Here is a 56,401-nt window from a genome sequence, read left to right as displayed (position 1 = left end):
TGTATATCGATCTGCAAAAGATGGCGAAGGACGACGTCAACTGGATCGACCTCTATTACAGCCCCTATATCAACGTCTCGCGCAAGAACATTGAAAACTTCTACCAGAACCCGCTCGGCCGCTTCTTCCTGGAAGATACCGTCAAGAACTGAGGTCTGACACTATACGTCTTCGCTCCGCCGCCCGATCAGCGGCGGAGCATTACCCATTCGGTGGGGGAGGATCATGCCGCTCTTCATGGTCTGAGCGGCCATCTGCATGCTCGTCGAAAGTCCATTACGACGAGGTGGGCACGTCGCCGTGGTCGACCCGGCGCGAGAATTCGGTTTCGATCCCCTTTGCCAGCTTGGCGGCCTGCCCGATCCAGTCCTCGCGCTCGATGCGTCCTGGAAAGGCCATATAGCTGCCGACCCATTCGGCATTTGCCTCTGTCCAGGCCGCGATCTGCGCAAAGGTCCAGATGCCCAGTTCGTTCAGCTTTTCCTCGTTGACATGACCGATGCCGGAGATGCGCTTCAGATTGTCCGGAGTGGCAGCCCCTTTTGCGGCCGCCGGCGGGCGTTGACCGGGATGGTCGCCATCGGCGGCGGGCGCCGATGAAACAAAGCCCGACGCCGCGGACGCATCGCCCAGATCGGCCTGGCGCGAGACGTCGGTTCCGAGCCCTTTCGCCAATTGTGCCGCCTGCCCAATCCAGTCCTCACGCTCGATGCGCCCTGGGAAAGCCATATAGCTGCCGACCCATTCGGCATTTGCCGGCGTCCAGGCCGCGATCTGCTTGAAGGTCCAGATACCCAGCTCGTTGAGCTTTCCCTCGTTGACCGGGCCGACACCGTCGATGAGCTTCAGATCGTCCAGAGCGGCAACCCCTTTCACGACGGCTGGCGGGCGTTGGCCAGGATGGATATGGTCGCCTGCGGGAGCGGCGGATACCGGTGCCGAGGTGGTTGCTTTCACCGGGGCGGGCGTCGGAATGGGAGTAACGACCGGAGGCGGTGTGGGAGCTGGAGGCGTGACTCGCACCGGCGCAGGCTCGGTAACCGCAACAGGCTCTTTCGTCTCAATCTCCTCCCGCGAACGGAAGCTTGCCAGCCAGCTACCGAGGAAGCAGCCGACAATATAGCTGCCGACGAAAAGCAGCGCGGTTTCCAGGTAATGCCCCAGCAGCCCGGGAAGCCATTTGAAGATGGCCACGACTAGTCCCACGAGGAACAGCAGGCTCAGCAGCTTGAACCAGCCCGGCCAGGCGTCCGGCCACCAGCCTTTGCCGGACCGCAGGAAAGTCGCAAAACCGACAATGCCCCCGAGCACCAGCGCTAGCAGCATCCAAGGCCAATAAGTCGAAAACAGATAGGTCATTGCTGCCTCCCCTATTTGACAGAGAATTCGATACGGCGATTGAGCGCCTTGCCCTCATCGGTATCGTTCGATGCAACCGGACGCGACGAGCCGAGGCCGACTGCGGTCAACCGGCTTGCCGGCACGCCTGCGTCCGTCAGATAGGTGACGACCGCTTTGGCGCGCTGTTCGGACAGGGCGACGTTTGCCGCCTCGTCTCCGCTCGAATCCGTGTGACCCGAAACCTCCACGGCATTACCGGGGCACCGGCCGATCGTCGCGACGATCGTGTCGAGCACACCGGACGATGCCGGCGAGATTCGCGCCTTGCCGGTGTCGAAGTTGATCTTCGATTTGGTGAGGATCGTGTTGAGCAGCGATTGGCAATTCGGAGCGTCGACAGCCGCAGCAGGCGCGCTGACGGCAATCTCGGCGGGCGTCGCCTTGAAGCCCTCGGGTATCGCCGCCGCGAAGCTGTCCTGAATGCTCTTCACCGCGCCGTTATAGAGCGCCTCGCCGGAGAGCTTCGCGTCGGTGCCAGAGAGCGAGAATGAGCCCTTGGCAAGACGCGACAGGGCGTTGAGCCCGCCGAGTGCCGCGGTCGCAAACCCATTCGGCGCGCCGGGTGCGGCTTTCAGCTCATCGCTGATCTCATCGCTGGAGAACAGGTTTTTGGCCGCATCGATGATCTTGCCGTGTGCGTCATCGTCGGGATAATTGCCCGAAAGCGTCAGTTTTCCCGCCTCCCTCAAGGCATCGAAACTGAATGAGGATGGCGCGAGTGCAGGTGCGACGGTGCTTGCTGCCGTCGTTACGGCCGTTGCCGCAGCCGTTGTGGTCGAGGTTGCCGCCGGCGTTGGCGCTGCTGCGACGGGAGCCGGTGCCGTGATGTCGGATTTTGCGAGCGTCAGGCCTTGCGGCAATGTCTTCAGTGCCGCGGTGATCGCATCGTATGCGTCGCTCGTAGCGGCCGTGCCTGAAATTGCCAGCCCCGTATCGGACAGGGAGACGCTGCCTTTCGCGAGGCGGGCCAGTTGAGCGAGCCCGAACTGCACACCGCCATCGTAAGCGTCGGGTGCTCCGCTGGCATATTGCATCTCGTCCTTGACCTCGGCACCTGAGAAGGCGGTCTTCGCGGCAGAAACGATCTTGTCGCGCGTCGTCGGGTTCGGCACGTTGCCAGTCAGGACGACGCCTGAGCCTTCATGGGTTATGCCCCAGTTGAAAGGCTTGGCGACATCAGGCTCCTTGGCATCGATCAGAACCTTGCGAACGCCCCAGACCTGATCCGCCGTGCCGGCGATTTGCGAGGCTTCGGCCGGGGAGAACACGGTACCGGAAACCGAGACATCGCGTCCCGACACGCTGAAGGCAGGATTCTGGACAGAGGTACCCAAAGCCGAGGTCGACCGACTGCCAAGATCACTGTTTATGGATTGCCCGGTAAAGATCGTGGCAAGGATCCAAAGAATCGCCAGGGGGATTAGTCCCCACCACCATTTCGAAGGCTGACTCATAACTACCCCCAATGATTAAACCCAGGATATCATTGCATTAGTTTTTGAGAATATACTTTAAATCATTATGCCTGCAACATAAATTGCATTGATCATACATATACACCCTGCGATCGATGGCGTGCTGTCCATTGAGAATAGCAAAACGGGTGGCGTCACTATTTTTCGCGCGAGGGATGCAAACCTCTCTCCAAAGCCCTTTGGGTTGCGCTTTCCGGGAGATGATCTCAAGGCCACGTCCGAACCGCATGCGGCCTTGGCGACGGATTTCGTGCCCATGTCGGATGCAAATTAATCTTCGACGAGATCTTCAGGAATCCATCGTCTACCATCTACCAGATGAATGGAACCAGCCGATAGCGCACGCGCCCGGCATACTCCTCATAGCCGCTCAGTTCCCGACCAAGAGTACGCTCCTCATGAACGGCACGCCAGGCAATTGCGAGAATGAACAGCGGGGAAAGCAGAAGGCCCCACCACGAGCCCAGCAACAAGGGGGTGCCAAGGAAGAGAAGCAGCGCGCTTGCATACATCGGATGGCGCACTGTCTCATAGGGACCCGTATCGATCACCTTCTGGCCCGGCTGGATTTTCACCGACGGTGCGGCAAAGGCATTTTCGCGAAACGTCCACCAGGCACCCAGCATGTAGATCACCATGCTCACACCGCCGAGTGTCTGAAGCCAGGGCGGGATAGCCATGAAGCCGGTGCGGGCAGCATCCCAGCCCATGAACCCCATCCAGATGCAGAAGGCCGGGATAAAGAGCATCAGCCAGACGCGGTCCCATGGCTTCTGATCGGGCTGCAGCGGCGAGCCCATTCGCTCACGCAGCAGGCTTGGACTGTGTCTTGCCAGCCAAAAGATCATCGCCAGACTGCCAAACGCAAACAGAACGATGAAAGCCCAGCCGCCGGGAAAGGCCAAAGTACCGGCGGGCCACAGGATCACGATTGCCATGAAGACCAGCCACACAAGGAGCTGCAGCAAATAGGCGGTCATGGAGCGCATTTGATTGTCCATCTGCAGGAAAAGCCGATGACAGGCTTGAAGGCACGAACGGCTGGCGGAAGTAAAATCTCGTTCATGGTCTATTCCCCTCGCCGGTCTTGTCCGTGAACGCGATCATGCCCCAGGTCCCGCTGACCGCGTCGATCAGCGGAAACGGATTCCGCCGCCGATTGTTCCCACGCGATGGATGCTGTCCGGCTAGAAATCGAAGATGCTCAGACCCGTCGTCATCTCGTCCAATCCGAGCGGCCGCGTGACCGGCGGTTCGGCGCGGGAAAGACAGCCCTTGCGCTCGCACAACCGGCAGGCCGGCCCGACCGGGATCGGTTGCTGACCCGGCACCCCCGTCTGGCCGTAGACGAGGCTTCCACCAGCCATGACGTCGCAACCGAGCAGCAACGCGGTTCGTCTCACCCGCTCGCCGAACGATGCCCTTGGCCCCTCCTGCGTGCGGGCGACGGTCAGGTATGTCGAGCCATCCGGCATCTCGACGGTCTCGGACAAGATCTGGCCCGGCTGCAGGAATGCGGCATGGATGTTCAGCTTCGGACAGCCGCCGCCGAATCCCGATCTTGGAAAACCATGCGCGCCGATCTTTCGCAGGCGATGACCTGCTGAATCGATCTCCATCAGAAAGAAGGGCACGCCGGAGGCGCCCGGCCGCTGCAACATCGTCAGGCGGGTCGCCGCCTGCACAAAGGAAACCGAAAAGCGTGCGCACAGAATGTCGATGTCGTATTTCGCAGTTTGAGCCACTTTGAGAAAAGGCGCATAGGGTATGGCAAGCGCCAACGCAGCCAGACGGCCAAGCTCGAAGCGGGCGATGCGCTTTGCCTCCGGCGTCGACAGGGAGAGAGCCTGCAACTCTTCACTGATCGCATCCTGCAGGGCGAGCGTTGCAACCTCGATGGCGATTTCATGCGCCTGGTCGGCGGGCGACAGCCGTTCCGATATGAAAAGGCGCATCGAGTGCCTGTCGAAGCGCCGACGAAGATCGGGCATGACGTGGACAGGCAGAACGCGGACGCTGATCCCGCGCTCGACGCGTAGCCACTCCTTCAAGGCGAAGACCAAATCATGCTCAGGCGAGAGGCTGGCGGCAAAACTCTCCGCCGCCGCTTCCAGACGCGGAAAATAAGCCGAATGGCTCTCGAAAACATCTCGGACTTCGTCCGCCGGCAAGCGAGCCCCACCGATCGGCGGCATTGCTCCACTCTCCGTCGTCAAGGTCATAAGGTCGGACAGGCGCGCCGCCTGCTCGCGATAGGCGCGATAGAGCTTGACCATGCCGCTTGCCGCATTGGGCGCAATGTCGGCCAGCTCGACCAGCTCTTGATCGCCCGGCAGCTCGCCGGCGAGGAGAGGATCGGCAAAGACCTCCTTCAACTGGCTGAGACCATTGCCAGCCTCGCTCCTGAGATCATCGAGATCGATCTTGAAGGCAGAGCTGAGCTTCAGCAGCAGCTGCACGGTCAGCGGGCGCTGATTGCGCTCGATCAGGTTGAGATAGGATGGAGAAATCTCCAGCGCATCCGCCATGGCGATCTGCGTCATGCCGAGCCCGTTGCGCACGCGCCGAACCTTCGGGCCTGCGAAAATCTTTCTCTCCACCATCCGGCCTCCTCCACTTCAGTCATATTTACAAAAATTGACAAATTGACCACACGTCTTCGTCAAGGATTTGCAACATGACCCTTTTCTAGGCGTCATTTGAAAGGTTTGACTGGCATTTCGCCGTCACTTTGTTGATCTTGTCAATGCGTCACCTCAGCGACAAGCATTCTGTATGGAGGAAATCGTGACAGAATTTGACAAGTTGATCCGCAATATCCCGACCGGTCGTTTCGACGGTATCGAGCGCCCCTATTCCACTGAGGATGTGAAGCGGCTGCGCGGCTCGGTGGAGCTTCGCTATTCGCTGGCCGAGATGGGCGCGAACCGGCTCTGGCAGCTTCTGCATAGCGAGGATTTCGTCAATGCGCTCGGCGCGCTCTCCGGTAACCAGGCCATGCAGATGGTCCGCGCCGGCCTGAAGGCGATCTATCTCTCCGGCTGGCAGGTCGCGGCCGACGCCAACACGGCTTCCGCCATGTATCCGGATCAATCGCTCTATCCGGCCAACGCCGGGCCGGAGCTTGCCAAGCGCATCAACCGCACGCTGCAGCGCGCCGACCAGATCGAGACCTCGGAAGACAAGGGGCTTTCCGTCGACAGCTGGTTTGCCCCGATCGTTGCTGATGCCGAGGCCGGTTTCGGCGGTCCGCTCAACGCCTTCGAGATCATGAAGGCCTATATCGAAGCTGGCGTCGCAGGTGTTCATTTCGAGGATCAGCTCGCCTCAGAAAAGAAATGCGGCCATCTCGGCGGCAAGGTGCTGATCCCGACCGCGGCGCATATCCGCAACCTCGATGCTGCCCGGCTGGCGGCCGACGTTATGGGCGTGCCGACGCTGGTCATTGCCCGCACCGACGCCGAAGCCGCAAAGTTGCTGACCTCTGATATCGACGAACGCGACCAGCCCTTCGTCGATTATGATGCGGGACGCACGATCGAAGGCTTCTATCAGGTGCGCAACGGCATCGAGCCCTGCATCGCCCGCGCGGTCGCCTATGCACCTCATTGCGATCTCATCTGGTGCGAGACATCGAAGCCCGATCTGGAGCAGGCCCGGCGCTTTGCCGAATGCGTGCACAGGCATCATCCGGATAAGCTTCTTGCCTATAATTGCTCACCGTCCTTCAACTGGCGGAAAAACCTGGACGAGGCGACGATCGCCAAGTTTCAGCGCGAGCTTGGTGCCATGGGCTATAAGTTCCAGTTCATCACGCTTGCCGGCTTCCACCAGCTCAATTTCGGCATGTTCGAACTGGCGCGTGGCTACAAGGAGCGGCAGATGGCGGCCTATTCCGAGCTGCAAGAAGCGGAGTTCGCCGCCGAAAAGAATGGCTACACCGCCACCAAGCACCAGCGCGAAGTCGGCACCGGCTATTTCGATGCCGTGTCGCTCGCCATCAGCGGCGGTCTTTCGTCGACCACCGCCATGAAAGCATCGACCGAGCACGAACAGTTCCGGCCAGCCGCCGAATAACCCAGAGCTTAAGGAGGAAAAAACATGGCTTCCATCGCACGCGTCCGCGAACGCGCAGAAGAACAATCGTCCAGCCTGTCGCCGGATCAGCAAAACACGATCCGCATGCTTGCAAACGATCTGCACCGTCTGAACCATTCGGTCATGAAGGCCGTCGAGGCCGGCGTCTCGGTCGAACTGGTCCGCTCGGCCCGCCATCACGGCGGCGACGGCAACTGGGGCGATCTGTTGCTTCCGGTCGTCATGGCCCGCAGCCGTCAGGGAGAACTCTGACCTTCGCCGGATCAGCAATCGCCATGGCATGTCTCGTCTGACCTGCCATGGCGTTTCCGTAACCGCGCATCCTCATCCATTCCGGGGAAAGCGGCCACCGTCCGGGTGCATCGAGGCTCTTTGCCGGCCAAGCCAATGGGCTAGATCGGCCTCGGCGCGCTCAAGAGCGCTATGGTTCAACAATTTGCGCAGGAATGCCACGGCCACGGCCCGTGCACGCAGATTGAACCGCCCGCCATCAGCTTCGCCACCGATGGACTGGTAGACATCGAGCTTCTCATAGAGCTGTTGCAGCCGGTTCTGCACACTGCGCACCGACAGATTGCGCCGCTGCGCAATGGCCCGATCGGTCATGCCAAGCGCGATATCAATCAGGATCTCATATTCGGCGTCGGTGAAGCCATTGGCGTTTCCAAGGCTCTTCTGCTGCATGCCGCGCACTTCGCGGTCGATGACGCATTGGCTCTCGATGAAGATGCTGCGCAACGCCAGCCGCAGACGATCATCCGAGGCCGACTTCAGCACATAGCCATAGACCGCCCCCTGCGGCACGATCCGCGATACGCCGCGAACATAGGCTTCGTCGGAATAGTTCGACCAGAACAGGATGCGTGTCTCGGGCCGCTCTTTCCAAATGGTCCGCGCGGCCTCGATGCCGTTGCGCGGGCTCATCTGCAAATCCATGACGACATGCGCCGATCTGAAATCGCGCGCCAGCCGTTCGCCGGCATTGCCGTTTTCCGCTTCCAGTACGGTTTCGCATTCCGGAAGGGCGGCGCGAACGGCTTCGTTGAGATAGGACCGGTGAAGCGGATCGTCCTCGATGATCAGCACCTTCATGCCGCACCTCCCGCCGCCAGCGGCCGGCCGGCCAACGTGACACTCACGCAGGTTCCGCCCTTGGGACCTGCAGGTCTCGCGGCGAACCGCGCCGAAATCAGCCGCGCCCGGGTTTTCATATTCTCGATGCCGCCTCCCGATGGTTTGCGGGAATGGGTCAGCCCGACGCCGTCATCGTCGATCTCTATGGTCAGGGCACCGCCGGCGGCTCCCAAGCGAACCAGAATGCGGCTCGCCTGTGCATGGCGTACGGCATTATTGATCGCCTCCTGCGCAATGCGGAACAGGGCGATGCTGACGGATTGCTCCAGACAATCGATGGCGCCATTGGTCTCGTCGGTCAATTTCCACTCCACACCCGCACCGCTTTCCTGGATCGATCGTTCCAGATGATTTTCGACCGCCTGGGCAAAGCCGAAAAGCTGGAGAACCGAAGGCTTGGCCTCCTCGATGATCTGGCGCAGGTCGTGCATGCATTGCTGCAATCCGCGAAACAAAGGCTCAAGCGCTTCGCCGGTGACATCGGGCGTATGCGCCAGCCGCTCCATCCGCCGCGACAGACGCGTGAGGTCGGCCAATGTCTGATCGTGCAGATCCATGCCGATGCGCTGGCGTTCGGCCTCCAAGGCTTCGGTCAGCTTCAGCGCACCCAGACGCAAGCCCTCTTCCCGCGCCCGCGCCTCCGCCTCGACGATTGCCGATCGCTTTGCCTGCTCGGCGGTGCGGATGGCAAAGAAATGCGGCGCCAGCAAATCGGCGATCGCGCGCGCATTCTCCACATCCTGTAGTCCATAGAGGCCGGTCTGATGACTGGAGCAGCTTAGGGCTCCGATCACGTTCCCCTGAACCTTCAACGGCACATGCAGTCGGCTTCTCAGCTCTTGGCTGATGATCGGATGCGAGAAGGCGCCTTCGAAGTGAAACCGCGGATCGGTGCAGGCATCGTCGGTCAACAGATGGTCGACCTCGCCCCAGAGCAGCGTGCGGATGGGGCTGTCGCTGACAGGAGCCGGGTGGCGCTTGCCCCAATCGGTCTCAAGGCCGCTCTCATAGGCGATGTGATATTTCTCATCCACCATGATGATGCAGACATCGAAATGGTCGTAGGGGATGACATGGCTGATCTCGGCGGCGACGGAGCGGATGACCGAATGAAAATCGAGCTGCCCGGCCAAGAGCCTGGAAATGCTGAGATAATGGTCGAACACCGACCGAGGCTCTAACGTGTGCAAGGCGGCCCTCCCAGGCAACGCGCCGACCTCTCCCCAGGCCAGTTGCGGAACGCGAAATCCGAAGGTCATTAAGCGCTGATCAGGATCGTTCGTCTTGCGGAAAGGCGCAATTTTTATGCGGAATCCCGCAACATCCGTCCCGTTAAGCGCCTGTACAACCGAAAGAATCTCGGACATCCTATTCTTACTGACAGGGGAACCTTCAGCGCAAATACTATTTTCGAACATCGTTGAGGAGCGCGTTCGAAAATCATGGCCTGGGAGTGAGATTTAGGTCTTTTTGGGAGGAAAAACATGAACATCGCCAAGACACTTCTGGCATCCGTCGTGATCGCAGCCGTCGCGACGCCGTTTGCCGCACTTGCAGACACATCATCCAAGAAAATTGCCCTGTCCAACAATTACGCCGGCAATTCATGGCGTCAGGCCATGCTGACAAGCTGGCAGAAGGTGACGGGTGAAGCCGTGAAAGCCGGCGTGGTTGCCGCAGCCGATCCGTTCACGACGGCGGAAAACCAGGCGACCGAACAGGCGGCGCAAATCCAGAACATGATCCTGCAGGGCTATGACGCCATCGTCATCGACGCGGCATCGCCAACGGCTCTCAACGGCGCCGTCAAGGAAGCCTGCGATGCCGGCATCACCGTCGTCTCCTTCGACGGCATCGTCACCGAACCCTGCGCCTGGCGCATCGCCGTCGACTTCAAGGGCATGGGTGCAAGCGAGATCGAGTATCTGGCCAAGAAGCTGCCCAAGGGCGGCAATATCCTGGAAATCCGCGGCCTTGCCGGCGTCTCCGTCGATGACGAGATTTCGGCCGGTATTCACGATGCGGTTGCCAAATACCCGCAGTTCAAGATCGTCGGCTCCGTGCATGGCGACTGGGCGCAGGACGTCGCCCAGCGCGCCGTTGCGGGCGTGCTCCCCAGCCTGCCCGAGATCGCGGCAGTCGCGACGCAGGGCGGCGACGGCTATGGCGCCGCTCAGGCGTTTGCCGCGGCCAAGCGCCCGATGCCGACGATCGTCATGGGCAACCGTCAGGACGAACTGGCCTGGTGGAAGAAGGAAAAGGACGCGAGCGGCTATGAGACCATGTCGGTTTCCATCGCTCCCGGCGTATCGACGCTTGCCTTCTGGGTCGCCCAGCAGATTCTCGACGGCAAGCAGGTGAAGAAGGATCTGGTCGTCCCGTTCCTGCGCATCGATCAGGACAATCTCGAAACCAATCTCGCCAATACCCAGCAGGGTGGCGTGGCCAACGTCGAATATTCGTTGGAAGACGCCCAGAAGGTCATCGCCACGGCCAAGTGAGCCAAGACGTGCCGCCATTCAAGACCGGTGCCATTCTCGAGTGGCGCCGGTCGCTGAGGAATTCTTGCCGGATCGATCCATGACTGCAGCTAAAGACAACAGGCCCATGAACGAGGATGCTGAGACAATACCGGTCGTCTCCGCGCGCGGCGTCAAGGTGCAATTCGGCGCCGTCAAGGCGCTGGATGGCGCCGATCTGGTCATCGATGCCGGCGAATGCATCGGACTGGTCGGCCATAACGGCGCCGGCAAATCGACGATTGTCAATGTCCTCAACGGAAGCCTCAGCCCTCACGAGGGAACTATCGCCTACAATGGCGACGAGACCGCGCGCGGCATCAACGCGGCGCGCGGCCACGGCATCCGCTGCGTCTTTCAGGAACTGTCCCTTTCGCCGAACCTGACCGTTGTCGAAAACATGCGGGTCGTGCATCGCGACCTCAGCGGATGGAATTGGCGCAGGCAAGCGGCCGGCATCGTCAGCGCCAAGCTTGACGAGATTTTCGCGGGTCACGGCATCGACGTGATGCAAACCGTCGGCGAACTCTCGATTGCCGAGCGGCAGATGGTCGAGATCGCCATCGTCTTCTGCGCGGTCGGACACCAGCCTAAGCTCGTCATCCTCGACGAGCCGACATCGTCGCTCGATGCGGGGCTTGCGGCGCAGCTCATGGCCTATGTGCGCAAATATGTCGATACGGGCGGCGCCGTGCTGCTGATATCGCATATTCTCGGCGAAATCCTGTCGACCTCCGACCGCATCGTCGTCATGAAGGACGGCAAGGTCGTTGCCAATCGCCCGGCAAAGGAATTTTCGACCCACAGCCTCGTCCAGGCGATGGGCAGCGTCGTCAAGGACCATGATTTCGACCGCAACAAGAATAGAGCCGCCGACACATCGCCCATCCTCTCGCTGCCTGCCAGAGGCGGCAAGGGCCTTCCTTTCACGGCCTACAAGGGCGAAGTGATCGGCCTTGCCGGTCTCGGCGGGCATGGCCAGACCGACATGCTGCTCGAACTCTACCGCGCACTCAGCAGCGATTGGCTGCCGGGACGGCAAGGCCGCATCGCCTTCGTCGCCGGCGATCGCAGCCTGAACGGTACCTTCCCCCTCTGGAGCATCCTGAAAAACCTCAGCATCGCCTCACTTTCCGATCTGTCGGAGAAGTTGCTGGTCAACAGAGCCCGCGAAAACGGGCTTGGCGCCGACTGGAAGGGCCGGATCGAAATCCGCACACCCGACATGACAAACGGCATCCTGTCGCTCTCGGGCGGCAACCAGCAGAAGGTTCTCTTTGCCCGCGCGCTGGCGACGACGTCGTCGATGGTGCTGATGGACGATCCGATGCGCGGCGTCGATATCGGCACCAAGCAGGAAGTCTACAACATCCTGCATCATGAAGCGGCCGGCGGGCGAACTTTCATCTGGTACTCGACCGAGATGGACGAGATCCGGCTTTGCGACCGCGTCTATGTGTTTCGCAGCGGCGCCATCGTTTCGGAACTGGTCGGCGATGCCATTACGGAGGAAAATGTGCTGGCAGCCTCATTCTCTGGAGAAGACGCATGATCCGCATTTCGCCCAGCACGGTGCGGCTGCTCGTCCCGGCGCTCTCGCTCGTCGTTCTGCTGGTCGCGGTCTTCTATCTGCAGCCGCGCGCCATGAGCTATATCGGGCTCAATCTCCTGTTCAATCTGGCCGTACCGATTGCGCTCGCAACCATTGCCCAGATGATGATCATGTCCGTCAACGACCTCGATCTGTCGATGGGAACCTTCGTCAGTTTCGCCGCCTGCGTGGCGGCGACCTACCTGCAATCTTCCCCGTTGCTCGGTATCCTGATCCTCGCAGCGGCCATCGCCGCCTATGCCGTCATCGGCGTGATCATCTATGTCAGGGATCTGCCGTCGATCGTGGTAACGCTCGGCATGAGCTTCGTCTGGGGCGGTCTCGCCGTGCTGCTCTTGCCGGCCCCCGGCGGCGAGGCACCCGCCTGGGCGCGCTGGCTGATGACCTCGAAACCGCCGCTTGTTCCCATGGCGATCGTTGCCAGTGTCGTCATCGCCCTTGTCTCGCATTTCGTCGTCATGCGCTCCGCTTTCGGCGTCCTGATCCGCGGCGTCGGCGGTAACCAGCGCTCGGTGCAGCGCGCCGGATGGTCGATCCTCGTTCTTCGTGCTGCGGCCTATGGGCTGGCCGGTCTCTTTGCCGTGCTCTCGGGCATTGCTCTTGTCGGCCTCACCACTTCGGCGGACGCCAACATCGCGCTGCGCTACACATTGCTGTCGATTGCCGGCGTCATCCTCGGCGGCGGCGAATTCACCGGCGGCCGCATCTCGCCGATCGGCGCCGTCATCGGCGCGTTGACGCTGACGCTGGCCGGCTCATTCCTGTCTTTCCTCCGAATTTCGCCGGATTGGCAGATCGGCGCACAGGGCGCCATTCTCATCGTCGTTCTTGCCCTGCGTCTCTTCCTCAATCGTCTTGAAAAGCGGGGGAACCGCGCATGAACGCCCTTCGCGCGCTCCATCGGAAACCCTGGATCTGGTCCTTTGCCGCGACGCTTGTTGTATGGAGCCTGACCGTCCTGTTCACCGGCGGTGCCAGCTCTCTCGGCCTGTCGCAGGCAGCGCTCACCTTCGCGGCGTTTTCCGTCATCGTCGGCATCGGCCAGATGTTCGTCATCACGCTTGGGCCGGGCAACATCGATCTCTCCGTTCCCGCAACGATGACGCTCGCCGGAACCGTGGCGCTGAAGCTGATGAATGTCGAGGACGGCATGATCGTGCCCGGCCTTCTGATTTCCATCCTAATCGGCCTCGCTATCGGCATCGGCAACTATGCCCTGATCAAGCTTCTGCGCATCCCGCCGATCATCGCGACGCTGTCGATGAGCTTCATCGTGCAATCCACCGCCATCTGGAGCAACCGCGGCCTGCGCATCAAGCCGCCGGAACAGCTGGCCGACTTCACCGTATCGAGTCTTGCCGGCATCCCGAACATTGCCATCGTCGCCTTTCTGCTTTCCGTTCTTGCCTGGATACTGCTGGAAAAAACCATCTATGGCCGCTGGATCTCGGCTATCGGCCAGAGCATATTCGCGGCCCGCATGGCCGGCATTCCCGTCGATGGCACGCGGCTCGCGACCTATATCCTCTGCGCCATCCTCGCCTCGATCTGTGGCTATCTCCTCGCCAGCTTCTCCGGCGGCGCCGCCCTCAACATGGGCTCGGAATATCTGCTGATGTCGATTGCCGTTGTCATCATCGGCGGGACGGCGGTCGCAGGTGGAGATTCGAACGTGCCGGGCATATGGGGCGCATCGCTCTTCATGTTCCTCGTCGTGTCGATGCTGAATACCTATGGTTTCGGCGCGGGCTCGCGGCTCATTTTGACCGGCTTCATCATCATCGCCGTCATCCTCGTCGCCGGCGGCCGGCCGCTTGGCGGCCGCTGATACGTTTTTCGACATCCATGCAGGCATCACAGGAAACACCGCAATGACCAAGAACGAGCCCCCCCTTTACGAAATACACGATCCCCGGTTTCGCTATCTCGTCGTCGGGAGCGCCGCTCTGGACGAGCTCTATTCCGGTTGCCGCTGGGCGGAAGGCCCGGCGTGGTTTGCCGATTCCGGATGCCTGATCTGGAGCGACATCCCGAACCAGCGCATACTGCGCTGGGTTCCGGACGGCGGCGTCTCGACCTTTCGCACGCCCTCGAACTTCACCAATGGCAATACGCGCGACCGCCAGGGACGGCTCGTTTCCTGCGAGCATGGCGCGCGTCGCGTCACTCGTACCGAGATCGATGGATCGATCACCGTTCTCGCCGACAGCTTTCAGGGCAAACGGCTGAATTCGCCCAATGACGTGATCGTCCGCTCCGACGGGTCCGTGTGGTTCACCGATCCGACCTATGGCATCCTGTCCGATTATGAAGGCTACAAGGCAGAGCCCGAGCAGGCGACGCGCAACGTCTATCGGCTCGATCCCGAAACCGGCGAGATGGAGATCGTGGTCGACGATTTCGGCCAACCGAATGGCCTGGCCTTCTCGCCGGACGAAACCAAGCTCTATATCGCCGATTCAGCATCGAGCCATGACATCAACGCGCCACGCCATATCCGCATCTTCGACGTGATCGGCGGCCGGACACTCGCCAACAGCCGGGTATTCTGCGACATCGACACCGGACTTCCGGACGGTTTCCGCGTCGATGTCGCCGGCAATGTCTGGACCAGCGCCGGCGACGGCGTGCATTGTTTCGCGCCCGACGGAACATTGCTCGGGAAGATCAAGGTGCCGCAGACGGTCTCCAACCTCACCTTCGGCGGACCACGCCGTAACCGGCTGTTCATCACCGCTACTAAGTCGCTCTACAGCATCTATACCGCCACAACGGGTGCGCAGACACCCTAAGGCTGAACCTTGAACGGCCCCATCTGGATGGAGCGCAGCAGCGTTGCGCGGGCACTGCCCAGATGGGCCAGCAAGTTTGCTTCCACCGCCGCCGGATCCCGGCTACGAAGGGCCGCGATGTAATCGAGATGCTGCGTGAGTGCCCTGATGTTGCGCTGTTTCTCGTCATCGATATTCCACTGATAGGTGTAGTGGAAGAAGGCCGAAACGACATTGTAGAACTCGATGATGTACCTGTTTTTCGAGGCATCGTGCACGCAACGATGCAGGCGTTCGTCCAGCATCGGGAATTCGCGGTAGCGACGATCAATGTCCGCCAGCAGCTCGAGATGCTCCGCCTCTATCGCCCGCAGCTCCCTCCAGCATGGGTCGCTATCCGACAATTTAAGCAGGTGCCTGGCCGAGCGCAACTCGAACATTTCGCGGACTTCATATATCTCCTCGGCAAAATTCGGGGTGACGCCAAGAAACACCCAGGCGCTGTTGGGGCGCCGCTCGATCAGCCCAAAGTGCTGAAAATGCGTAAGATATTCGCGGATTGTGGTGGTCGAGGTGCCGAATTGCCGCGCAAGCTCGGCGCTGTTGAGCAGCTGTCCGGCGCGAAAATCCCCCTGTAGAATCCATTCCATGAACCGCCGCTCGACAGCGGCGGCGGCGGACATGGTCTGCGTTTCGGGGAAATAGTCGCCGGGCTCCGGCCGTCGCTGCAAAGAGTGGATGGCATCGTCGAGGCGAAGAATTCCAGCATCCGTCAGGGATGACAGGACCGAGCGCACCGTCGTGCGGCTGACCGCCAGTTTCGACGCCAGTTCCGAATTCGACGGCAGCTTCTGATCCACCTCGACATCGCCGAGATAGGACAGGCAACGGTTGTACGCGCCCTTGTAGACTGCATTCCCCTTCATTCCAAACCATCCCCTGCTGCGACCGATCCCGTATCATATAAGCCGGATTATTTATATAAAAAACAGTTGACTCGAAAATTCCAGGCTGTTTTATATATGCAAAAGACAGTCGAAGGGAGGATCGAAGCTTGTCTGGAATTCATCTTGCAAACACATCTCTGGACCGCGCCTCCTTCGGGAAGATAGACGCGTGAGCGGCCGCATCATCCAATTCGGAACGAGCCGCTTCCTGCAGGCGCATGTGGCATTCTTCCTCCACGAAGCGGCCGAAGCCGACCAGAAGGTCGGCCCCATCACCATCGTTCAGGTCTCCGGATCAGGCAGCCGAAGCGGCCGCGTCGCGGCATTCGGCCGGCCGGAAGGCTATCCCGTCGTCATTCGCGGCATGTCGGACGGCAAGGTGATCGATCGCACGGTTCGGGTTAAAAGTGTCGACCGCGGCCTGTCGGCGGCAAGCGACTGGGCCGAGATCACCCGGCTCTTTGTCGAAGAAGCGGATTTCGTCGTCTCCAACACAGGCGACACCGGCTATCGGACCGATCCGGATGGCGATGACTTCTCCGCAGGCGACCGCCCTCCACACTCATTCCCGGCAAAACTGGCAGAGCTTCTCTGTCGTCGCTGGCAGGCATCGGCGCGTCCCCTGGTAGTGCTGCCTTGCGAACTGGTGACGAGCAACGGTCAGGCCCTGAAACAGGTTGTCGTCGAAAGCGCCCGGCGAAACGGTCTGCCGACAGACTTCTTCGAATGGCTCGACCGCGATGTCGCCTTTGCCGATACGCTGGTCGACAGGATCGTGTCCGAACCCATCGAACCGATTGGCGCCGTCGCGGAACCCTATGCCCTCTGGGCAATCAAACGGGCACCGGGTGTCCGCCTGCCCTGCACGCACGAGCAGATCGTGCTGACCGACGATCTCGAACCCTATGAGCGCCTGAAGCTGCATATCCTCAACCTCGGGCATACCTATCTGGCCGAGATCTGGCAGACCGATGGCCATGCGAGTGATCAGACGGTCGGCGGAATTCTCGCTGATCCGAGCATACGGATGCGGCTGGAAGCCCTCTATGAGAACGAGGTCGTCCCCGGCTTCGCCTCGAAAGGCATGGGTGAAGAAGCCCGGACCTATGTCGCGACCACGCTCGATCGCTTCCTTAACCCGTTCCTCAATCACCGCATTGCCGATATCGCGCAGCATCACGCCCAGAAGGTCGAGCGCCGCATCGCCGCCTTTCTCGACTGGGTCGGAGAGACGCCTGAACAGCACGCAGCCCCAACCCTGCGCGGCATAGCGTCACGCTATCCGACATCGGGAGGGGCAGCATGAGCTACCAATTCGATTTTGCCTCCCTCCTGCCCTACTGGAAGGAGTTCGCGCTCGGCGTCTGGCTGACACTTCAGCTCTCCGTCATCTCCACGGTCATCGGCTTCGTCCTCGGCACGCTCTGCGCCATCGGCCGGGCCGACGGCGGCCCCTGGCTTCGCGGCATCATTGCCACCTATGTCGAAGTCATCCGCAACACGCCGCTACTGGTGCAGGTGTTTCTGGTCTATTTCGGTATCGCTACCCTCGGCGTCCACGTCTCGGCGAACATGGCTGCCGTCGTAGCCCTGGTCGTCAATGTCGGCGCCTACACATGCGAGATCGTCCGCGCCGGCCTGCAATCCATCCACAAGGCGCAGCTCGAAGCGGCGGAATGTCTTGGGCTGTCGCGCAAGCAGACCTACTGGCATGTGATCATCCGCCCTGCCATCGAGCGCGTCTATCCGGCGCTGACCAGCCAGTATGTGCTGCTGATGCTGGCCTCCTCGATCACCTCGCAGATTTCGGCGGAAGAACTGACCGCCGTCGCCAACCGCATCCAGTCGGATACGTTCCGCAGCTTCGAAACCTACATCGTCGTCGGTGTCCTCTATCTCCTCCTGTCCTTCGTCGTCCGCATCGCCCTCTGGCTGCTGGGCCTTGGTCTCTTTGTTCGCCGGCGCAAGCTCGGCACGGCTCTGTAAAGGACGCGGCCATGACAACATTCGGCTTGGTTCATCTGGAGTTTCTGGGTTGGGCGGCGATGTGGACAGCGGGCCTTTCGGTGATCGCCTTCCTCGGCGGTGGCTTTCTCGGCTTTCTCGTCGCGCTGGCACGCGTCAGCAGCTCGGGCGCATTACGAACGGCGGCGGCGGCCTACATTCAGATCGTTCAGGGCACACCGCTGCTGGTGCTGCTGTTCCTCATCTATTTCGGCATCGCCATTCTCGGCTTCGATCAGGTTCCGGCGATCATCGCCGCAGCAGCCGGCCTCATCATCTATTCCTCCGGCTTCCTCGGCGAGATCTGGCGGGGCTGTATCGAATCCGTGCCGAAGACCCAGTGGGAAGCGGCGGAGTGCCTGGCCCTGTCACGCTGGCAGCGCATGATCAAGGTCATCCTGCCGCAAGCGCTGCGCATCGCCACGCCGCCGACCGTCGGCTTTCTGGTGCAGATCGTCAAGAATACCTCGCTCGCCTCGGTCGTCGGTTTTGTCGAGCTGTCACAGGCCGGCAAGCTCATCAACAATTCGATCTTCGAACCCTTCACCGTCTTCATCGTGGTGGCAGTATTTTACTTCGCCATGTGCTTTCCGCTCTCTCTGTGGAGCCGCAACCTCGAGAGGAAGCTCAATGTCGCCAATCGTTAAAGTCACCAACGTCCACAAGGCCTTCGGCGCCGTCAAGGTTTTGAACGGCGTATCGTTCGAGGTTGGACGCGGCGAGGTTGCCGCCGTGATCGGCCAGTCCGGTTCGGGCAAGTCGACGGCGTTGCGCTGTATCAACGCACTCGAGACCATCGAAAGCGGCACGATCGAGGTCTGCGACCATGCCGTCCATGACCCCAAGCTCGACAAGAGCGCGCTGCGCCGCGATGTCGGCATCGTCTTCCAGAGCTACAACCTCTTTCCTCACCTGACGGCCGAGCAGAACATCATGCTCGCTCCAACCTGCGTGAAGAAGCTGGGCAAGGCCGCCGCCCGCGATCTGGCGCGCGAAGTGCTGAGCCGCGTCGGCCTTGAGGCCAAGGCAGAGCATTTTCCGGAGCAGCTTTCCGGCGGCCAGCAGCAGCGCGTGGCAATTGCCCGCTCCCTGGCGATGACGCCGAAGCTGATGCTCTTCGACGAAGTGACGTCGGCGCTCGATCCGCAGCTGACCGGCGAGGTGCTGAAGGTCATGGAGGATCTCGCCCGTGGCGGCATGACGATGATCCTCGTCACGCATGAGATGGCCTTTGCCCGCAAGGTGGCATCAAAGGTCGTCTACATGCATCAGGGTCAGGTCTGGGAAACCGGGCCGGGCGCGATGCTGGACAATCCGCAAACGAAGGAATTGCGCGAATTCGTGGGTAGCGGCCTCTGAGGCCGAAACGGGAAGAGATTTTGTTGGAAGGACAATGGGATGGAGAACATGAAACGTAGAAGTTTTCTGGCAGGCATAACCGGCGCATTGGCCGGTGCAACAATATTGGGCGTCAATGCGCGCCAGGCTCTGGCCGATACGCTGGAGACCATCAAGACGCGGAAGAAGCTGCTGATCGCTGTCGATCTCGGCTCACCGCCATTCGGCATGAGCGATGCGGCGATGCAGCCGACCGGCTCCGACGTCGAGACCGCCAAGCTTCTGGCCGCCGATCTCGGCTATCCGCTGGAAATCGTGCCCGTCACCAGTCCGAACCGCGTGCCCTTCCTGCTGACCAGCAAGGCCGACATCGTCATGGCGTCCTTCAGTGTCAACGAGGAGCGCAAGAAGGTCATCGATTTCACCGATGCCTATGGCGTCATCCAGATCGTTGTCGCAGCGCCGAAAAGCGCAAACATCAAGACCCTGCAGGATGTTGTCGGCCAGCGCCTTGGCACGACCCGCGGCTCGACCAACGACAAGGTCGCGACGACGGAGGCACAAGGCGCCGAAATGGTGCGCTATGACGACGACGCGACACTGATCACCGCGCTGGTTTCCGGCCAGGTCAACATCATGGCGTCCTCGCCACAGATCATGGCCGCCGTCAACCAGCGCCGCACGAGCGACCCGCTCGAGGTCAAGCTGGTGCTGAAGACCAACCCTTACGCCATCGGCCTGCGCAAGGGCGACGACGCGCTGAAGGCGACGCTGAACGAATGGATCGCCAAGAACCTTGCCAACGGCAAGCTCAACGAGATCTATCAGAAGTATAATGGCGTAGCGCTTCCGGCCGAGATGCCGAAGACGTAAAACAAACACCGGAGCGCCGCATTGTCGGCGCTCCCTGCAATCCCATGAAGCGGTTCGAGCGGGCTGGCCCCTGCGGACAAGGAGTAAACGATGAAAGCACTGATCTGCAACGAGCCGGGCCGGCTGTCTCTGATCGAGCGGGATATTCCCGTTCCTGCGGATGGCGAGGTGCTGGTCCGCATCAAACGCGTCGGCATATGCGGCACCGATTTTCATATCTTCCAGGGCAAGCACCCCTTCCTCGAATATCCGCGCGTCATGGGCCATGAGCTCTCAGGCATCGTCGAGAATGCACAGGGATCGGCGCGGCTGAAGAAGGGCGACAATGTCTATATCGTCCCTTATCTCTCCTGCGGAAAATGCGTTGCCTGCCGTCGCGGCGTGACCAATGCCTGCCAGAACATCGCCGTGCTCGGCGTGCACAAAGACGGCGGCATGTCCGAATATCTCTGCGTTCCCGAACAGAACGTCATCTCGGCCGGCAAAGCTTCGCTCGACGAGGCGTCGATGATCGAATTCCTGGCGATCGGCGCCCATGGCGTCAAGCGTGGCAACATCCAGGCTTCCGACCGCGTTCTCGTCGTCGGCTCGGGACCGATCGGCATGTCGGCGATCATCTTCGCCAAGGCGCGCGGTGCTGATGTGACCGTCATGGACATGCGCGAGGACCGCCTTGCCTTTACGACCAGCGCGCTCGGCGCCAACAGGACCCTTCTCGCCAACGAAGATGCGGAAGCGCAGGCCAAGCGGCTGACCGATGGCGATTTCTTCGATGTCGTCATCGACGCCACCGGCAACGCCGGCGCGATGCAGCGCGGCTTCGGCTTCGTCGCCCATGCCGGACGATACGTCCTCGTCAGCGTCGTGCGCCAGGACATCACCTTCTCCGATCCGGAATTCCACAAGCGCGAGACGACACTGTTTGCCAGCCGCAACGCTCAGCCGGATGATTTCGCCGAAGTGGTGAAGCAGATGGAAGCCGGACGCGTGCCGACGGCTGCTCTCAACACCCATCGCGGCGCGCTCTCCGACGCTCCCGGGCTCTTCACCGAGTGGCTGCGCCCCGAAGCCGGCGTCATCAAAGCCATTTTGGAGGTGTGATTGCATGGCCGCGCCGCGCACGCTTCGCCTCCATGACGCCGACAATGTCGTCATCACCATCGAAAGCCTGTCGCGAGGCAAGGTGATCGACGGCGGCGTCACGGTCACAGCAGCCGTTCCGCGCGGCCACAAGGTCGCCGTCCAGAAGATCCGCACCGGCGAGCCAATCCGTAAATTCGGACAGATCATCGGTTTTGCGAGCAGCGACATCCAGCCTGGTGACTGGGTGCACGAGCACAATGTCGCGATCCATGATTTCGAGCGCGATTATGCTTTTGCCTCCGAGGCGAAGCCCGATGGCGGGCTTCTGCCCGGCGAAAGCCCAGCAACATTCGAGGGGTTCCGGCGCGCGGACGGCCGCGTCGGCACGCGAAATTATATCGGCATCCTCAGCTCCGTGAACTGTTCCGCCACCGTCGTCGACTTCATCGCCGACGAGATCATGCGCTCCGGCATCCTTGCCGATTATCCCAATGTCGACGGCGTCGTTCCCTTCACGCACGGAACCGGATGCGGCATGGGCAGCAAGGGCGAGGAATATGATCTGCTGGCAAGGACCCAATGGGGCTATGCCAGCCACCCCAATTTCTCCGCCATCCTTCTGATCGGGCTTGGCTGCGAGGTGTTTCAGATCCCGCGCCTGAAAAAGACCCACGGCATTGCCGAGGGCGAGCATTTTCAGAGCCTGACGATCCAGGAGGTCGGCGGTACGCGTAAATCGGTGATGATGGGTGTCGAGAAAATCCGCGAGATGCTGCCGTTTGCCAATAGGTCGGTGCGCGAAACTGTTCCGGCCTCGGAGCTGATGCTGGCGCTGCAATGCGGCGGCTCGGACGGCTATTCCGGGCTGACCGCCAATCCGGCACTGGGAGCAGCCGTCGATATTCTCGTGCGCCATGGCGGCACCGCGATCCTCTCTGAAACGCCGGAGATCTATGGCGCGGAACATCTTTTGACCCGGCGAGCGGAGAGCCCCGAGGTCGGCCAGAAGATCGTCGACCTGATCGACTGGTGGCGGGATTACGCCGCCAAAACAGGCGGCGAATTGAACAACAACCCCTCGCCCGGCAACAAGGCCGGAGGCTTGACCACCATCCTGGAGAAATCCCTCGGCGCCGTGGCCAAGGGCGGCAGTTCCACCCTGCGCGGTGTCTATCGCTATGCCGAGCGCATTGACCGCAAAGGCTTCGTCTACATGGATACGCCGGGCTACGATCCGGTCGCGGCGACAGGCCAGGTGGCAGGCGGCGCCAACGTGCTCTGCTTCACCACCGGCCGTGGATCGGCCTATGGCTGCAAGCCGACCCCATCGCTCAAGCTCGCCACCAATTCCGATCTGTTCACGCGGATGGAAGAGGACATGGACATCAATTGCGGCGATATCATCGATGGCGTGTCGATCGAGGAAAAGGGCCGCGAGATCTTCCAGTCCATTCTGGAGACCGCCTCCGGCAAGCGCTCGAAATCCGAACTGCTCGGCTACGGCCGCAACGAATTCGTACCCTGGCAGCTCGGCGCGACGATGTGATCTCAAGAGCCGTTGAAATCATCGCTGTCAACAGGTGTCTCTCCATGAAATAACTTACCGATCGGGAAGTATTTTGATCTCCACGCGATATACTTCCCGATCGGTAAGATCACCCTTGCTGGCATGAAAATCTTCCTGTACGGTAAGACAAACAGGAGATGAGAATGATCCGCTCGGCGCGCGACTTTGGAACCCTGATCAAAAACAAGCGGAAAGCACTCGGCTGGACGCAGGCCGAACTCGCGACCCGGTCTGGGACAGGCGAGCGCTTCATTGTCGAGCTGGAGGCGGGCAAGCCGAGCTGTCAGCTTGAAAAGGCACTCATCGTTGCTCGTGCCGTAGGCTGCGAGCTCGCAGATCTCAAATCCGCATCGCCACAGCCGTCGAAACAGGAAGACGACGAACTCGGCTTCCTGCCGACCTTTGGTGACGGGACATGACAGCCATCTATTACGAGAGATTTCCGGTTGCGTACCTGACGTTCACGGATCAGTGGCGTCTCGACTACGATCCCACATGGGAAGCACGCCGCTCCGCTTTTCCAGTTTCGCTTACGATGCCGTTGCAATCAGGACCGGTGGCTGCGGACAAACTCCTTCCCTGGCTCGCCAACCTGCTGCCCGAACTTCATCTTGCGGAAATCGGGCAACGCCTCAAGGTATCCCCCCAGGATATCGTCGGTCTCCTTGGGCATATCGGCCGCGACACCGCCGGTGCCCTGTCCATCGGTGAGCCAAAGAAACCCGGCGTCCATCTCAGACCGGTTCCGGACGAGACGGCGCTGGAGCGCATTCTGAATGAACTTCCAGCCAGGCCATTTCTCGTCGGTGAGCGTGGCGTCTCGATGTCGCTGGCTGGCGTCCAGGAAAAACTGCCGGTCTTTGTCGATCAAGATGGCCGGATCTCAATCCCGGTCGACGGCACCCCCTCGACCCATATCGTCAAGCCGGACACGGATCGCGTGACAGGAAGCGTCGACAACGAAGCTTTCTGCCTGGCGCTGGCCGGGGTATGCGGCTTGGACGCCGCCGAGGCGACGATCGGTCAGGCGGGCAAGCGTCGCTATCTGCTGGTGAAGCGCTATGATCGTTTCACCGATGGGCAAGGCGACATGCGCCGGGTCCATCAGGAAGATCTTTGCCAGCTTACCGGCCACTTTCCGTTGCAAAAATATGAGCGCTCATCATCCGGCGCGGGCGTCACGATGAGACAGATGTTCGGTGCGATCAATGATCTGATCTCGCCGGGTGAGCGACTAAAACTGCTGGATGCCGTCATCTTCAACCTGCTGATCTGCAACTCAGATTCGCATGCGAAAAACTACTCCATCCTGATAGGCGCGGGTGGATCGGCCAAATTGGCGCCGCTATACGACGTGATGTGCGCGGCAGCCTACGAACAAGTCGATCAGAGCCTGCCGCAAGGCATCGGAGGAAAATTCAACGCTTCGGATCTGCACGGCAAGGATTGGAAAGCATTTGCCGAAGAGGTAGGCCTCAGCCCGGCGTCGACGATCAAGCGTATCGAGGAACTTGCGGAGCTTGTTGACAGTGCCTGCGATAGCGCCAGAACAGACATCTTGGAACGAGGCGGCGATCCGACAAAGATCCTTGACCGCCTGACCCACTCGATCCGGAAGAGATGCCATCGCATTCGGCGCCAGCTTTAGGAGTTGGTGGAAACCGCGCCCCTCACCGTCCCTTGAACTGCGGCGGCTCCTTCGCGGCAAAGGCACGCATCCCCTCCGCCCGGTCATCGCTTGCTGCGATCAGGGCCGAAAGCGAGCGTTCGTATCGGATGCCGACGGAGAGCGGCGCTTCGAAGCTTTCGAGCACCGCGGCCTTGGCCATCGCCACGGCAAGCGGTGCAGCCTTGGCGATGCGTTCGGCGATCGCGCAGGCTAGATCGTCCACGGTCTCGCCATCGCCGGCGATGCTGCTGATCAGGCCGCAGGCTCTTGCCTCTTCCGCATCGAGTTTGCGCCTGGCCAGAACCATCTCCATCGCCATGGATTTGCCGACGGCGCGCACCAGGCGCTGTGTCCCGCCGGCGCCGGGTATGGTGCCGATCGCGGTTTCCGGAAGGCCGAACAGCGCTGTGCGATCGGCGACGACGATGTCGCAGATCAGTGCCAGCTCAAGACCGCCGCCGAGGGCATAGCTCGAAATCGCGGCGATGAGCGGCTTGGCGATGGCCGCCACCTCGTCCCATTTCTCGCTGAAGCCGCTGGTATAAAGCTCGATGGGACTGGCGGCGGCGAGCGATCCGATATCGGCGCCGGCGGCAAAGCCGCGCTCGCTGCCGCTGATGACGATCGCCCGCAAGGCTGGATCCGCCTGGCACTCGCGCAGCGCGTCGACAAGCCCGGTCAGCATCTCGATATTGAGCGCGTTTCGCTTGGCCGGACGGTCAAGGATGACGCGCGCGAAGCCGTCTTGCTTCTCGGTTTTGACGAGAGATGATGTCATGGCTTGCGCCTTTCCGTCAGCAGGCGGACGGTATCGTCGCGGCGCGCGATTGCAGCCGCGATCTCTTCAGCCGTCCAGTCGTAAAAGCCGCGACCGCTCTTCGTTCCGAAAGCGCCCTCCTCGCACAGCCGGCTTACCAGCGAAGGTATGCCTTCGTTGCGGTCGAGCGCCGGCATCAATATGCGCGACACTTTCTCGACCGTATCGAGACCGGCCAGATCCATCAGCCGCAGCGGTCCCGCCGCCGACCAGCGCGGCGCAAGCGTCGTTTCGACCGCCCGGTCGACATCCTCAATGGAGGCGGCGCCCACTTCGACGAGGTGGAGTGCTTCTCGCAGGATCGCATATTGCAGCCGGTTGACGACGAAGCCCGCTATATCGGTCTTCACCTCAATCACTTCCTTGCCGATATCGGCGCAGAGCACGCGGGCGCGTTGAACGACCTCATCCGAGGTTTTCTCGCCGCGCACGATCTCGACAAGCGGCATGACCGCCGGTGGATTGAACCAGTGAATGCCGACGACCCGCTCTGGCCGGGCGAGCCCCGCCGCGATCAAGGTGATCGGAACGCTGGAGGTATTCGTCGTCAAAAGGCAATCGACCGGCGCCGTGGCTTCGATCTCGCCGAAGATGCGCTGCTTCAGCGTGACGTCTTCCGCCAGATTCTCACTGACGATACCGGCGCCAGCGACGCAGTCCTCGATCGAGGTCGTATACTCCACCGCCGCTTCGCCGGCGATGGCGACGATCCGGCTCCTCGCCTTGTCGAGCGTCTCTGCGCTGCGGGAATAGACGGCGACGGTATAGCCTTGTGCTGCAAACACGCCGGCGATGCCGGCACCCATCGTGCCTGCACCGAGCACGGCGACCTTCGGCCGAATGCGGGTCTTGTCGTTAATATCCTGCGCCATGGTCAGATGACTCCCCGCAGCCGGAGATTTTCGATATCGGGGCCGTCCAGCCCCAGCTCATCGCTCAAAACCGCATCCGTATGTTGCCCCAGGGTCGGCGCGACATAATCGCCACCCGAAGCAATGCCGCTGAAACGGACCGGCTGCGGCATGACCTGGAATTCACCGGCATTGCGATGCTGCACGGTATGCAACAGCTGGCGGTGCTGCGCATGCGGCGTGGCAAGCGCCTGGGCAAGATCGTAGATCGGCGCGGCCGGGACACCCGCCTCGTCGAGCAGCTGCGTCACCTCCTCCGTCGAGCGGGTGCGCGTCCAGCCCTCGATGATGGCTCTCAGCTCCTCCTGATGCCCCTGCCGATCGGGATCCGTCTTGAAGCGGGGATCCGCGGTCAGGCTTGGATTGCCGAGCGCGCGCGCCAGTCGGGCAAAGAGCGCATCATTGGCAACGGCGATGACAACATAGCCATCGGTCGCCTGATAGGAATCCATCGGCGCGCTGATCGGATGCGCGTTGCCGACGCGGCCGGGTGCGCCTCTGCCACCTGTGATCTGTGACAGTGAGACCATCTGCAGAGACATGATGGAATCGAGCATGGCGACATCGACATGCTGGCCCTTGCCGGTGCGATCGCGCTGAAGCAGCGCCGCAAGCGCGCCCCAGGAGCCGTAAATGCCGGCGACAACATCGCCGATCGCATCGCCCACGCGCGTCGGCGGGCCGTCCGGCCAGCCAGTGACGGTCATGATGCCGCCCATCGCCTGAACGACATGATCGTAGGCGGCGCGGTGGGCAAGCGGGCCGTCCTGGCCGAAGCCGGAAATGCTGACATAGATCAGGCGCGGATTGAGCGCTTTTACGGCCTCGTAGTCGATGCCCAAACGCGCCGTGACGCCCGGCCGGAAATTCTCGACAAGAATATCGGCGTGCTTGATCAGTCCGAGCAGCAGTTCGCGGCCCTCATCCGATTTCAGATCGAGCGTGACGCTCTTCTTGCCGCGATTGACCAGCATGAAATAGCTGCTCTCGCCGCCGACATGCGGGGAAAAGGCACGGGAATCGTCGCCATGATCGGGGATTTCGATCTTGGTCACCGTTGCACCGAGATCGCCGAGCATGGCGGAGCACAAAGGCCCCGCAAGCACGCGCGCCAGATCCAGCACCTTTATTCCATCCAGCGGCCGTACGGCCTGCGTTGCTTCGGTCACGGAAGTCTCCAAGCTCTTAAACGTTGACTGCGAGGGCACGGTCGACGGCCCTCCCGATGGTGCCGTTGTCGATGATGTCACGGACGGCCTGCAGTTCCGGATACATGGCGCGGTCGCTGTCGCGCGGCGGAACGACATGCCGGATCGCGTCATAGGCGGCGCCCGTACCCTTCCCCGGCCGTAACGGCCGGTGGAATTCCAGCCCCTGCGCAGCACAGATCAGCTCGATCGTCAGGATATCGGCGAGATTGTCGGCCGCAGTGCGGGCCTGCATTGCCGCGGAGACGCCCATGCTCACATGGTCTTCCTGACTGGCACAGGTGGTCACCGTATGGACCGAAGCCGGTGCCGCAAGGCTGCGATTGTCGCCGGCAATGGCCGCCGCCGCATAGGGCGGGATCATGAAGCCGGAATTGGCGCCGCTCGCGCCCATGAGGAAAGGCGGCAGCTCGCTGATATGGCCATTGGTCAGGCGATCCGACCTTGCCTGCGACATGGTGCTCACATGGGCAATGGCGATCGCCAGCACATCCAGCGCGAGCGCCGTCGGCGCACCATGGCCATTGCCGCCGGGCAGAGGCACAAGTTCATCGTCTTCGATGACAAAAACGGGATTGTCTGTCACCGAATTGATCTCGATGGCCAGGACATCCCGGCAATAGGCGAGCGCGTCGCGCACACCGCCATGGACCTGCGGAATGCAGCGCAGGCTGAGTGCGTCCTGAAGGCGATGATCGCGATGCTTCTCCAGTACCTCGCTACCCGAGAGAAGGCTTCGCAGCCGGCTCGCCGTCTCGGCCTGGCCGGGATGCGGCCGCATCCGCTGAAGACGCTCGTCATAGCCCCGGCTGTTGCCCTTCAATGCCTCCAGGCTCATGGCGCCGGCGATATCGGCGATCGCCACCAGTTGCTCGGCCTGATGGATGGCGAGTGCACCGATGCCGGTAATCTCATAGGTGCCGCTGATCAGCGCATGCCCTTCGCGTGGGCCGGGAGCCTTGACGGCAATACCGGCGCGGGTCATCGCCTCGCGTCCGGAAAGCAGCTCACCTTCGTACCAGGCGCGGCCCTCGCCGAAAATGACGAGACCGATATGCGAGGTGGCGATCAGATAGCCGACCGAACCTTTCGCAGGCGACCAGGGAATGACGCCGCGGTTGAGCATCTCGCTCATGGTCTCCACAAGTCCGGCGCTGACGCCGCTGCAACCCTGCAAGAGCGCCTTGATCATGGTCGCCATGATGGCGCGCACGGCCGGCGGATCAAGCGGCGTGCCCATGCCGCTCGCATGACTGAGCAGCGTGTTGAGCTGCATCTGGGACATGTCCTCGGGCTTGAGCTTGACGGTGTAGAGATCGCCGACCCCGGTCGTCAGACCATAGATCGGCACGTTATTCTTGATCGCCTTGAGAAGACGTTGTTGGACCCTGCTCATGCCGGCGATGGCGTCAGGGCAAAGCGCGACCTTTGCTCCCATCGCGATCGCTGCGATCTCCTCAATCGTGGTCGGCGCGGTGCCGAGCGTGACGGTGGTGGAGGCGTGTGACGATTGATCGCTATGTTCCATTTCCGCCCTCCCTGGACGGACGCCAGCCTTCTCCGTTTGGAGACAAGCGGCCTCTCTACTTCCCTCTGTCCAGGTGTCGGCGGCCGAACATGGGCTCGGCCGCCGTGATATCGATTAGTTCAGCTTGTTTTTCGTCAGCCAATCGCCAGCAACGGTGTCGAAGCTTTCCTGATTGGCGAGGCGACCGTTCATCTCGATCAGATCCTCGGTCGTCAGCGCGGCGGAGACGGCGTTGAGCGTCGCGGTGACCTTGTCGCTGACCTTGCTGGTGGCGATGATCGGCAGGATGTTCTGCGCCGGGAACAGGTTCTTCGTGTCCTTCAGCGCGACGAGCTTGCTCGCCTTCATCGCCGGATCGGTCGAGGTCATGTCAGCAGCGTGGACCTGACCGTTGGTCAGAGCCGAAAGGGTGAGCGGACCAGCGACATCAAGGGTTTTGAAATCCTTGAATACCAGGCCATAGACGTCCTTCAGGCCGACAACGCCTTCCTTGCGGGTCTTCCATTCCGGCGGACCGCCGAGGATGAGTTCACCGGCGACCGGCTTCAGATCCTCGATCGACGTCAGGGAGTATTTCTTGGCGGTCTCCTCGGTGACGGCAAGCACGTCCGAATCCTGAGCATCGGATGCCGTCAGCATCGACACGCCCTTCGGCAGCACCTTGCCGAGCGCCTCGACGACATCCTTCGGGGCATGCGCGGTCGCGTTCTTGTCGAGGTAGCTCAGCGTCGCGCCGGCATATTCGGGAAGAAGGTCGATCGAACCGTCGAGCAGCGCCGGCATGTAGACTTCGCGGCTGCCGATATTGAGCTTCGTGTCCACCTTCATGCCCTTGGCGGCCAGCGCCAACGCGTAGATCTTGGCAAGGAGCTGGCTTTCCGGGAAGTCCGCGGATCCGACAATGATCGTATCCGCATCCGAGCGTGGCGTGCTCGAGGACAAGGGGTCTTCGGCCCGCGCGAGCGGAGCGACCGCAAGAAGGGCAGAAATGGCAATGGCGCCGATTGCAAGCATGTTTCGCTTTATCATTATCGTTCTTCCTAGCTGTTCCGTTATTTTCCGTTTGCAAGCTGGCGCCGGGTGGCGGCGCCCTTCACAGTCCGGCGCGTCAAGCCGGGCGAGACTGCGATCCTGGATGCGAGGCCAAAGAACAGGTCGACGATCAGGGCGAGAACACCCACGAGAACGGCGCCGGCGGCCATCTGCATATAGTCGTTTTGGGCACGGCCATCGATGATGAGCCGGCCGAGGCCGCCAAGCGAGACGTAGGCGGCGATTGTCGCTGTCGAAATCACCTGCAAGGCCGCGCTGCGGAAGCCCGAAAAGATCAGCGGCAATGCACAGGGAAGCTCGACGGTGAGCAGCAAGGCGAGCGGCCGGTAACCCATGCCCCTGGCCGCATCGACGGCAGCCGGATCCACCGAGGTGATTCCGGAATAGGCACCCATCATGATCGGCGGCACCGCAATCAGCACCAGGACGGCGATGCTCGGCACCAGATAGGCCAGGTCCGATTTGAAATAGGGCCCGACGAGGATGACAAGCAGGACGATCAGGCCGAGGCTCGGCAAGGCGCGCGTGGCATTGGCAAGGCCGGCGATCAGGAAGGTCCCCTTGCCGGTATGCCCGACATAGAGGCCGGCAGGCAGGCCGATGAGCGCCGCAATGAAAAGCGAGATGAAGCTGTATTCCAGGTGCTGGGCGAGAAGGTTCGGGATGCCTTCCGAGCCTTGCCACTGCGCTGGATTGAGAAACCATTCGATCATGAGCTCACACCTTTCTCGGCCGCCAGGGCGTCAGCCAGCGATTGAGCAGGATGACGAGACCATCGAGGACGACAGCCAGCAGCAGGCAGAGCACGATGCCGGCGATCAGCGGCGTGACGAACCGGAGTTGAAGACCTTGCGTGAACAACAGCCCAAGCTGCGGTGTCCCGATCAAGGCAGCGACGGAAACGATGCTGACATTGGAGACGAGCGCCACACGCAGACCCGCCGCGATGACCGGCACGGCGATGGGTAGCTCGACCAGGAAAAATCGCTGTAGGGACCGATATCCCATGGCGGTGGCGGCCTGCAGCGTATCCGGGGGCACGGCGCCGAGGCCATCACTGACGGTGCGTACAAGCAGGGCCAGCGAATAGACCGTCAATGCCACGACCACATTGAGCGGATCGAGGATTTTCGTGTGGAGCACCAGAGGCAGAAGGACGAAGAGCGCGAGCGACGGGATGGTGTAGAGCAGGCCCGCGACCCCGAGGATCGCCGACTTGAACAGCCCGCTCTTATGCGCCAGCCATCCAAGCGGCAGCGAAAGGATGAGAGCGGCGATAACGGGAATGACGGAAAGGCCGACATGCCACCAGAACAGGTTGGCAATATTCCCGGACTCGCGCAGCAGCCAGTCAAACCGCATGGTCCGCTCCCTTCACCGGAGCCACCGGATCTTCCGATCCGTCCAGCAGCGTAACCAGATCCGCGACCCCGATGCAGCCCATCAGCTGACCCTTGTCGTCGACGACGACGCCGCGCCGGCTTGGCGAGCTCAAAGCCGCATCGAGAAGCTGTCGCAGTGAGCCGTCGGCCGAGGCGAGCGTGCCGCTAAGATTGAGGTCGCCCATCCGGATTGGCCCCTTGAGGCTTGCCGGTTCCGTCCAGCCAAGCGGCTCTCCGCGCTCGTTGGTGACCAGCAGCCAGCGATCCTTGGCGGCGCCTCGCGCTGCTTCCGGCGCATCGCCGAGCCGCACGGTCGGCTCGGTCTTGACAGATAGCCGGCCATTGGCGCCGACGAAGCCCAGGAAACGATAACCCCGGTCGCGGCCGACGAAATTGGCGACGAAGGCATCGGCCGGTTTCGTCAGCAACTCCTGTGGCGTCGCGATCTGCGCAAGCTCGCCGCCGACGCGCAGGACCGCGACCTGATCGCCAAGCTTAAGCGCCTCGTCGATATCATGGGTGACCATGATGATGGTCTTGCCCATCTCTCGTTGAAGACGCAGGAACTCGTCCTGCAGCTGCGTGCGGACAATGGGATCGACCGCACTGAAGGGCTCGTCCATCAGCATGAATTTGGGGTTGGAGGCGAGCGCGCGCGCCACGCCGACGCGCTGCTGCTGGCCGCCCGAAAGCTGCCAAGGATAGCGATCCGCAAAGCTTTCCGAAAGACCGACACGCTCGAGCAATTCCAGCGCGATCGCGCGGGCCTGCTTTTTCGGCGTGCCGTTCAGCCTGGCGGTCGTCGCGACATTGTCGATGATCGTCCGGTGCGGGAAGAGGCCGGCATGCTGAATGACATAGCCGATCCGACGCCGAAGCACCGCTTCGTCCATCCGCGACGTCGGCTCGTCGCCCAGCCGGATCGTTCCCGAGCTCGGAGCCACGAGACGATTGATCATGCGCAGCGATGTCGTCTTGCCACACCCGGACGGGCCGACAAGCACCGTCAATTTACCGGTCGGCGCCGTGAACGACAGTTCGTTCACCGCCACAACATCGCCGTGATAGCGCTTCGTCACATTTTCGAAAGTGATCAACCTGGCTCACCCATTCTTGTTCCACCTGTATATACAGGTTACACGAAACCAATGGCCGCGCAACTGGGATGGCAAAAATTTTAGCCGGACTAGTGGCCTGCCCATTTAATATGCAAAAACCTGCATTTAAATGTCTCGCGTTGCGAACGCGCGCTGAACACCGCGCCGCATTGCCGGACCTGAAATCCTCAGCCTTACAACTTGATAAAAACCATCGATTTGATTAGTAACGACATATGCAAGGGTAAAGCCCCAGCCCGCGAGCTCCAGAAAACGGCGCGCCACGCCGGTTTTCGCGATCAACTGCTAATTTTTTAATCAGCATCGATTATTGCCTTGCAAACGCTCATTCGCTATGCCTGTATATACAGCCAACCCTTAAATGGATGCGTTTATGCAGATCATCACTTCGAATGAAGCGGCGGCTCTTTTGAAAGACGGCATGACCGTCGCCGCTTCCGCTTTTGGAGGATGCTGCCATCCCGAGGCCATTTCAGCCGCCGTCGAGGAGCGTTACCTGGCGGAAGGCACTCCCCGTGATCTTACGCTCCTGTTTGCCGCCAGCGCCGGCGACCGCAAGACGCGCGGCATGGGCCATTTCGGATATGAAGGCCTCGTCAAGCGCGTCATCGCCGGCGGCTGGCGCGGCACTCCGCGGCTCGGCGAACTCGCACTGGCAGAAAAGATCGATGCCTATTGCTGGCCGCAGGGCGTGATCGCCCAGCTCTATCGCGCCATCGCCAGCGGCCAACCCGGTGTCATCACCCATATCGGCCTCGGCTCCTTCATGGACCCGCTGCATGGCGGCGGCCGGCTGAACGAGAGCACGACGACGGAACTGGTGGAGCGGGTTACCTTGCGCGGCCGCGACTGGCTGCTCTATCCCTCGATGCCGCTCGATTGCGTTCTTCTGCGCGGCACGACCGCCGACGAGGACGGTAATATCACGATGGAGGACGAAGCCTTTCCGGTCGATGTTCTCGCCATGGCGCAGGCCGGCCGGAATTCTGGCGGCATCGTTATCGTCCAGGTCAAGCGCATCGCCGAACGCGGCTCGCTACGCGCCGCCGATGTACGCATTCCGGGCATGCTGGTGGACTATGTCGTGGTCTGCGACGATCCCGCCCAGCATGGTGTCAGCTTCGGCGAAACCGATAATATCGCCTATACCGGCCGCTTCCGGGCCGCAACCGGCCAATTGCCACCGCTGTCGCTTTCCGTCGACAAGGTGATCCAGCGCCGCGCCTTCCAGGAACTTCTCAGCCACAGCCGAGCAACGATCAATCTCGGCATCGGCATCGCGGCGGGGATCGGCCGCATCGCCAGCGAAGAAGCCTATGACGACTATACCGTCACCATCGAATCCGGCGTCATCGGCGGCATTCCGGCGGAGGAGCTTTCCTTCGGCGCGGCGGTCAATCCGAGCGCCATCATTGCGCAGGCTTCCCAGTTCGATTTTTACGACGGCGGTGGCCTCGATGTCGCTTTCCTAGGGATGGCGGAGGTTGATGTTCGCGGCGCGGTGAATGTCAGCCGCTTCGGCAAGTCCATCGTCGGCGTCGGCGGCTTCACCAATATTTCCCAGACCGCCGGCACCGTCGTCTATATGGGCTCGTTCTCACATGGCGGCGCCGATATCCGGGTCGAGGATGGGAAGCTCTCGATCATGGCGGACGGCCGTTCCTGCAAGATCGTCGAGAAGGTGGCGCAAGTAAGCTCCGATCCCGGTGCCGCTCCGCAAGGCCAGAAGCAGATCGTCATCACCGAACGCGCCGTTTTTCACGTCATCGACAGCCGGCTGACACTGACGGAGATCGCGCCCGGCATCGATGCGAAAGCGCATGTCATCGACCGTCTGCCGTCGGGCGTTGCCATCGCCGACAAGCTCGGACAGATGGACACCCGCCTCTTCCGTCCATCCGCCATGAAGGATTCCGGCCATGAAGATTGATGGCTCCGTCGTCATCGTCACGGGATCGGCGACCGGCGTCGGCGCTGCCTGTGTCCGCATGTTTGCCGAAAAGGGCGCAAGGGTCGTCGTCAACTACAGCCGCAGCCGCGACGAGGCAGAAGAAACGGCCGCCGCCTGCAAGGCGCTCGGCACCGAGGTCGAAGTCGTTCAGGCCGACGTATCGGACGATGCCGCCTGCCGCGCGATGGTGGCCAAGGCCGTGGAGCGCTGGGGCCGGCTTGATGCGCTGGTCAACAACGCCGCCGTCACCGTCAAATCCGATCCCTTCGACCTCGAAACGCTTTCGGCCGAAGATTTCCAGAAGGTGTTCGGCGTCAATGTTGTCGGCGCCTACCAGATGTGCCGCGCCGCCATTCCGGCCATGCGCGCAACCGGCGCCGGCGCGATCGTCAACGTCTCCTCGAATGTCGCCTTTACCGGTGGCGGCACCTCGCTTGCCTATACCGCCTCCAAGGGCGCGCTCAACGCGCTGACCATGGCGCTTGCCCGCACCTGCGGCCCGGAGATCCGCGTCAACGCCGTCTGCCCCGGCGTCATCGATACCCGCTGGATGCGCCAGACGCTGGGAACCGACGCCTATGACGCGCTCGCCGCGCGCTTTTCCGGCACAGCACCGCTCGGACGTGTCGCAACGCCCGACGATGTCGCCGGCGCGGTCGTCTGGCTGATCGAAGGAGCGGAGTTCGTCACCGGCGAATTGCTCTCCGTCGATGGCGGCATTCGCCTAGCGGGCGGCGTGCGCAAACCTACCGCCAAGTCGGGAGCGTGACCATGACCGTCTCGCTGCAAGCGCTCATGGATTTTCCCATTCCGGAAGCCCGGCAGACGGTAACAGCGCGCGACGCCATTCTCTACGCGCTGACCGTCGGCTATGGCGCCGCCCCTCTCGATCCGGCGCATCTGCAGCGGCTGCAGGAGCATGATCTGCGCCCCACGCCGACGCTCGCCAACGTCGTTGCCCATGCCGGCTCCTGGATGAAGGACGCGGGCGTCAACTGGCAGCGCCTCGTTCACTCCGAGCATCGGCTGACGATCCATCGTCCGCTTCCCTTCGACATCCCGCTCAAATCGCGCTCACGCATGCTGTCGGTCGTGGATCGCGGGCCGGAAAAAGGCATGTTCGCGACGTTCGAGCGAACGATCCTCACCCAAGCGGAGGAGACGCCGGTCGCAACCATCGTGCAGACGAATGCCTGTCGCGACGACGGCGGATGCGGATCGGCGGGAACGCCGCCGGAACCGCTGGCGCCCCTGCCCGACCGCAAGCCGGATGCGAACCTGGTAATCGTCGTGCCCGAGGATGCCGCTCTTCTCTACCGCTTGAACGGCGATCTCAACCCGCTTCATTCCGATCCGGACTATGCGGCCCTGGCGGGCTTCAAGCGCCCGATCCTGCATGGTCTGTGCACTTTCGGCCATGCGGGCTATGCGATCGGGAAAACTTTGGGCACGAATGACATCGCGGATGTCGGCTTCATCGCCGCCCGCTTCACCGCCGTCGTCTTTCCCGGCGACCGGCTGGAATTCGATATTTGGCGAGAAAGCCAAGACATACGCTTCCGGGCTCGAGTGCCCGCACGTGCTGTCACGGCGCTCGATTATGGAACTGCGAGGTTGGCATGACTGGACCGAAACCCAAACCGGCGGGCGATGCGCCGCATTATCTGCGCATCAAGGAAAAGATCATGGGTTTGATCGCCGAAGGCACGCTCAAGCCGGGCGATCGTGTCTTTTCCGAAAGCGAGCTGGTCTCGTCCTTCGGCGTCAGCCGCATGACCGCCAACCGAGCACTGCGCGAACTGATGTTCGAAGGCGTGCTGACGCGCTCCGCTGGCCTCGGCACCTTTGTTTCCTCGCAGCGTCACGATATCGATCTGCTGCAGATCAAGAACATCGCCGAGGAGATTTCCAGCCGCGGCCATCGCCATACCGCCAAGGTGCTGATTGCCGACCGCATCAAGGCGGACGCCAGCGTCGCCCAGTCGCTCGATCTCGAGCCCGGTATCGAAGTCATGCATACGCTGATCGTGCATCTGGAAGACAATCAGCCGATCCAGGTCGAGGAACGCTATGTCAATCCGGTCGTGGCACCCGATTATCTCACCAATGATTTCAACGAGATCACTCCGAACGAATATCTGACCCGGGTGGCACCGATCACCGAATTCGAGCATTTCGTCGAGGCGATGAAGCCGGATGCAACGGTGAGGAAACTGCTGGGCATGAAGCCAGATCAGCCTTGCCTCAGGGTCTTCCGCCGCACATGGTCCGGCGATGCCGTCGTCACCTGCGCCCTGCTCTCCTATCCCGGCGACAAGTACCGGCTGGAAGCGCGCTCCGGCAAGGGACGGGCAAAGCCGCTCGCTCTTCTGGAGGGCAGGCAGGGATGACCACCGCCGGCAACATCGTCTCCTTCACGGGAGCAGCTCCGACGGTGAGCGACATCGCCGCCATTGCGAGGCGGAATGCCCGGGTGACGATTTCCTCCGATGTCGAACACAAGATCCTTGCCGCGCGCGCCATCGTCGATCGCTACACGGCATCCGATGTGCCCGTCTACGGCCTGACGACCGGGCTCGGCGCGGGCGTCGATACACGCCTGGCGACCGACGATCTCGTGGCCTTCCAGCTGCGCGTACCGCAAGCGCGGGCCGTCGGCGTCGGGGCTCCCCTTCCGAGAGACGTCGTGCGCGCAATGATGGCCGTCCGGATCGCCGGAATGGCGGCTGGCGGCTCCGGCGTGTCGCTGCCGGTATTTTCGGGTCTCGTCGCGGCATTGAATGCCGGTTTCCATCCGGTCGTGCCCTCTCTCGGCTCGATCGGTGCCGCCGACCTTGCGCCGCTGGCGCATATGGGCAGAGCGCTTCTGGGCGACGGCGAAGCGGAAATCGGTGGCGCTGTCATGGCAGCCGGCGAGGCGCTGATGACAGCCGGGCTCGAACCGCTTCGTCTTGCGCCGAAGGACGGGCACGCGATCGTCGTCGCCAACAGCCTGTCCGTCGGCAAGGCCTGCCTCTGCCTTGAAGATATCGAACAGCTGTTCACCTGGTCGCTTGCCGCCGTCGCTCTGAATTTCGAGGCTTTCCGCGCCAATGTGACCGCCTTCGATGACCGGGCGCTGGCGGCACGGCCGGCCTTCGGCCAGCGCGAGGCGGCCGCTCGGCTTCGTGATCTGCTGACCGGAAGCTCCCTGCTGGCCGATGGCGCGGCGCGGCGGCTGCAGGATCCCTTGAGCTACCGCTGCGCGCCGCAGGTCTCGGGCGCCCTCCTCCATGCGATCGACGAGTCGCGTCAGATAACGGAGATCGAGATTGCCAGCTCCGGCGACAATCCCGTCGTGCTGATCGACGAAGGCCTGATGCTGTCGCACGGCAATTTCGACATGACCGCCTTCGTGCTGGCATGGGAACGGCTCGGTCAGGCACTGGCGCATTGCGCCGCGGGGACCGCCTATCGCACGATGAAGATCATGTCGGCCGGCATGTCGGACCTGCCGCGCTTCCTGACGCCGCTTGGCCAGAGCCGCACCGGGTTTGCCACGGTCCAGAAAACCGTCTCGGCGCTCGAGGCGGAAATTCGCCATTTCGCCGCGCCGATCTCGCTCACGCCCATACCGGTGGCTGACGGCGTCGAGGATCAGGCATCGATGGCGCCGAGCGTCCTTGCAAAGACCGAAGCGATCATCGAGCGGCTACGCTATCTCGTTGCCATCGAGCTGATCGCCTCCGCCCAGGCCGTGGAGCTGCGCGGCGTGGGAAACGAACTTGGGACAGGTACGCGGGATGTCTATCGGCAAATTCGCGAACAGGTGCCACCGCTCAGCGAGGATCGCGCCCAGGGTCCGGACTTCCAACGCATATCCGAACTGATCCGGAACTCCGCCTGACGGGGCGGGAATTGAAAAAACCAAAACTGATTTTGCTGCAGCATCAATATTGATCCACCGCATTTAACCAGAGGGGAATGAAGATGAAATTATCGATCCTGTCCGCCATCGCAGCCGCTGTGATGGTCACCTCCGCCTTCCAGCCCGCCGCCGCAGCGGAGCCCATCAAGGTCGGCAGCAAGAATTTCACCGAGCAATATATCCTCGCCGAAATGTACGCGGCTCTTCTCGAAAAGGTCGGCTTCCAGGTCGAGCGCAAGATCAATCTCGGCGGCACGATGATTGCCCAACAGGCGCTGACCACAGGCGCAATCGACCTCTATCCCGAATATACCGGCACGGCGCTTTCCGCCGTCGTCAAGGGAACGATGTCCACCGATCCGGGCAAGGTCTATAATGAGGTCAAGGATTTCTACGCCAAGCAGTTCAATCTCACCTGGCTGAAGCCGACCGGCATCAACAATGGCTATGTCATCGTCGTGCGCCAGGAAACAGCCGATGCCGACAAGCTGAAGACGCTGTCCGATCTTGCCAAGGTATCGGGCACGTTGATCTTCGGCGGCGGCGCTGAATTTCCCGACCGCGCAGACGGTTTGCCCGGTCTGAAGCGCGTCTACAGCGCGGAATTCAAGGAATTCAAACAGTTCGCCAAGCTCGGTCTGCGTTATGACGCGCTTGGCCAAAAAGACATCGACGTCGTCAATGGCGCCGCCACCGACTGGCAGATCGGCGCAAAGGGACTGGTCGCGCTTGACGACGACAAGGGGCTCTTCCCGCCCTATTATCTCGCCCCCGTCGTCCGCCAGCAGGCACTGGATGCCAATCCGAAAATGAAGGACGTGCTGGAAGCGCTCGGCTCCCATCTCGACAATGCGACGATGCGCGTCCTTAACGCCAAGGTCGAGAACGACCACGAGGAACCCAAGGACGTGGCCGAAGCCTTCCTGAAGGAAAAGGGTCTGCTTCCCTGATCGTCTCGGAGCGCGACGGACTTTAAGCCCGCCGCGCTCCCTTCCGGCACCATCGCCGGCAATTTGCAGCAATCGATGTGACCGCCAGCGGCGGTATCCTGGAGAACGGGAATGCAGGAAATCTGGATCGACTATCTGAACGCCATCGATGCCAAGGCACTGGCGCTGACCAATGACGAAATCCTCGATGCCGTCAGCAAGGCGCTGGATGCACAGGGGCGCGGCGAGACGGTGATCGAGCCGCGCGTGCATCTCGTGCCCGAAAGCTCCGACAAGGGGCATTTCAACGTGCTGCGCGGCTATGTGAAATCGCTCGGCTATGCCGGCGTCAAAGTGGTCGGCGATTTCGTCGACAACTACAAGCAGGGCCTGCCGTCGGAACTGGCGGTGCTCAACCTTTTCGATCCGCATACCGGCGTGCCGAAGGCGATCGTCGACGCCACCGCGATCACCGATATGCGTACCGGCGCCGTCACCGCCATCGGCGCCCGCCATCTGGCCCGCAAGGACAGCAAGGTGCTCGGCCATATCGGCGCGCGCGGCACCGCCTACTGGAATGTGCGCCTGCTCGACCATCTCTTCGATTTCGAGGAAATCCGCATCCATTCCCGCCGCCCCGAAAGCCGCGACGCCTTCGCCACCCGGCTGGAACAGGATCTCGGCAAGAAGATCATCGTTACCGATAATTGGGAAGACTGCCTGAAGGACGCCGATATCATGGTGGAGGCGAGCCGCCTGCCGGAACCGACGCCGCTCTTCAAAACCTCCTGGGTCAAGAAGGGCGCTTTCGTCGTTCCCTACGGCACGATGAGCGCGCTGGAATTCGATCTGACCGACATCATGGACAAGGTCGTCGTTGACGATTGGGGTCAGTGCGGCCCCGGCCGGCCCTATGGCGCATTGCGCCGGCATGTGGACGAGGGCAAGGTGACGGCGGAGACGCTGCATGCCGAAATCGGCCAGATCGTTTGCGGCGCCAAGCCCGGCCGCGAGAGCGACGACGAAACCATCCTCTTCTGGCATCGCGGCCTCAGCACGACCGATGTCGCGCTCGGAGCGGCCATGGTCGACAAGGCCAAGCGGATGAATATCGGCCAGCGCCTGCGGTTTGCGTGACCGGCAATGACCAGGACCGCCTCGCCGCCCGTAGCCTGCTCGAGAATGTATAATCTCAGCCCGAAGATAAGCGGGCTCTGGGACGGCTTTTTTACGTGGCTCGGTGCGCAATCCGGCATCAGGATCGAGGTGATCCCCCACGCTGCTCCCGCACCTCTTTCCGCGCTCTGGGAGCGGCCGGATATGGGCGTCGTCTTCATGTGCGGCTTCCCCTTCTCGAAGCTTGCCGCCGAACAGCGGCCGATACCGCTCGTGGCCCCTATCTCGCTCGCGAACTGGGCCGGCGGGCAGCCGGTCTATGCGAGCCATATCGCCGCCGCCGGAGACACGGCCTTCGGAAACGCCGATCTCGCAAAGGCGCGATGGGGCTGGACGGTGCGGGATTCGCAGTCCGGCTATAATGCGCCGCGAGAATATCTCGCCACACAGCCCTATGCAAAAGAAGTGCGCGACACGGTCGGCCCGCTTCTCAACCCGCGCGGCGTCGTGGAAGCGATCCGCAGCGGCACGATCGATGTTGGGGCGATCGATGCCTATGCCTATCAACTGCTGGACATGCACGAGCCGGAGATGATCGCGCCGCTTCGCATCGTCGCGACGACCAAGCCCGCACCCTTCCCGCTGCTTGTAGCCTCCCGGCAGTTGCCGCCGGACACGGTTCTGGCGCTCAAGCATGCGCTTCTTCACGCGCATCGGACCGACGAAGGGCAAGCCATCCTTACCTCGCTAGGCCTCGCCGCTTTCGCGGAGCCGGATATGGCGGCGTACGATCGGATGCCGGCAAGAGCGCGGGATACCGACGAAGCCCTGGGAGCGTCATGGTGAAACCAAGACAAGCCCGCCATCGCTCCAACAAAGGACCCTGCCGATGAAGTGGGTTCCGAAGAATATCGATCGGCTGGCCGAAGCCCTGCTGGAACATCTCTACCTCGTCTTCTCGTCCGTCGGGATCGCGCTGATCATCTCGCTGATCGTCGGCATATGGGCGGCGCGCAAGCCCCGCACCTTCAGCGCCATCGTCATCGTGGCCGGCGTCCTCTTCGCCGTGCCGAGCCTTGCGCTTTTCGCCCTGCTCATTCCGACCCTCGGCATCGGCGCGGCACCCGCCATCACCGGCCTTGCGGCCTATTCGCTGATGATCCTCATCCGCAATATCGGGCTCGGCTTCCAGGCCATCCCCCGTGACGTCTTGGATGCCGCGCACGGCATGGGATACGGGACCATCAGGCGCATCTGGGAGATCGAGCTGCCGCTCGCCATGCCCTTCATCGTCGGCGGTATCCGCATCGCCATGGTTACGGTGATCGGCATTGCCACCGTTGCGGCCTATATCAATGCCGGCGGCCTCGGCGTGATCATCTTCGAGGGCATCGACCAGCGGTTTCCGGAAAAGATCCTCGCCGGCGGCCTGCTCACCTCGGCGCTGGCGCTTTTCACCGACTATCTCTTCGCAGCGATCGAAAAGATGCTCCGCCGTCGCAGCGGGTGGTAGACAGAATGATCCTGATCGACGCCTTTCACTGGATCGCCAGCAATCCCGGCACTTTCTTCAGCGCCTTCAACCGCCACATGCTGATGTGCGCGATCTCGCTCGGCATCGCACTGGTCATAGCGATCCCGCTTGGCTTCCTCGTCGCCAGAATACCACGAGCCGCCTTCGTCGCCGTCAACATAGCCGGTTCGCTGCGCTCCATTCCAAGCCTGGCGATCCTCTCGGCGGCCATGCCCTTTCTCGGCATCGGGCTGCTGCCCTCGGTCATCGCGCTTGTCGTGCTGGCGGTGCCGCCGCTCCTGCTCAACACGATCGTCGGCATCCGCGAAATCGACCCCGCCCTTCTTGATGCCGCCAGCGGCATGGGCATGGGACGCCGTGACATCCTCTGGCAGATCGAAGCGCCGCTTTCCGTACCCTCGATCCTCGCCGGCGTTCGCACCAGCGCCATCCAGGTGATCGGCGGCGCGGCCCTTGCCTCCTTCATCGGCGGCGGCGGGCTAGGTGATTTCATCAATGCCGGCATCGCCATCATGAACATGCCGCGCCTGCTGGTCGGCGCACTTCCCATCGCCCTTCTCGCCATCCTCGCCGAACTCACCTTCGGCTGGCTGGAGCGATTTTTCACTCAAAGACGATGACCGCGGAAGGCCATTGCCATGATACGACTCGACCATGTCACCAAGAACTATGAGGGAAGCGAGCGCCACGCCGTCGACACCCTCGAGCTTGAGATCGAAACGGGCACGACCGTCGCGCTGATCGGCCCCTCGGGCTGCGGCAAGACGACGACCATGCGAATGATCAACCGGCTGGAAACGCCGACGCGCGGCCGCGTGCTGGTCAATGGACGGGATGTGGCGGAGACCGATCAGAAGCAGCTTCGCCGCAGCATCGGCTACGTCATCCAGCAGGTCGGACTTTTCCCGCATATGACGATCGAGCGCAATGTCGCGACGGTGCCGCGCCTGCTCGGCTGGGACAAGGCAAGGACGGACCGCCGCATCGACGAGCTTCTTGATCTGGTCGGCCTCGATCCGGCGATCATGCGCCGCCGCCTGCCGCACGAGCTTTCCGGCGGACAGCGGCAGCGGGTCGGCTTTGCCCGGGCGCTCGCCGCCGATCCCGCCATCATGCTGATGGACGAGCCCTTCGGCGCGATCGATCCCATCACCCGCGTGCGGCTACAGGACGAATTCCGGCAGATTCTGAGAAAAGTCAGCAAGACGGTGGTCATCGTCACCCACGACATCGACGAGGCGATCAAGATGGGCGACCGCATCGCCATCATGCGCGACGGCCGCCTGCTGCAATATGATACGCCGGAAGCGATCCTTGCCCGTCCCGCAAACGACTTCGTGGAAAGCTTCCTCGGACCGGACCGGGCAATCAAGCGCCTGAGCCTGATCGAAGTCGCAAGCGTCATGGCGCCGCCCGCAACTGAGGTTTCCGCTGCCTCCATCAGCCCCAGCGCCAGTCTTCATGACGCCCTGGCGCTGATCCTTGCCGATGACCTGCAGGGTCTCGATGTCAAGGGGGAGAGCGGTGACAGAGTTGGGTATCTGTCGCGCGAGGCGGTGCTTTCCGCACATCGGTAGGATGCAATTTTCCGAGCTGCGCAGACTTGCTCTCAGTCCCGACATCAGGCACTAGAGCCTGTCTCAGCTCAACCAGTTTTCAACGTCGCGCGGCCCATAGACGACCGCAACGACAAAGATCCCGTAAGTCATCGGCTCGTAGATGACGACATAACGCCCCTCAATGAGGATTCGCGCTGTGGGGCTCAATTCCGGCCGACGAGACCCCATGAGAGGCTGTCCTGCCGCAAGCTCGGCCTTGTCCAAAATCCGCGTGAGAAGGGCATCCGCTGCCCGTTCATTGTCCGGCGCGATTGTACACCATATCTGGCGCAGATCTTCCTCTGCCTTGGGGCTTAGAATGTATTTAGCCACCGCGACGGATTTCCGCCTTCAACTCCGCCAGAAGGGTTTTGGCATCGACCTCACGGCCTTCGCCACTTGCCATGCCCTCGTCATATGCTCTCTTGAGACGGTTGATTTCCAAGAGACGAATTTCTTCGCGCTGCTCCCATAAACGCAGGGCATCCCGAACCACCTCGCTATTGGAGGCATAAGCTCCGGATTCAACAGCATCGTGCAAACGGGCCACCTGCTGAGGAGAGAGAGAGATAGTGAGGGTTCTCATTGGCTCGGTTTTCATCGTCTATTTATAACAGCCCTAACAAGAACTAACAATATCGCATAGTGCGCCTGCGCGCACTGCCAACAAAATAAATCCCTGCCGCGTCAGCCGCGGCAGGGGAAATGTCGGTACCGCTTGGTTCGGCCCTACGCCGGCAGCTGGAAGAACCAGTTGGCGAACAGCACGATGGCAAGGCCGCCGGCGATTGCCAGGTAGGGCAGGATGCCCGCCTTCTTGACGCCGAGATCCTGGCCGACCAGGCCGAGATCGTCCATGGCGCCGGCCGGGAACTTGCCGCCGTCGCGCACATAATGCCGATAGGCGAAGACCGGCAGGATCAGCGCCGCAAAGGCGAAGCCGACCCAAAGCGCGTTAGCGTAGCCCCAGACCTTGGCGCCGGCGCCGAGGAAGAGGGCGTTGACGAAGGCGAGGATGGTGTTGAGGCCGATCAGCCAAGTCGGTGCCTTCCACGGACGCTCGATATGGCCGGAGTCCATGCGGTGAATCCAGCCGGAGTTCAGGTTCAAGAAGTTGAAGATGATGTAGCCGACATTGGAGACGGCCAGCACGAAGAAGTAGCCGCTTGCATCCGAGGCGATCGCAAGAAGGCAGAGGTTGAAGGCGAAGTCCGTCCACATTGCCCGGGTCGGAGCGCCGTTCTCGTTGACGTGGTCGAGATATTTCGGCAGCCAGCCGTCCTTCGAGCCCTGGTAGAGCGTGCGCGAGGAACCGGCCATCGCCGTCATGATGGCCAGGAAGAGCGCCAGGATCATCAGGATGACAAGCAGCTGGGTGACGATGCGGCCAGCGCCGATCAGGCCGCCGAGCGCTTCAGCAACGCCGGTGCCATCGACGATCCCGGGCGCCAGCATGCCCGCATGACCGAGCACGCCCTGGAAGGCGAAGGGCACGAGGAAGAAGAACAGGCAGCAGACGAGGCCGGAGTAGAAGATCGCCTTGAAGGTGTCGGTCTTCGGATTCTTGAGCTCACGGGTGTAGCAGACGGCTGTTTCGAAGCCGTAGGTCGACCACGCCGCGATATAAAGGCCGCCGAGGAAGAGCGTCCAGCCGCCATTGCTCCAGGTGCCGTCTGAGCCGGCATAGGCGGCTGTCGGCGGCACGAGGCCAGTGACGTTGGAAGCGACGATCTGGCCGCTAACGATCGGATAGAGGCCGATGATCAGCAGCGGCACGAGAACGATGATCGCCAGCCATTTCTGAACGCTTGCTGTTTCCGAAATGCCGCGATGCTGGATCGCGAAGATGATCAGCATCAGGATGCCACCGATGAAGAAGGTGGCATTGACGTTGGCCGTCGCAAGGAACGGAATATTGAAGCTGATGAGCGACCAGCTGCGGATCGCCGGCGTTAGTGCAGCAACACCGTCGGCGCTGAGCAGCGCGGTAACGGCATCCGCCGGCGCGGTGCCGGCATGGGCGGCGATGTATTCGGCAACGCGCGGGCTATCGGCCGCGATGGATGTGGCATGAGCGCTGATCCAGGCGACAACAGCCTGCGAATCCGCCGCCGGGATCGGGTAGAAGGCGTTGAGAATATAACCGGCCGCGATGGCGCAGCCGAGGGAAAGCACCGGCGACCAGGCAAACCAGTTGCACCAGACGGAAAGCGGCGCGATGAATTTCGAATAACGCAGCCATGCGGTCGCGCCGTAAACCGAGGCACCCCCGGACTTGTTGCCGAACATGCCGGCGATTTCCGCGTAGGTGAAGGATTGCAGGAACCCCATGACCATCGAAATGATCCAGACGGCGAAGGCAAGCTTGCCCGTCGTGCCGGCAATACCGCCGATGGAGAAAAGAACAAGCGGCGGCACGCCCGCAGCCACCCAGAACGCGCCCTTCCAGTCGAGCGCGCGTATAAGCTTACCTTCGGTGCCAGCAGGAGCGCTGGCGTCCACAATATCCGTCATCGGTGCAGTTCCCCATTTATTGTTCCGGACGTATCTGTCGTACGTCTCCCTGAACGTGCCTCCCATGGCATTTCAGGCCCGCCGGTGGTTTTGAAGATCCGTGTTTCCTGCACGGATTTCCGAGTCTAGGCCCTTTATAGATAGTGAAGATATTTTCTTTTTAGTCAATATCCCTTTACTTTCGGAAGGCATTTTGTCAGCATGATTCGAGTGCCGGGAGGCACAACGTTTCCCGAGAGGGCTGCATGCGAGATCTCCATCCGACGACTGCCGGAGTGCGGCCCGTTTCGGCCAGCATCATCCGCTATCCCGGCATTCCGGCGCTGCCGCCGAATACCGAGCGCTACCGCTGCAAGGGCGGCGGATCGCTGGTCGTGCGCGTCGAGCCAGGCGACCATATCACCGTAACCGACAGCGAAGGCGGGCAGGCCTGCGAGCTGTCCTTCCTTGACGAGAAAGGACGGTTTCAATCGGCAGGCCTCGGTACGGCTTTCAGTGGTCATGCGGATGGCCTCAAATCCATTCTGTCCTCCGAGGAGGAAGGCGCCCAGCGCACGCGCGCCGTCTTGCAGCGGCGTGGTGCCGATCTCGCCAAGGCCGGCGCTGTCAGCCTCTTCGGAGCAGCATCGACGCCCGGCAGCACGGCTGAATTCACCATCGCGCTCAAAGGCCTGCTGATTGTCGCCGCTCCGGGCGACGCCATGTCGCCGGAGGCACAGGAAACCGTCACGCCGATCGAAGTTAGGATCCGGCGCAGCCAACTCATTCGCGACTATGCCTCCGCCCTGCCGGAGCCCCTGGCCGACCCGATCGAGGATATCCGCATCAGGGCTGCGACGGCGTCTGCCTATTTCGTCCGCGCCGGCGAGTTTATCCAGATCATCGACGTCTACGGCCGGCAATGCACCGACTTCCAGGCATTTGCCGCCCGCAAGGTGGACAAGGGGCTCGATCTCGCGCTCGATTCCACCGTCACCCGCACCCTGCTCGGCCGCAGCTATCCCGCGCCCGGCCTGCCGTCGAAAGCCTTCGACCGCGATTTCGAGCCGCTGGTGGAGGTCGTCCAGGATACGGTCGGTCGCCACGATGCCTTCGCGACCGCCTGCAATTCGCGCTACTACGACGACATGGGCTATCCCGGCCATGTGAATTGCACCGACAATTTCAACGCGGCGCTGGCGCCCTACGGCATTGCCGGCCGCAAGGGATGGGAAGCGCTAAACTATTTCTACAACACCAATATCGACCACAATAATCAGCTCTATCTCGATGAGCCCTGGTCGCGGCCGGGCGACTATGTGCTGATGCGGGCGTTGACCGATCTCGTCTGTGTCTCCTCCTCCTGCCCCGACGACATCGACGCGGCGAACGGCTGGGACCCGACGGATATCCACGTCCGCACCTTTTCCGGAAAAGAGAAATTCACACGAGCGGTAGCCTATCGCATGACCCCTGAAGCCGACGCCGAACTGACGCGCGAAACCGCGTTCCACCCCCGCCTCTCTGCTCTCACGCGGGACTACACCGAATATCGCGGCTTTTGGCTGCCGAACCGCTTTTCCTCCGAAGGGCCGGTCGAGGAATATTGGGCCTGCCGCGAAAGAGCGGTCGTCATCGACCTTTCGCCGCTTCGCAAGTTCGAGGTGACGGGACCGGATGCCGAGGAATTGCTGCAATATTGCCTGACACGCGACGTCCGCAAGCTTTCGACCGGCCAGGTCGTCTATTCCGCAATGTGTTACGAAAACGGTGGGATGATCGACGACGGCACGCTTTTCCGTCTCGGCGACAAGAATTTCCGCTGGATCGGCGGCGACGACTATAGCGGCATCTGGCTGCGCGAACAGGCGGAGAAGAAGGGCTTCAAGGCATGGGTCCGCTCATCCACCGACCAGATGCACAATATCGCTCTCCAGGGTCCGAAAAGCCGCGATATCCTGAAGGAGATCATCTGGACGGCACCGCGCCAGCCGACGATCGGCGAGCTCGAATGGTTCCGCTTCGCCGTCGGCCGCATTGGCGGCTTCGAAGGTGCACCCGTCGTCGTCTCGCGCACGGGCTATACCGGCGAACTCGGCTATGAAATCTTCTGTCATCCGAAGGATGCACTCACCGTCTTCGACGCCGTCTGGAAGGCCGGGGAACCATATGGGCTAAAACCGATGGGGCTCGAAGCGCTGGATATGGTCCGCATCGAGGCGGGCCTGATCTTCGCCCATCACGAGTTCACCGACCAGACCGATCCCTTCGAGGCCGGCATCGGTTTCACCGTGCCGCTGAAATCCAAGCAGGATGATTTCATCGGCCGCGAGGCGCTGATCCGCCGCAAGGAAAACCCGCGCCATCTGATGGTCGGCCTCGATGTCCAGGCCAATGAAGCGGTCGGCCATGGCGACTGCATCCATATCGGCCGCGCGCAGGTCGGCGTCATCACCAGCGCCACGCGTTCACCGATCCTCGGCAAAACCATCGCGCTCGCCCGTATCGACGTTCAGCATGCGGGTGTCGGCACGAAGGTCGAGATCGGCAAGCTCGATGGCCATCAGAAGCGTCTGCCGGCCACCATCGTGCCGCTATCGCATTACGACCCGCAGAAGACGCGACCGCGTTCGTAACCTATCGCTTACTCCGCCTTACGCTGGGCATTCGAGATCGCGCGCGCCGCCTCTTCCGAGGAGTTGGCAAGCGTCCGCATTTCCGCGGCCAGCACGGCAAAACCGGACCCCGCCGTTCCGGCTCTCGCGGCTTCGATGCCGGCATTGACGGCGAGCAGTTTCAGATAGCGTAGCGACTGCAATATCTCGCCGGTCTTGGAGGCCGTCACCCGCATGTCGGCGGTCTGTTCGTCGATGCGCTGATAGAGCGACTCGATATTGATAATGCTGCCTTCGAGATAAAGCAGTTCCCCAGCCTCGTCCCATACGCCGCCGCCGGTCTCCGTCACCCAGATGAAATGGCCTTCGTTGTGGCGAATGCGATATTCCATCGTCCAGTCGGTATGGTTTTCCAGCGCCCTGCCGACGACCTCATCCATGACCGGCACGTCGTCTTCGCACATGATGGAGGTGAATGTCCGTGTGCGGTTACCGATGATCTCATCTGCTGGATAGCCGAAGACGCGCTCGATGCCGTCGGTCATCTCCAGCATTGTATAATTTTCATCCGCGCGGCAGCGATAGAGAAAGCCGTTCATGCGGCCGAGAATGCTTGTTTGGAAATCCATGACGACCATGCCCGAAGAAAAAGGAGTTGCGGATCAAATTGCTTCGTCTCTTCTCAAACACGCCGGCAAGGGTCGCGATGAACGACCCTTGCCGGTTACGCAACGCTTGGGAGGGCATCAATTGCGTAGATATTCCTCCATGGAATCGTCAAGCGCCTCGACCCAGGGCGTATGATGCGTCGGCGACATGTTGCCGGTCATCAACGAACGGTAGGCATGGTCGCGGAAGCCCATGACGTTCTCTGCCTTATGGTGCTCCCATTCCATGAAGGTCTTGTTGGTGCCTTCAATGTCGAAGCTCGGATAGTCGGTCTCGGCAAGCAGCTCCTTCACATAGTCGCCCTGATACCAAATCATCTGCTCGGCATCCTCCAGCGTCTCCTCGCGGGCGCGCCACATGTCGAAATTCGCCTTCAGCTCCTCTTCCGTGGGCAGCTTGATACGCCCCATCATGACGTCGCGCGCCCACCAGGCCTGCACGTCGAACATGTTGAAGGTGTAGAACTGGTCCTGCATGCCGATGTAGAAGAGATGCGGGTTCTTGTCGTAGATCACGCCCTTGTAGAGGTGATCGGCCCAGAGACGGTTGGCGGTCTTCAGGCGCAGTTCGTCGGGCAGGAAGGGGAAATGGTGCTGGTATCCGGTGCACAGGATCAGCGCATCCACTTCCTTTTTCGAGCCGTCGAGGAAGTGCGCCGTCTTGTTCTCAAGCTTGGTCAGCAGCGGCCTCTCCTCGAAATTCTCCGGCCACTTGAAGCCCATCGGCTTCGAGCGGTAGCTCGTCGTCACCGATTTCGCGCCGTATTTCCAGCATTGCGAGCCGATATCTTCGGCCGAATAACTGCGGCCGACGATCAGCACGTTCTTGTCCTTGAATTCCAGCGCATCGCGGAAGTCATGGGCATGCAGCACACGGCCGTTGAAGGTCTTCACGCCCTCGAAATAGGGCACGTTCGGCGTCGAGAAGTGACCGTTGGCGACGACGACATAGTCAAATTCCTCATCGTACATCCGGTCCTCGACACGATCATGCGCCGTCACCGTGAACTTCTTTGTCTCTTCGTCGAAGCGCACCATGCGAACCGGCGTGCTGAAGCGGACCCATTTGCGGACATCGGCCTTCTCGACGCGGCCTTTGATATAGTCCCAGAGCACGGCACGCGGCGGATAGGAGGCGATCGGCTTGCCGAAATGCTCCTCGAACGTATAGTCGGCAAATTCCAGGCATTCCTTCGGGCCGTTCGACCAGAGGTAGCGATACATGCTGCCATGGACCGGTTCACCATATTCGTCGAGGCCAGTGCGCCAAGTATAATTCCAAAGCCCGCCCCAGTCGGACTGCTTTTCGTAGCAGACGACCTCCGGGATCGCAGCGCCCTTCTGGGCCGCCGACTGGAAGGCCCGCAACTGGGCCAGGCCGGAAGGACCGGCGCCGATGACGGCAACTCTTGTCATGAAGCATTCCCCTTTCGATTGTATCGAATTTTTATCGCATGCGGTCGTCTTGGCGCGTCGTAGGCGTCAATCCGGAAAAGTGCCCGGGCTGGTCGGCGCCCCATCGTCATATTTCGAAAGCCAGTCGATCGTCATTTCGCGGAACCGCGTCAGGCCCTTGTAGTCGATGAGCTCCGGCGGCAGCGTGCGCAGCACGCGCGGGAAGCGGCGCGCCCATTTCGGCACGGTCACCAGCTCGTCCATGTTCATCAGATAGCAGCGGATGACGAAGAGGATGGCGTTCGAGCGCGGCAGGCGCCAGAGGCTCTGCAGCTCAACACGCAGATGCACCTTCTCGCCGACATTTTGCGGCGTCACTGTCAGGCGGTCCGGACCCCATTTCGGATAGTTCTCCGGGCTGGTATCGAGGCGGGGGTTGATCGTCATCGTCCAGTTGAACCGGCGCGTCGGCTTGCCCTGCTGCAGGTTCAACAGGAATTTCAGCGCGCGGTCGAAGACGCCGATCTGGTGAGCGAGCGGCACCGGACCGTGCCATTCCATGAAATTCATGCCGATGTCGAAATCGAGCGACCAGTCGGCCTGGGTCGTGACCATGCCGGCGTCCATCCAGAGATTGTTGTCGCGCTGGTCGACGATGCAGAAATCGCCCTGGGCCTGGCGGGTGATATATTCGAAGGGCTCATAGGGCAGCGTCGATGCGTCGCCGAAAGTGAATGTGTCGTCGATGCCGAGCGGCCGGTTGATCCAGCGCCATTGATCGCCGTTCTTGATCAGCGTGAAATGCTCGGGGTAGCCGGCTGCCTGTTCCTCCATCAGCAGTTCCAGCGTATCCCACTGCGCCGACATCATATGCGGCAGCGCCTGGTAGCGTAGCGGATCCTCCTTCAGCACCAGTGCCCGGTCGCGCATTTCGGCGACATAGTGCTCGTCGACGTCGATCAGGCTTTCATAGACCGTGCCAACTTGCCCCTTCACATGCGGTTCCATGTTGACGGAATACATGTACTCGTCGCGGTCGAAGGGGAACGGAAAGCGCCGGATGTTTTCCGGACTGTTGCGATAGCTGAAATCGTCCCGGAACGTTTCCTGCTTGAAGGCGATTGCCATGTCCGTTCTCCTGGGTATCGGTTCGGTGCCTAGAGGTCGAGATGCAGCGTGTTTCCCTCGAAGCGGGAGACACAGATCATCACCTTGCGGCCGGAGGCCTTTTCTTCGTCAGTCAGATAGACGTCGTGGTGCAGAAGCTTGCCCTCGCAGGCGGCAACCGCCGTCTCGCACTGGCCGCAGGCACCGCCGCGACAGAGGAAAGGTGCGTCGACGCCCGCCGCCTCGACCGCTTCCAATATGCTCTCGTGATGGCCGACATGCACGGTCTTGCCGGAGCGCATCAGCTCGATCGAAAAGGGCTTGCCGGGCTGCGAGGAGAGGAAGCGTTCGGAGTGCAGGTTCTGTTCCGGCCAGCCAGCCTCAAGACCCGTTTTCAGCACGCCGTCGATCATGCCCGAGGGGCCGCAGACATAGAGATGTGTGCCGAGCGGCTGGCTGTCGAGCAGGCGGGCGAGCGGAATGTAGTTCTTTTCCGCGTCGCAATAGATCTTCACCCGATGTGGGCCGTAGCGCGCAACGAGATCCTTGCAATAGGCGCCACGATCGAGCGAGCGCACCGCATAATGCAGCTCGAAATTGGCGCCCTCACGGGAAAATTGCTCCATCATGGCGATGAAGGGTGTGATGCCGATGCCACCGGCGATCAGCAGATGCTTGCGGCCGCGCCAGTCCGGCTGGAAGAGATTGACCGGATAGCTGACCCTCAGCTCGTCACCTTCGCTGACTTTCTCATGCATGAAGGTGGAGCCGCCGCGCGAATCCTCGACATGCAGCACGCTGACCTCATAGCCCGAGCAATCATGCGGCGGCGACATCAGCGAATAGGCGTTGCGCCTGATATGGCCAGCGTCATTCATCGAAACGATGACATGGGCGCCGCCAGAAAAATAAGGCATGGGCTTGCCGTCAAGGCGCTCGAAACGGAAGCGCTTGATGCGGTGGGCGATCGGCGTCACCTTCGCCACGCGGACGGGAATTTCGGTACCACCACTCACAGGAACAACTCCTCTGGATCAGGCGCGCTGCCGGGCTCTTCCGCATCGATATTGACGCCCTGGAAAGCGCCGAGGCGACGCGAATAGTGATCGCGCACCAAGAGTGGAAGTCCGCAATGGCCGCAGGCAAAGGGACTATGGGTGACATCCTCGGTGATACCCTTGCAATGGACGCACTGCACGCGACGTGCCAGCGAACCGCGATGTTCCGTGACGATCGAGGCATGGTCCATGCCGTAGTCGAGCGCCACCATCATCGCCTGGCCAATGAAGCCCTCCGTGCCGGCGATATAAAGCCGCGTGCCCATATGGGCTGTCGCAAGCGACCCCTTCAGGCGAAAGAGCAGCGTCGCTATCGTCGGCGCTGTAAAGAACATATCGGCGCCGAGCCGGCGCAAGGTCTCGTCGTGACCCTTACCCTGCGAACCGCGGGCGACATAAAGGATCTCGCTGCGCGACAGGGCGGTATCGTCAAGTGAGGACTTCTGGTCGAGGAGGGCGTTCGCCCCCTCGCCTTCAAGCGCAAAAATGTGTCGCCGGGCGTGCGGCTGGATGGAGAGGCCCTTGTAGACCGGTCGGCTCTTGATGCCTTCGACGAGCATAGGCGCGCCTCCTTAACCCACGGCCGTCCTCTTCTTCTTTTCCGGATCATCGAAGGGCAGCGTGTGGGCAATCGCGCTTGCCTTCAAGCTCTTGCCGCGCACCTCGAGCTTCGTGCCCTGAACCGCTTTGTCGACATCGAGGCGGGCGATCGCCATGGATTTTTTCGTCAGCGCCGAATAGCACGGGCAGGTGATGACGCCGACTTTCTTGCCGTCGGCAAAGACCTCATCGCCGAGATCGGCCGGGCCGTCGGCATCGATCAGCATGCCGAAGATCTTGAAGCGTTCCTTGCCCTTGAGGCGAGCATGTTCCTCGGCGCCCCGGAAGCCGGTCTTGCCGGGGCTGACGGTGAAATCGAGACCGAGTTCCCAGAGGCTGTCGCCGGGCGGTTGGTCGGCGAAGGGATACATCTGCGAATTGTCGTAGGGATAGAAGAGCAGGTAGCTTTCGACGCGCAGCATGTCGAGGACGCTGAAGCAGCAGGGGATGATCCCCATCTCCTTGCCTTCCGCGACGATGCGGTCCCAGACCATCGGAGCGTCCTGGCCACGCACGAAAATCTCATAGCCGCGCTCGCCGGTATAGCCGGTGCGCGAGATCATCACCGGCGCGCCGAACAGCGTCGTCTGCATGTGGTGGAAATATTTGAGGTCGCGGATGCCGGGCACATATTTGGCTAGATAGTCGACCGCGACCGGTCCCTGCAGCGACAGATCGTGCAGGTCGTCATCGAAGAGGACGGCGCAGTTGCGGCCCGCTGCCTGCTTGACGAGCTCCTCGTGACCGGAGCCGGAGCCGTGAACCAACATCCAGGAATTCGGGCCGGTGCGGTAGACGATGCAGTCGTCGGTGAAGTAGCCGCGATCGTTCAGCATGGCCGCATAGACCGAGCGACCAGGATAGATCTTCGACATGTCGCGGGTGGTGATAGAGTCGAGGACGGCGATCGCATGCGGGCCGACCAGATGCACCTTCTTCAGGCCGGAAACATCCATGATGCCGGCCTTGGTGCGGATCGCGACATGCTCTTCCGACATGTCCTTCTCATAGGTCCAGGCGGTTCCCATGCCGCTCCAGTCCTCGAGTTTCGATCCCAAAGCGCGATGCCGGTCCGCCAAGGCGGAGAAACGCCATGATAGTGCCATTTCGTTCCCTCATTTTCTTCTATGGAATATTTATTTCCTGACTATATTCGTCTTTCGCGCCGTGGCAAGCCGCTCCTCAAGTTTTTTGTCGGCCTATCCGGCAACATTCGCAGTCAGAACTTTGGCGCGCTCTTGCCGGCTGCCCGATACGCGGCAATGACGGTATTGGCCATCAGCATGGCGATGGTCATCGGCCCGACACCACCGGGAACCGGTGTGATCACAGCAGCAACGTCGGAGGCTTCGGCAAAGGCGACATCGCCAACCAGCCTGCTCTTGCCCTCGCCGCGCTCAGGCGCCGCAATCCGGTTGATCCCGACATCGATCACCGTCGCGCCCGGCTTGATCCAGTCGGCCTTGACCATCTGCGGCTGGCCAACGGCCGCCACCAGAATATCCGCCGTGCGGGCAACCGTGGCCAAGTCCTTCGTCCTTGAGTGTGCCGTCGTCACCGTCGCATTGGCGTTGAGGAGAAGCTGCGCCATCGGCTTGCCGAACAGGTTGGAGCGGCCGATGACCACGGCGTTCAGACCCGACAAGTCCTCGCCGTGGATGCGGCGCACCAAAAGCATGGCACCGGCCGGGGTGCAGGAGATCAATCCCGTGGCGAGATCGCCGGTGGCAAGCTTGCCGGCATTGACCACATGCAGTCCGTCGACATCCTTCTGAGGCCGGATCGACTGGATGATCGGCTCCGAGTTCAGATGCTTCGGCAGCGGCAGCTGCACCAGGATGCCATGGATGGATGGGTCTTCGTTCAGCGACTGGACGAGATCTGCCAGTTCCTCTTGCGTCGTCTCGGCCGGCAGCGTGTGCTGGATGGACTTGAAGCCGCATTCCTTGGCCATCCTGCTCTTCGAAGTCACATAGCTGTGGCTGGCTGGATCATCCCCGACGATCACCACCGCAAGACCGGCCTTCACGCCTGCATCCCTCTCCAGCGCAGACGTTGCCGTCTTCACCGCCTCGATCACCGAAGCCGCCACCTGCTTGCCGTCGATCACGGTTGCCGCAGTCATCGCAGTCATCCCTCACCCCATCCTCTCGGATGCATAGCTTCCGGGGCTTGCCGGGAAGACGATGGTGCGGTTGCCGTTGAGGAAGGTGCGGTAGTGGATATGGGCATGGATGGCGCGCGCCAGCACCTGGCTCTCCACATCCCGGCCGATCGAGACGTAATCGTCCGCCGACTGCGCATGCGTGATGCGCGCCGTGTCCTGCTCGATGATCGGCCCCTCGTCCAGATCGGCGGTGACGTAGTGCGCCGTCGCCCCGATCAGTTTTACACCGCGCTCATAGGCCTGCTTGTAGGGGTTTGCTCCCTTGAAGCTCGGCAGGAACGAATGGTGGATGTTGATGATCCGCCCCGACATCTTTTGGCACATCGAGTCAGACAGGATCTGCATGTAGCGGGCGAGCACGATCAGCTCCGTGCCGGTCTGCTCGACCACCTCCATGATCCTTGCTTCCGCCTGCGGCTTGTTGGCCTTGGTCACCGGAATATGGTGGAAGGGGATGTCGTGGTTGACCACCACCTTCTGGTATTCGAAATGGTTGGAGACGACGCCGACGATGTCGATCGGCAGTGCGCCGATCTTCCAGCGGTAGAGCAGGTCGTTGAGACAATGGCCGAAGCGCGACACCATCAACAGCACCTTCATGCGCTTCTGGGTGTCATGGATCTCGGCTTCCATCTCGAACTTGGCAGCGATCGGCTTAAAACCCTCGACCAGCGCCTCCTGTCCGACACCTTGCTCGGAGATGAAGCTCACTCGCATGAAGAACTTGCCGGTATCCAGATCGTCGAACTGGCTGG

Annotated in this window: 56 protein-coding genes and 1 pseudogene (1 of these 57 cut by a window edge); 30 read left to right on the top strand and 27 right to left on the bottom strand. The window is 61.6% G+C overall.

What is annotated here, in order from left to right; genetic code table 11:
* A protein-coding gene (locus tag PMI03_RS20895) for an ABC transporter substrate-binding protein (protein ID WP_007697471.1) crosses the window boundary here: on the top strand, positions 1–152 show its end. Its footprint begins 1,363 nt before the window's first position; only the last 152 of its 1,515 coding nucleotides appear in the window; its start codon lies off the left edge, out of view; the stop codon is at positions 150–152.
* Positions 153–276: 124 nt separating this feature from the next.
* Here PMI03_RS20895 and PMI03_RS20890 read toward each other — a convergent pair whose 3' ends face one another.
* The 4 genes from PMI03_RS20890 to PMI03_RS20875 form a co-directional block, all read right to left on the bottom strand.
* Positions 277–1,359, bottom strand: coding sequence for a hypothetical protein (locus PMI03_RS20890; RefSeq protein WP_007697468.1), 1,083 nt, complete (start codon positions 1,357–1,359; stop codon positions 277–279).
* Between the two features lie 11 nt (positions 1,360–1,370).
* Positions 1,371–2,702 (bottom strand): OmpA family protein, encoded by a 1,332-nt coding sequence (locus PMI03_RS20885; protein WP_309574442.1) that lies wholly within the window; start codon positions 2,700–2,702, stop codon positions 1,371–1,373.
* Positions 2,703–3,187: 485 nt separating this feature from the next.
* Positions 3,188–3,865: an isoprenylcysteine carboxylmethyltransferase family protein gene (locus tag PMI03_RS20880; RefSeq protein ID WP_007697462.1), complete on the bottom strand. Its 678-nt coding sequence runs from the start codon at positions 3,863–3,865 to the stop codon at positions 3,188–3,190.
* A 198-nt stretch (positions 3,866–4,063) separates the two neighbouring features.
* Positions 4,064–5,479 (bottom strand): short-chain fatty acyl-CoA regulator family protein, encoded by a 1,416-nt coding sequence (locus PMI03_RS20875; RefSeq protein ID WP_007697459.1) that lies wholly within the window; start codon positions 5,477–5,479, stop codon positions 4,064–4,066.
* 172 nt (positions 5,480–5,651) lie between these two features.
* Between PMI03_RS20875 and aceA the strand changes: the two genes are divergently transcribed.
* Together aceA and PMI03_RS20865 are read left to right on the top strand one after the other, a co-directional pair.
* A complete protein-coding gene (aceA, locus tag PMI03_RS20870) occupies positions 5,652–6,953 on the top strand; it encodes an isocitrate lyase (protein ID WP_409033803.1) in 1,302 nt (433 codons plus the stop codon).
* Between the two features lie 24 nt (positions 6,954–6,977).
* A complete protein-coding gene (locus PMI03_RS20865) occupies positions 6,978–7,226 on the top strand; it encodes a hypothetical protein (RefSeq protein ID WP_007697455.1) in 249 nt (82 codons plus the stop codon).
* A 72-nt stretch (positions 7,227–7,298) separates the two neighbouring features.
* Here PMI03_RS20865 and PMI03_RS20860 read toward each other — a convergent pair whose 3' ends face one another.
* Positions 7,299–8,066, bottom strand: coding sequence for a response regulator transcription factor (locus PMI03_RS20860; protein WP_007697453.1), 768 nt, complete (start codon positions 8,064–8,066; stop codon positions 7,299–7,301).
* Positions 8,063–9,298: a sensor histidine kinase gene (locus tag PMI03_RS20855; RefSeq protein WP_039974453.1), complete on the bottom strand. Its 1,236-nt coding sequence runs from the start codon at positions 9,296–9,298 to the stop codon at positions 8,063–8,065. The genes PMI03_RS20860 and PMI03_RS20855 overlap by 4 nt, the downstream gene beginning before the upstream one ends.
* 294 nt (positions 9,299–9,592) lie before the next feature.
* Between PMI03_RS20855 and PMI03_RS20850 the strand changes: the two genes are divergently transcribed.
* The 5 genes from PMI03_RS20850 to PMI03_RS20830 all read left to right on the top strand — a co-directional run bounded on the left by PMI03_RS20850 (position 9,593) and on the right by PMI03_RS20830 (position 15,031).
* Positions 9,593–10,609 (top strand): ABC transporter substrate-binding protein, encoded by a 1,017-nt coding sequence (locus PMI03_RS20850; RefSeq protein ID WP_007697448.1) that lies wholly within the window; start codon positions 9,593–9,595, stop codon positions 10,607–10,609.
* A 106-nt stretch (positions 10,610–10,715) separates the two neighbouring features.
* On the top strand, positions 10,716–12,179 hold the full coding sequence (locus PMI03_RS20845) for a sugar ABC transporter ATP-binding protein (RefSeq protein ID WP_039974445.1): 1,464 nt from the start codon (positions 10,716–10,718) through the stop codon (positions 12,177–12,179).
* On the top strand, positions 12,176–13,120 hold the full coding sequence (locus PMI03_RS20840; protein ID WP_007697442.1) for an ABC transporter permease: 945 nt from the start codon (positions 12,176–12,178) through the stop codon (positions 13,118–13,120). The genes PMI03_RS20845 and PMI03_RS20840 overlap by 4 nt, the downstream gene beginning before the upstream one ends.
* Positions 13,117–14,067: an ABC transporter permease gene (locus PMI03_RS20835; RefSeq protein ID WP_007697439.1), complete on the top strand. Its 951-nt coding sequence runs from the start codon at positions 13,117–13,119 to the stop codon at positions 14,065–14,067. The genes PMI03_RS20840 and PMI03_RS20835 overlap by 4 nt, the downstream gene beginning before the upstream one ends.
* A gap of 43 nt (positions 14,068–14,110) precedes the next feature.
* Positions 14,111–15,031 (top strand): SMP-30/gluconolactonase/LRE family protein, encoded by a 921-nt coding sequence (locus PMI03_RS20830; protein WP_007697436.1) that lies wholly within the window; start codon positions 14,111–14,113, stop codon positions 15,029–15,031.
* Here PMI03_RS20830 and PMI03_RS20825 read toward each other — a convergent pair.
* Entirely contained in the window at positions 15,028–15,936 is a 909-nt protein-coding gene (locus PMI03_RS20825) for a GntR family transcriptional regulator (protein WP_007697433.1), read from the bottom strand. The genes PMI03_RS20830 and PMI03_RS20825 overlap by 4 nt on opposite strands.
* Before the next feature lie 190 nt (positions 15,937–16,126).
* Here PMI03_RS20825 and PMI03_RS20820 point away from each other — a divergent pair, with 190 nt between their 5' ends.
* The 9 genes and pseudogenes from PMI03_RS20820 to PMI03_RS31830 all read left to right on the top strand — a co-directional run.
* Entirely contained in the window at positions 16,127–17,263 is a 1,137-nt protein-coding gene (locus PMI03_RS20820; RefSeq protein WP_007697429.1) for a D-mannonate oxidoreductase, read from the top strand.
* Positions 17,260–17,943, top strand: a complete 684-nt coding sequence (locus PMI03_RS20815; protein ID WP_007697423.1) for an amino acid ABC transporter permease — start codon at positions 17,260–17,262, stop codon at positions 17,941–17,943. Before PMI03_RS20820 ends, PMI03_RS20815 begins: the two co-directional genes overlap by 4 nt.
* 11 nt (positions 17,944–17,954) lie before the next feature.
* Positions 17,955–18,608, top strand: a complete 654-nt coding sequence (locus PMI03_RS20810) for an amino acid ABC transporter permease (RefSeq protein WP_007697420.1) — start codon at positions 17,955–17,957, stop codon at positions 18,606–18,608.
* Complete coding sequence (locus PMI03_RS20805) at positions 18,592–19,320, top strand: amino acid ABC transporter ATP-binding protein (protein ID WP_007697418.1); 729 nt, start codon at positions 18,592–18,594, stop codon at positions 19,318–19,320. The genes PMI03_RS20810 and PMI03_RS20805 overlap by 17 nt, the downstream gene beginning before the upstream one ends.
* A gap of 48 nt (positions 19,321–19,368) precedes the next feature.
* Positions 19,369–20,172 (top strand): transporter substrate-binding domain-containing protein, encoded by an 804-nt coding sequence (locus tag PMI03_RS20800; RefSeq protein ID WP_234711788.1) that lies wholly within the window; start codon positions 19,369–19,371, stop codon positions 20,170–20,172.
* A 90-nt stretch (positions 20,173–20,262) separates the two neighbouring features.
* A complete protein-coding gene (locus tag PMI03_RS20795) occupies positions 20,263–21,273 on the top strand; it encodes a zinc-binding alcohol dehydrogenase family protein (protein WP_007697414.1) in 1,011 nt (336 codons plus the stop codon).
* Between the two features lie 4 nt (positions 21,274–21,277).
* Entirely contained in the window at positions 21,278–22,801 is a 1,524-nt protein-coding gene (locus PMI03_RS20790) for a UxaA family hydrolase (RefSeq protein WP_007697413.1), read from the top strand.
* A gap of 164 nt (positions 22,802–22,965) precedes the next feature.
* Positions 22,966–23,241: a helix-turn-helix transcriptional regulator gene (locus tag PMI03_RS20785; protein ID WP_007697411.1), complete on the top strand. Its 276-nt coding sequence runs from the start codon at positions 22,966–22,968 to the stop codon at positions 23,239–23,241.
* Positions 23,238–23,468, top strand: a pseudogene (locus PMI03_RS31830) (HipA N-terminal domain-containing protein); the annotation flags it as partial. The gene PMI03_RS20785 and the pseudogene PMI03_RS31830, both read left to right, overlap by 4 nt.
* Here the strand turns inward: PMI03_RS31830 and PMI03_RS31825 are convergent.
* Positions 23,370–23,693 carry a hypothetical protein gene (locus PMI03_RS31825; RefSeq protein ID WP_234908406.1) on the bottom strand — a complete coding sequence of 108 codons (324 nt, stop codon included), beginning with the start codon at positions 23,691–23,693 and terminating at the stop codon, positions 23,370–23,372. The pseudogene PMI03_RS31830 and the gene PMI03_RS31825 sit on opposite strands and share 99 nt — an antisense overlap.
* Between PMI03_RS31825 and PMI03_RS20780 the strand changes: the two genes are divergently transcribed.
* Positions 23,646–24,470, top strand: a complete 825-nt coding sequence (locus PMI03_RS20780) for a HipA domain-containing protein (protein WP_309574447.1) — start codon at positions 23,646–23,648, stop codon at positions 24,468–24,470. The two genes, PMI03_RS31825 and PMI03_RS20780, sit on opposite strands and share 48 nt — an antisense overlap.
* 22 nt (positions 24,471–24,492) lie before the next feature.
* On the opposite strand, the gene PMI03_RS20775 is transcribed toward PMI03_RS20780, so the two are convergent.
* From PMI03_RS20775 to PMI03_RS20740, 8 genes are all read right to left on the bottom strand, one after another.
* On the bottom strand, positions 24,493–25,269 hold the full coding sequence (locus PMI03_RS20775; RefSeq protein ID WP_007697407.1) for an enoyl-CoA hydratase: 777 nt from the start codon (positions 25,267–25,269) through the stop codon (positions 24,493–24,495).
* Positions 25,266–26,180 (bottom strand): 3-hydroxyacyl-CoA dehydrogenase family protein, encoded by a 915-nt coding sequence (locus PMI03_RS20770; protein WP_007697406.1) that lies wholly within the window; start codon positions 26,178–26,180, stop codon positions 25,266–25,268. The genes PMI03_RS20775 and PMI03_RS20770 overlap by 4 nt, the downstream gene beginning before the upstream one ends.
* Before the next feature lie 2 nt (positions 26,181–26,182).
* On the bottom strand, positions 26,183–27,388 hold the full coding sequence (locus PMI03_RS20765; RefSeq protein ID WP_039974442.1) for a CaiB/BaiF CoA-transferase family protein: 1,206 nt from the start codon (positions 27,386–27,388) through the stop codon (positions 26,183–26,185).
* Positions 27,389–27,404: 16 nt separating this feature from the next.
* On the bottom strand, positions 27,405–28,955 hold the full coding sequence (hutH, locus tag PMI03_RS20760; protein ID WP_007697404.1) for a histidine ammonia-lyase: 1,551 nt from the start codon (positions 28,953–28,955) through the stop codon (positions 27,405–27,407).
* A gap of 114 nt (positions 28,956–29,069) precedes the next feature.
* Positions 29,070–29,984: an ABC transporter substrate-binding protein gene (locus PMI03_RS20755; RefSeq protein WP_007697403.1), complete on the bottom strand. Its 915-nt coding sequence runs from the start codon at positions 29,982–29,984 to the stop codon at positions 29,070–29,072.
* Positions 29,985–30,007: 23 nt separating this feature from the next.
* Entirely contained in the window at positions 30,008–30,721 is a 714-nt protein-coding gene (locus PMI03_RS20750; RefSeq protein WP_007697389.1) for an ABC transporter permease, read from the bottom strand.
* Positions 30,722–30,725: 4 nt separating this feature from the next.
* Positions 30,726–31,370, bottom strand: a complete 645-nt coding sequence (locus tag PMI03_RS20745; RefSeq protein WP_007697385.1) for an ABC transporter permease — start codon at positions 31,368–31,370, stop codon at positions 30,726–30,728.
* Positions 31,360–32,487, bottom strand: a complete 1,128-nt coding sequence (locus tag PMI03_RS20740) for an ABC transporter ATP-binding protein (RefSeq protein ID WP_007697381.1) — start codon at positions 32,485–32,487, stop codon at positions 31,360–31,362. Before PMI03_RS20740 ends, PMI03_RS20745 begins: the two co-directional genes overlap by 11 nt.
* Positions 32,488–32,881: 394 nt before the next feature.
* Between PMI03_RS20740 and PMI03_RS20735 the strand changes: the two genes are divergently transcribed.
* The 11 genes from PMI03_RS20735 (at position 32,882) to PMI03_RS20685 (ending at position 43,522) form a co-directional block, all read left to right on the top strand.
* The gene (locus tag PMI03_RS20735) at positions 32,882–34,438 is read left to right on the top strand and encodes an acyl CoA:acetate/3-ketoacid CoA transferase (RefSeq protein WP_007697378.1); all 1,557 of its coding nucleotides are present in this window, start codon (positions 32,882–32,884) and stop codon (positions 34,436–34,438) included.
* Positions 34,428–35,228, top strand: a complete 801-nt coding sequence (locus tag PMI03_RS20730; RefSeq protein ID WP_007697374.1) for an SDR family NAD(P)-dependent oxidoreductase — start codon at positions 34,428–34,430, stop codon at positions 35,226–35,228. Before PMI03_RS20735 ends, PMI03_RS20730 begins: the two co-directional genes overlap by 11 nt.
* A gap of 2 nt (positions 35,229–35,230) precedes the next feature.
* The gene (locus PMI03_RS20725) at positions 35,231–36,082 is read left to right on the top strand and encodes a MaoC family dehydratase (protein WP_007697371.1); all 852 of its coding nucleotides are present in this window, start codon (positions 35,231–35,233) and stop codon (positions 36,080–36,082) included.
* The gene (hutC, locus tag PMI03_RS20720) at positions 36,079–36,849 is read left to right on the top strand and encodes a histidine utilization repressor (RefSeq protein ID WP_007697368.1); all 771 of its coding nucleotides are present in this window, start codon (positions 36,079–36,081) and stop codon (positions 36,847–36,849) included. The genes PMI03_RS20725 and hutC overlap by 4 nt, the downstream gene beginning before the upstream one ends.
* Positions 36,846–38,345 (top strand): histidine ammonia-lyase, encoded by a 1,500-nt coding sequence (gene hutH, locus PMI03_RS20715; protein ID WP_007697366.1) that lies wholly within the window; start codon positions 36,846–36,848, stop codon positions 38,343–38,345. The genes hutC and hutH (PMI03_RS20715) overlap by 4 nt, the downstream gene beginning before the upstream one ends.
* A 122-nt stretch (positions 38,346–38,467) precedes the next feature.
* Complete coding sequence (locus PMI03_RS20710; protein ID WP_409033804.1) at positions 38,468–39,316, top strand: glycine betaine ABC transporter substrate-binding protein; 849 nt, start codon at positions 38,468–38,470, stop codon at positions 39,314–39,316.
* 111 nt (positions 39,317–39,427) lie between these two features.
* Positions 39,428–40,432: an ornithine cyclodeaminase family protein gene (locus tag PMI03_RS20705; RefSeq protein WP_007697361.1), complete on the top strand. Its 1,005-nt coding sequence runs from the start codon at positions 39,428–39,430 to the stop codon at positions 40,430–40,432.
* Between the two features lie 45 nt (positions 40,433–40,477).
* The gene (locus PMI03_RS20700) at positions 40,478–41,257 is read left to right on the top strand and encodes a phosphate/phosphite/phosphonate ABC transporter substrate-binding protein (protein WP_007697359.1); all 780 of its coding nucleotides are present in this window, start codon (positions 40,478–40,480) and stop codon (positions 41,255–41,257) included.
* 43 nt (positions 41,258–41,300) lie between these two features.
* On the top strand, positions 41,301–41,924 hold the full coding sequence (locus PMI03_RS20695) for an ABC transporter permease (protein ID WP_007697356.1): 624 nt from the start codon (positions 41,301–41,303) through the stop codon (positions 41,922–41,924).
* Positions 41,925–41,929: 5 nt separating this feature from the next.
* Complete coding sequence (locus PMI03_RS20690) at positions 41,930–42,565, top strand: ABC transporter permease (RefSeq protein ID WP_007697353.1); 636 nt, start codon at positions 41,930–41,932, stop codon at positions 42,563–42,565.
* Positions 42,566–42,583: 18 nt separating this feature from the next.
* Positions 42,584–43,522 carry an ABC transporter ATP-binding protein gene (locus tag PMI03_RS20685; protein WP_007697347.1) on the top strand — a complete coding sequence of 313 codons (939 nt, stop codon included), beginning with the start codon at positions 42,584–42,586 and terminating at the stop codon, positions 43,520–43,522.
* 63 nt (positions 43,523–43,585) lie between these two features.
* Here PMI03_RS20685 and PMI03_RS20680 read toward each other — a convergent pair whose 3' ends face one another.
* The 3 genes from PMI03_RS20680 to PMI03_RS20670 all read right to left on the bottom strand — a co-directional run bounded on the left by PMI03_RS20680 (position 43,586) and on the right by PMI03_RS20670 (position 46,057).
* Positions 43,586–43,876, bottom strand: a complete 291-nt coding sequence (locus PMI03_RS20680) for a type II toxin-antitoxin system RelE/ParE family toxin (RefSeq protein ID WP_039974438.1) — start codon at positions 43,874–43,876, stop codon at positions 43,586–43,588.
* Positions 43,869–44,129 carry a type II toxin-antitoxin system ParD family antitoxin gene (locus PMI03_RS20675; protein WP_007697343.1) on the bottom strand — a complete coding sequence of 87 codons (261 nt, stop codon included), beginning with the start codon at positions 44,127–44,129 and terminating at the stop codon, positions 43,869–43,871. The genes PMI03_RS20680 and PMI03_RS20675 overlap by 8 nt, the downstream gene beginning before the upstream one ends.
* Before the next feature lie 143 nt (positions 44,130–44,272).
* Positions 44,273–46,057: an APC family permease gene (locus PMI03_RS20670; protein WP_007697340.1), complete on the bottom strand. Its 1,785-nt coding sequence runs from the start codon at positions 46,055–46,057 to the stop codon at positions 44,273–44,275.
* A 245-nt stretch (positions 46,058–46,302) separates the two neighbouring features.
* Here PMI03_RS20670 and PMI03_RS20665 point away from each other — a divergent pair, with 245 nt between their 5' ends.
* On the top strand, positions 46,303–48,672 hold the full coding sequence (locus tag PMI03_RS20665; RefSeq protein ID WP_007697337.1) for a DUF1989 domain-containing protein: 2,370 nt from the start codon (positions 46,303–46,305) through the stop codon (positions 48,670–48,672).
* 8 nt (positions 48,673–48,680) lie between these two features.
* On the opposite strand, the gene PMI03_RS20660 is transcribed toward PMI03_RS20665, so the two are convergent.
* The 8 genes from PMI03_RS20660 to purU form a co-directional block, all read right to left on the bottom strand.
* The gene (locus PMI03_RS20660) at positions 48,681–49,280 is read right to left on the bottom strand and encodes a PAS domain-containing protein (RefSeq protein ID WP_039974452.1); all 600 of its coding nucleotides are present in this window, start codon (positions 49,278–49,280) and stop codon (positions 48,681–48,683) included.
* Positions 49,281–49,397: 117 nt separating this feature from the next.
* Positions 49,398–50,735, bottom strand: a complete 1,338-nt coding sequence (locus tag PMI03_RS20655; protein ID WP_007697332.1) for an NAD(P)-binding domain-containing protein — start codon at positions 50,733–50,735, stop codon at positions 49,398–49,400.
* Between the two features lie 66 nt (positions 50,736–50,801).
* On the bottom strand, positions 50,802–51,842 hold the full coding sequence (locus tag PMI03_RS20650) for a DUF3445 domain-containing protein (RefSeq protein ID WP_007697322.1): 1,041 nt from the start codon (positions 51,840–51,842) through the stop codon (positions 50,802–50,804).
* A 29-nt stretch (positions 51,843–51,871) separates the two neighbouring features.
* Positions 51,872–52,837: a PDR/VanB family oxidoreductase gene (locus tag PMI03_RS20645; RefSeq protein WP_007697321.1), complete on the bottom strand. Its 966-nt coding sequence runs from the start codon at positions 52,835–52,837 to the stop codon at positions 51,872–51,874.
* Positions 52,834–53,439, bottom strand: a complete 606-nt coding sequence (locus PMI03_RS20640) for a dimethylamine monooxygenase subunit DmmA family protein (protein WP_007697320.1) — start codon at positions 53,437–53,439, stop codon at positions 52,834–52,836. The genes PMI03_RS20645 and PMI03_RS20640 overlap by 4 nt, the downstream gene beginning before the upstream one ends.
* Positions 53,440–53,451: 12 nt before the next feature.
* A complete protein-coding gene (locus PMI03_RS20635) occupies positions 53,452–54,585 on the bottom strand; it encodes an aminomethyltransferase family protein (RefSeq protein ID WP_007697319.1) in 1,134 nt (377 codons plus the stop codon).
* Positions 54,586–54,698: 113 nt separating this feature from the next.
* On the bottom strand, positions 54,699–55,604 hold the full coding sequence (folD, locus tag PMI03_RS20630; RefSeq protein WP_007697318.1) for a bifunctional methylenetetrahydrofolate dehydrogenase/methenyltetrahydrofolate cyclohydrolase FolD: 906 nt from the start codon (positions 55,602–55,604) through the stop codon (positions 54,699–54,701).
* Between the two features lie 12 nt (positions 55,605–55,616).
* Positions 55,617–56,401: formyltetrahydrofolate deformylase (gene purU / locus PMI03_RS20625; protein WP_007697316.1), on the bottom strand; the 785-nt coding region annotated here is incomplete at its 5' end.

This window comes from Rhizobium sp. AP16, from assembly GCF_000281735.1.
GTDB lineage: Bacteria > Pseudomonadota > Alphaproteobacteria > Rhizobiales > Rhizobiaceae > Rhizobium > Rhizobium rhizogenes.
This window is presented reverse-complemented; position numbering and strand designations above follow the sequence as displayed.

What these genes read in the sequence shown, in the direction of transcription:
- PMI03_RS20890 (WP_007697468.1), bottom strand. Translation starts at nt 1,359, where the DNA reads ATGACCTATCTGTTTTCGACTTATTGGCCTTGGATGCTGCTAGCGCTG.
- PMI03_RS20880 (WP_007697462.1), bottom strand. Translation starts at nt 3,865, where the DNA reads ATGCGCTCCATGACCGCCTATTTGCTGCAGCTCCTTGTGTGGCTGGTC.
- PMI03_RS20875 (WP_007697459.1), bottom strand. Translation starts at nt 5,479, where the DNA reads ATGGTGGAGAGAAAGATTTTCGCAGGCCCGAAGGTTCGGCGCGTGCGC.
- aceA (WP_409033803.1), top strand. Translation starts at nt 5,652, where the DNA reads ATGGAGGAAATCGTGACAGAATTTGACAAGTTGATCCGCAATATCCCG.
- PMI03_RS20865 (WP_007697455.1), top strand. Translation starts at nt 6,978, where the DNA reads ATGGCTTCCATCGCACGCGTCCGCGAACGCGCAGAAGAACAATCGTCC.
- PMI03_RS20860 (WP_007697453.1), bottom strand. Translation starts at nt 8,066, where the DNA reads ATGAAGGTGCTGATCATCGAGGACGATCCGCTTCACCGGTCCTATCTC.
- PMI03_RS20850 (WP_007697448.1), top strand. Translation starts at nt 9,593, where the DNA reads ATGAACATCGCCAAGACACTTCTGGCATCCGTCGTGATCGCAGCCGTC.
- PMI03_RS20845 (WP_039974445.1), top strand. Translation starts at nt 10,716, where the DNA reads ATGAACGAGGATGCTGAGACAATACCGGTCGTCTCCGCGCGCGGCGTC.
- PMI03_RS20840 (WP_007697442.1), top strand. Translation starts at nt 12,176, where the DNA reads ATGATCCGCATTTCGCCCAGCACGGTGCGGCTGCTCGTCCCGGCGCTC.
- PMI03_RS20835 (WP_007697439.1), top strand. Translation starts at nt 13,117, where the DNA reads ATGAACGCCCTTCGCGCGCTCCATCGGAAACCCTGGATCTGGTCCTTT.
- PMI03_RS20830 (WP_007697436.1), top strand. Translation starts at nt 14,111, where the DNA reads ATGACCAAGAACGAGCCCCCCCTTTACGAAATACACGATCCCCGGTTT.
- PMI03_RS20825 (WP_007697433.1), bottom strand. Translation starts at nt 15,936, where the DNA reads ATGAAGGGGAATGCAGTCTACAAGGGCGCGTACAACCGTTGCCTGTCC.
- PMI03_RS20815 (WP_007697423.1), top strand. Translation starts at nt 17,260, where the DNA reads ATGAGCTACCAATTCGATTTTGCCTCCCTCCTGCCCTACTGGAAGGAG.
- PMI03_RS20810 (WP_007697420.1), top strand. Translation starts at nt 17,955, where the DNA reads ATGACAACATTCGGCTTGGTTCATCTGGAGTTTCTGGGTTGGGCGGCG.
- PMI03_RS20805 (WP_007697418.1), top strand. Translation starts at nt 18,592, where the DNA reads ATGTCGCCAATCGTTAAAGTCACCAACGTCCACAAGGCCTTCGGCGCC.
- PMI03_RS20800 (WP_234711788.1), top strand. Translation starts at nt 19,369, where the DNA reads ATGAAACGTAGAAGTTTTCTGGCAGGCATAACCGGCGCATTGGCCGGT.
- PMI03_RS20795 (WP_007697414.1), top strand. Translation starts at nt 20,263, where the DNA reads ATGAAAGCACTGATCTGCAACGAGCCGGGCCGGCTGTCTCTGATCGAG.
- PMI03_RS20790 (WP_007697413.1), top strand. Translation starts at nt 21,278, where the DNA reads ATGGCCGCGCCGCGCACGCTTCGCCTCCATGACGCCGACAATGTCGTC.
- PMI03_RS20785 (WP_007697411.1), top strand. Translation starts at nt 22,966, where the DNA reads ATGATCCGCTCGGCGCGCGACTTTGGAACCCTGATCAAAAACAAGCGG.
- PMI03_RS20780 (WP_309574447.1), top strand. Translation starts at nt 23,646, where the DNA reads ATGTCGCTGGCTGGCGTCCAGGAAAAACTGCCGGTCTTTGTCGATCAA.
- PMI03_RS20775 (WP_007697407.1), bottom strand. Translation starts at nt 25,269, where the DNA reads ATGACATCATCTCTCGTCAAAACCGAGAAGCAAGACGGCTTCGCGCGC.
- PMI03_RS20770 (WP_007697406.1), bottom strand. Translation starts at nt 26,180, where the DNA reads ATGGCGCAGGATATTAACGACAAGACCCGCATTCGGCCGAAGGTCGCC.
- hutH (WP_007697404.1), bottom strand. Translation starts at nt 28,955, where the DNA reads ATGGAACATAGCGATCAATCGTCACACGCCTCCACCACCGTCACGCTC.
- PMI03_RS20755 (WP_007697403.1), bottom strand. Translation starts at nt 29,984, where the DNA reads ATGATAAAGCGAAACATGCTTGCAATCGGCGCCATTGCCATTTCTGCC.
- PMI03_RS20750 (WP_007697389.1), bottom strand. Translation starts at nt 30,721, where the DNA reads ATGATCGAATGGTTTCTCAATCCAGCGCAGTGGCAAGGCTCGGAAGGC.
- PMI03_RS20745 (WP_007697385.1), bottom strand. Translation starts at nt 31,370, where the DNA reads ATGCGGTTTGACTGGCTGCTGCGCGAGTCCGGGAATATTGCCAACCTG.
- PMI03_RS20735 (WP_007697378.1), top strand. Translation starts at nt 32,882, where the DNA reads ATGCAGATCATCACTTCGAATGAAGCGGCGGCTCTTTTGAAAGACGGC.
- PMI03_RS20730 (WP_007697374.1), top strand. Translation starts at nt 34,428, where the DNA reads ATGAAGATTGATGGCTCCGTCGTCATCGTCACGGGATCGGCGACCGGC.
- PMI03_RS20725 (WP_007697371.1), top strand. Translation starts at nt 35,231, where the DNA reads ATGACCGTCTCGCTGCAAGCGCTCATGGATTTTCCCATTCCGGAAGCC.
- hutC (WP_007697368.1), top strand. Translation starts at nt 36,079, where the DNA reads ATGACTGGACCGAAACCCAAACCGGCGGGCGATGCGCCGCATTATCTG.
- hutH (WP_007697366.1), top strand. Translation starts at nt 36,846, where the DNA reads ATGACCACCGCCGGCAACATCGTCTCCTTCACGGGAGCAGCTCCGACG.
- PMI03_RS20710 (WP_409033804.1), top strand. Translation starts at nt 38,468, where the DNA reads ATGGTCACCTCCGCCTTCCAGCCCGCCGCCGCAGCGGAGCCCATCAAG.
- PMI03_RS20705 (WP_007697361.1), top strand. Translation starts at nt 39,428, where the DNA reads ATGCAGGAAATCTGGATCGACTATCTGAACGCCATCGATGCCAAGGCA.
- PMI03_RS20700 (WP_007697359.1), top strand. Translation starts at nt 40,478, where the DNA reads ATGTATAATCTCAGCCCGAAGATAAGCGGGCTCTGGGACGGCTTTTTT.
- PMI03_RS20695 (WP_007697356.1), top strand. Translation starts at nt 41,301, where the DNA reads ATGAAGTGGGTTCCGAAGAATATCGATCGGCTGGCCGAAGCCCTGCTG.
- PMI03_RS20690 (WP_007697353.1), top strand. Translation starts at nt 41,930, where the DNA reads ATGATCCTGATCGACGCCTTTCACTGGATCGCCAGCAATCCCGGCACT.
- PMI03_RS20685 (WP_007697347.1), top strand. Translation starts at nt 42,584, where the DNA reads ATGATACGACTCGACCATGTCACCAAGAACTATGAGGGAAGCGAGCGC.
- PMI03_RS20675 (WP_007697343.1), bottom strand. Translation starts at nt 44,129, where the DNA reads ATGAGAACCCTCACTATCTCTCTCTCTCCTCAGCAGGTGGCCCGTTTG.
- PMI03_RS20670 (WP_007697340.1), bottom strand. Translation starts at nt 46,057, where the DNA reads ATGACGGATATTGTGGACGCCAGCGCTCCTGCTGGCACCGAAGGTAAG.
- PMI03_RS20665 (WP_007697337.1), top strand. Translation starts at nt 46,303, where the DNA reads ATGCGAGATCTCCATCCGACGACTGCCGGAGTGCGGCCCGTTTCGGCC.
- PMI03_RS20660 (WP_039974452.1), bottom strand. Translation starts at nt 49,280, where the DNA reads ATGGATTTCCAAACAAGCATTCTCGGCCGCATGAACGGCTTTCTCTAT.
- PMI03_RS20655 (WP_007697332.1), bottom strand. Translation starts at nt 50,735, where the DNA reads ATGACAAGAGTTGCCGTCATCGGCGCCGGTCCTTCCGGCCTGGCCCAG.
- PMI03_RS20650 (WP_007697322.1), bottom strand. Translation starts at nt 51,842, where the DNA reads ATGGCAATCGCCTTCAAGCAGGAAACGTTCCGGGACGATTTCAGCTAT.
- PMI03_RS20640 (WP_007697320.1), bottom strand. Translation starts at nt 53,439, where the DNA reads ATGCTCGTCGAAGGCATCAAGAGCCGACCGGTCTACAAGGGCCTCTCC.
- PMI03_RS20635 (WP_007697319.1), bottom strand. Translation starts at nt 54,585, where the DNA reads ATGGCACTATCATGGCGTTTCTCCGCCTTGGCGGACCGGCATCGCGCT.
- folD (WP_007697318.1), bottom strand. Translation starts at nt 55,604, where the DNA reads ATGACTGCGGCAACCGTGATCGACGGCAAGCAGGTGGCGGCTTCGGTG.